The following is a 56,067-nucleotide window of genomic DNA, read 5'->3' as shown; positions in this document are numbered from 1 at the left end:
GCCGCCGAGGTCGCGGGCGAGAAGGGCGGCGGCCGCGCCGCCGAGTGACTGGGCGAGGCCGCCGAGCAGGCTCGCGATCCGGAGTGGAAGCACGCTGAAAACGGTAGGAAGGACGGGCGCCCGGCCGAAGGGGCGCCGCGGGGGTCCGGTCCCCGTTCCGGTTCACGAACGCGAGGAGTTTCGCGGTGGACACTTCACGATCGTTCGAGCTGGACGAGCTCGACTGGCGGCTGCTCGATGCACTGCAGGCCGACGCGCGGCTGTCGTACAACGCGCTGAGCAAGCGGGTGCACCTCTCGCCGCCCGCGATCGCGGAGCGGGTGCGGCGGCTGGAGGCGGCGGGAGTGATCTCCGGCTACCGCGCAACCGTCGACCCCGCCCGCGCCGGGCAGCCGCTGCTCGCGTTCATCCAGCTGCGGTGCACGCTGGGGCATTGCCTGCTCAAGACCACGACCTCCGAGACCTACCCGGAGGTGGTGGAGATCCACAAGCTGTCCGGCGAGCACTGCACGATGCTCAAGGTGCGCGCCACGTCGCTGAGCCACCTCGAGGGCGTGATCGAGCGGATCGGCGAGCACGGCCAGATCAACACCTACGTCGTGCTCTCCACGGCGTTCGAAGGGCGCCCCGTCACGCCCGTCGCCCCGGACCGCCCGGTGACGCGCTCGGAGGGCTGGAGCTGATCCGTAGCGCTCGCGCGGTGTCAGCAAAGCCACTTTGCCGACACGCGGGGGAGGGCGGCTAGATCGGGGTGACGCGCAGGACCTCGTCGTTGCTCCCGTTCGACGTCGAGACGTACAGCGCCCCGTCCGGCCCCAGGCGCACCGCCCGCAGCCGCCCGAACGTGCCGTCGAGGGGTGCCGGCTTGCTCACCCCGGCGACGGCGCCGTCCGGGCCGAGCGTCATGAGCAGCAGCTTCTCGCCCCGCAACGCCCCCACGGCCAGCGCGCCGTTCAGGTCGCCCCACTGCCCGCCGGACAGGAACGCGGCGCCGGAGACCGCCTCGACCGGGTCGCCCGAGCTCCACACGGCGGGCACGGCGTCGGGGAAGCGCGCGAGGTCGGTCATCGGCACGTCCTCGTCGTAGCCGCCGACGGTGCCACCCTGCGACGGGTCCCAGCCGTAGTTGCCGCCCGGCCGCAGCCGGTTGACCTCGTCGTCCTCGGTGGGACCGTGCTCGGCGGCGTAGACGTCGGCGCTGCCGGGCCGCACGGCCACGCCCTGCACGTTGCGGTGCCCGTAGGTCCAGATCAGTCGCTGCGCCGGGTTCTGCGCGTCCGCGAACGGGTTGCCGGGCGCGGGCCCGCCGGTCGCGAGGTCCACGCGAAGCACCTTGCCGCCGAGGGAGTTCAGGTCCTGCGCGATGGCGCCCCGGGCGGTGTCGCCGGTGCCGACGAGCAACGCCCCGTCCGGGGCGATCGTCGGGCGGCAGCCGGAGTGGCGGCCGGACTGGTTGATCGGCAGGCCGCCGACCAGCGGGTCCGCCACCCGGTTGGCGGAGGTGCCGTCGGCCGACAGCTGCCAGGTGACGAGCCGGACGTCGGTGGGGCTGCCGTTCTGCATGTGGGTCTGACAGGTGGTGAAGCGCCGGGACTGCGCGAAGTCGGGGTGCACCGCCATGCCCATCAGGCCGCCCTCGCCGCGGACGTGCACGTCGCTGAGGTCGGCGGCCACCTCCCGGACGGTCGCGCCCGGCGCGATGCCGGACAGCAGGGCGATCCGCCCTCCGCGTTCGGTGACGAGCGCCCGGCCGTCGGGGAGGAAGCCGATGTCCCAGACGTGCGACAGCCCGCTCGCCACGAGCTCGACCTGCAGCTCGGGGGTTCCGGTGCGGGCCGGGGCGGTGGTGCCGGGAACGGTCGTCGACGGTGCGGCGGCGCTGTCGACGGGTGGCGGCTGCGACGCCCCGCAGCCGGCCACCCCGATCGCCGCCACGACGCCCGCCACCATGCCCCGCCGCAACCCCCGCATATCGGCCATCCTGCCGCCGCGAGGGTGAACATGCCGTACGCGGGTCACCCCTCGATACGGTCGTCGTCATGCCCCCGAGCTACCTGCGCTTCCCCCACCTCCGCGGCGACACGCTCGTGTTCACCGCGGAGGACGACGTCTGGACCGCTCCGCTGTCCGGCGGCCGGGCGTACCGGCTCACGGCCGACGACGTGCCGGTCGCGCACCCCCGGCTGTCGCCGGACGGCACGCGGTTGGCCTGGACGTCGTGGAAGAACGGGGCTCCCGAGGTCTACGGGAGCGACCTCGACGGGGGCGGTGTGCGGCGGCTGACGTACTGGGGCGACCCGCGGGCCGAGTCGCTCGGCTGGACGCCGGACGGTGAGGTGCTCGCGCTGAGCGCCGCAGGGCAGGCGTCCTCGCGGCGCAGCTGGGCGTACGCCATCCCACCGGAGGGCGGCACCCCGCGCCGGCTGCCGTACGGGCCGGTCTCGGACGTCGCGCTGGCGGCGGGCGGGCCCACGGTCGTCGTCAGCACGCTCATGGTTCGGGAACCGGCCTGGTGGAAGCGCTACCGCGGGGGCACCGCGGGCAAGCTGTGGTGGGACCGCTCCGGCGACGGCGAGTTCGAGCGGCTCGCCGCCGACGTCGACGGGCAGCTCAGCTCTCCGATGCACGTGGGATCCCGGATCGCCTTCCTCTCGGACCACGAGGGCTGGGGCAACCTGTACTCCCTCGGCGCCGACGGCACCGGACTGCGCCGCCACACCGACCACGGCGGCCCGGGCGCGCCCGCGTTCTACGTGCGGCACGCGAGCACCGACGGGGAGCGGGTGGTCTACGAGTCCGCGGGCGAGCTGTGGATCCTCGACTCCCTCGACGCCGAACCGCGGCGGCTCGACGTGCGCCTGGGCGGGCCGCGGACGAACCGGGAGCCCCACCGGGTGTCGGCGGCGCGGGAGCTCACGTGGGCGGCGCCGGACCGGACGGGCCGCACGAGCATCACGCTGGTCCGCGGCACCGTGCACCGGCTCACCCACCGCGACGGCCCGGCGCGCACGCTGCTCGCCGAACCCGGCGTGCGGGCCCGGCTGGCGCGGCCGCTCGGCACGGACCGGGCCGTGTGGGTCGACGACGCCGAGGGTGAGGACGCGATCTGCATCGCCCCGCTCGACGAGCGGGCCGACGGGGCCGAACCGCTGCGGCGGTTCGGTGCGGGCGAGGTGGGCCGCGTGCTCGAACTGGCGCCCGCCCCGGACGCCTCGGCCGTGGCGCTGGCCACGCACGACGCCAGGCTCCTGGTGCTCGACGTCGCCACCGGCGCGCTGCGGCAGCTCGCGCAGGGCGCCGACCGGGAGCTCTCGGACCTCGCGTGGTCGCCGGACAGCGCGTGGCTCGCCTACAGCGACCCGGCGGAGGCAGGACTATCCCGGATCATGATGGCCCGCCTTGCCGACGACACACTGGTGGCCGTCACCGAGCCGCGGTTCGCCGACACCGACCCGGTCTTCACCTCCGACGGCAAGTACCTGGCCTTCCTGTCTCGGCGCAGCTTCGACCCGATCTACGACGAGCACGCCTTCGACCTCACGTTCCCGGCGTCGTGGCGGCCGTTCCTGGTGCCGCTCGCCGCGCGCACGCCGTCGCCGTTCGGAGCGAGCCCGGACGGGCGCCCGGTCACCCCGGGCGAGGAGGGAGCGGCCGACCTGCCCGCGCCAGGGGACGACGAGGAGCGAGAAGAGCCGGAGAAGAAGAAGGACGACGACGCCCCGCCCGAGGTGGTCGTCGACGTCGAAGGGCTCACGGCCCGCGTCGTGCCGATGCCGGTACCGGCCGCCCGCTACAGCGGGATGCAGGCGGGCAAGGACTGCCTGCTCTGGTACCGCATCCCCGTTTCCGGGGTGCTCGGCGACGCGATCGCCGACACCGACGACCGCGCCGAACGTCCGGTGCTGGAGCGTTTCGACCTGGTGCGCCGCAAGCTCGACGTCATCGCCGATCCGGTGAGCGCGTTCGCGGTGAGCGGCGACGGCACCCGCCTCGTCGTGCGCGACGGCCGGACGCTGCGGGTGCTGCGCACCGACCGGTCCGGTTCCGACACGCCGTCCTCCGGCGACGCCGACGAGTTCGAGATCGACACGAGCCGCATCGTCGTCACGGTCGATCCCACGGCCGAGTGGCGTCAGATGTTCGACGAGGCCGGGCGGCTGATGCGCGACCACTTCTGGGTGGCCGACATGGCGGGCGTCGACTGGGACGCGGAGCTCGCCCGCTACCGCCCGCTCGTCGACGCCGTCGGCAGCCACGACGACCTCGTCGACCTGCTCTGGGAGGTGCACGGCGAGCTCGGCACGTCGCACGCGTACGTGCAGGCGGGCAAGGCGGGAGACTCGAGCGGGCGGCCCGGCCTGCTCGGCGCCGATCTCGAACCCGCCCCGGACGGTGAGGGCTGGCAGGTGGTCAGGGTGCTGCCGCCGGAGACGTCGGCGCCCGCCGCGCGGAGCCCGCTCTCCGGCCCGGGTGTCGACGTGCGGGAGGGCGACGTGATCCTCGAGGTCGGCGGCCGGCCCGTCGATCCCGGGCACGGGCCTGCCGCGCTGCTGCTCTCCGGGGCCGACAAGCTGGTGGAGCTCACCGTCCGCTCCGGACCCGACCGCCCCGATGCCGGGGCCGTGCGACGCGTGGTCGTCAAGCCCCTCGCGTCGGAGGCGGCGCTGCGCTACCAGGACTGGGTGGCGGGTCGCCGCGCGTTCGTCGCGGACCGGTCCGAGGGCAGGCTCGGGTACCTGCACGTCCCGGACATGGCGGCGCAGGGGTGGGCGCAGCTGCACCGCGACCTGTCCCGGGAGACCTCGCGTGACGGGCTGATCCTCGACGTGCGCGGCAACGGCGGCGGCCACACCTCGCAGCTCGTGATCGAGAAGCTGGCCCGCAAGGTGATCGGCTGGGACGCGGCGCGGCACCGCCAGGCCACCACCTACCCGGAGGACGCGCCCCGCGGCCCGGTGGTCGCGCTCGCCGACGAGCTCGCCGGATCCGACGGCGACATCGTCACCGCGGCGATCAAGCGGCTGGGGATCGGCCCGGTCGTCGGGGTGCGCACCTGGGGTGGCGTGATCGGCATCGACAGCCGCTACAGCCTCGTCGACGGCACGGGCGTCACACAGCCGCGCTACGGCACCTGGTTCGACGACTCCGGCTGGTCCGTCGAGAACCACGGCGTGGACCCGGACGTCGAGGTGGTGATGCGCCCCCAGGACTGGGTGGCAGATCGCGACCCGCAGCTGAAGCGCGCGGTGGACATCGCGCTGGCGGCGCTGGCGGAACGCCCGGCCGTACGCCCGCCGGACCCGGCCACCCGCCCGTCCCGGCGGCGGCCGGAGCTGCCGCCGCGGGATTAGTGGACTGGCGCGGCCGCGGCAAGTTCAGGAAAGCCACATTCAGGGCTTTGCAGGCCCGGAAAGTGGCTTTCCTGAACCTCCCGCCGTGGCCTTCCGACGTCGCCCGGAGCCCCGCCTCGCGCTAGCCGACCTGCGGGATGACCTCCGCGGCCAGCCGCTCCATCTGCTCGGCCGGATTCCCCACCTGCGTGAACAGGACGAGCTCGGCGCCCGCGTCGATCACCTCCTGCACCCCGCGCACGAGGTCGGCGGGAGTCCCGGCGACCGCGGCGGCCTCGATGGCCTCGATCCGGCCGCCGTAGATCGACGCCAGCGCGTCGTTCATGCGGGTACGGGCGCGGTCCGCGTCGTCGTCGATCAGGGTGTAGATCCGCTTGGCGATCGGGAACGTCGCGGCGTCCCGGCCGTTGTCCGCGAGCAGCTGCCGAACCGTGCGGACCTGCTCGGCGAACCGCGCGGTCGGCGCCGACCCCGCCCCGAAGAAGCCCGTACCGAGCCGGACGGCGCGGCGCAGCGCCACCTCGGCACCGCCGCCCATCCAGAGCGGCGGATGCGGCTTCTGGAACGGCTTCGGCCGCATACCGGCGTTCTCGACCTGCCAGAAGTCGCCCTCGAAGGTCACGGCATCGTCGGTCCACAGCGCCTTCATCAGCGCGAGCCCCTCGGTGTACTGCGCGATGTACCGCTCGGGATCCACGCGGAACGCGGCGAAGGCCCGTTTGCCCCCGCTGCCGACGCCGACATCGAGCCGGCCTCCGCTCAGCTGGTCCAGTGAGGCCAGGCTCTTCGCGAGGTGGACCGGGCTGTGCAGCGTCGTCACGAACACCGCGCAACCCACGCGCAGGCGCTCCGTGCACGCGGCGGCGTACGTCATCGTCTCGAGCGCGGACAGCTGCGACGACGGCCCCAGCACCTGCTCCTGCGTCCAGCCGCTCTCGAAGCCGAGCTCCTCCGCACGCCGCAGGAACGTGCGGAACGCGGCGAAGTCGAACTCGCCGTCGGCGAAGAACTGCGGAATGCCGATCCCGAACCTCATCGGCCGAGCATAGGGTCGAGCCTTCCGGGGATGCGGGTACCGAGGCGGCTCAGTCCTGCGGAAACGCCGGCGAGCTCATGCACGGCGCCGGATCGAGCGGGCCGGCCGGGCCGGAGGCGGGGGCTGCGGCCCGGGGTTGCCGAAGTCCAACCACACACCGCGATCGCATGCCCGGCGGTCCGTATCAACGAGCGGAGGAACCTGCGGATCATCATTCGATCCTGTCAGCGAGCCGACGGGCGGGCCTCCGTAGAACTACGGCTCGACGGCCACCACGGCCGCCCGCTCGGCCAGCGCGCTCTCCCGACGCGGCACCAGTACTGCCACCGCCACGAACACCCCGAGGGACACGACGGGGCAGATCAGCGTCGGCCAGCCGTCGAAACCAGGGCCGAACACCTCGTTGGGGACGTGGAGCAGGGTGTTCTCGACGCCGTAGAACGTCGGGGTCAGGGCGAAGAGCACCAGCCGCAGCACCACGCCCACGCCGATCGACGCCGCGGCCGCAGCCGTCGTGACCCCGGCGGGCCACCAGTGGCCGAGCACGAACGGCACCACGAGCCCGGCGAGCATGAGGTCGAACGCCAGGGTGAGCAGGATGCCGGTCTCGGGCACCCGCAGCGCGAAGAAGATCGCGATACCCACCACGAGCGGCATCGTGAACCGCACGCGCCGCAGCAGCGGGTCGCGCCCGCCGCTCGGATCGGCCTGCTGTTCCAGCCCGGCGATGTTGCGGACGGCCACGCACGCCGTGCCGAGGATGACGCCGTTGGCCGTCGAGCACGAGGCGGCGACGATCGCCGACAGCACGAGGATCGTCAGGATGGCCGGGGCGTAGCCCTCCAGCAGGGCGAACAGCACCGGGCCGTCGGCCGGACCGGAGAGGATCGCGCCGCTGGAGAGCGCCACGAGCGCGTAGGGGATGCCGACGACCGCCGTGCCCGCAGCCCCGACGAAGCACGCGCGCCGCGCCGTCTCGGGCGACTTCGCGGAGAAGATGCGCTGCATGAAGTCGATGGCGACGATGTCGCCGATGCCGAGCGCGACGAGCGTGGCCCAGTTGATCGGGGCGCCCTGCGCCGGGTCGGTGAGCTGGCCGAGGTCGAACGGGCCCATGCCCTCCGGGATCGTGATCCCGTAGCTCACGGCCACCCAGATCAGCAGGGCCGCCGAGCCGATCACCGTGATCACCATCTGGATGAACGCCGTGTAGGCGTCGCTGAACATGCCGCCGGTGATCGTGTACGCGAGCACGACGCCGACGATCAGCAGCACGCCGACGGTGTAGCTGGTGCCGAGGAAGCGCTCGAACAGGAACCCGCCCGCCACCAGGTTGCCGGCGAGCAGGATGCAGAAGCTGAAGATCATGAGGACGGACGCGACGAGCTCGACCCCGCGCCCGTACTTCCGCCGGTAGAAGTCGGGCAGGCTGAGCAGGCCCATGCGGTTCATCGGTTTGGCGAAGAAGATGCCGGTGAGCAGCAGGCACAGGCCGAGACCGAGCGGCAGCGACGCGCCCGCCCAGAACCCGAGGCTCGCGGACAGGTCCGTGTTGCCGAGGGTGGCGTTGGAGTCGACGGCCTGGCCCATGAGGCCCGCCGCCGAGAGCGGCAGGGCCAGCGAACGGCCTGCGACGAGGAAGTTGGTGCTGTCGCCGTCGACCTTGCGGGCGACGGCGAGTCCGACGACGAGCACGACGAGGACGCTGATCGCGACGCCGAGGATGATCATGGTGGCTCCCGGGCTGGTGGGACGTGCCTGAGGACTGGGGGAGATCAGGACGTGCGGCGGGGGAGATGGCCGGACCGCACCAGGCAGCCGAGGGTGTCGCAGATGACGCGGGTGGCGATCAGCGACGTGATCTCGGCGTTGTCGTAGGGCGGGGAGCACTCGACGACCTCGATCCCGGCGAGCGGGCGGGCGTCGGCGATGATCTGGATGAACTTCAGGACCTCGCGGGGTAGGAAACCGCCGGGCTCCGGCCAGCCGGTGCCGGGCACGAACGCGGCGTCCAGGCAGTCGACGTCGAACGACAGCCACACGGCGTCGGCCCCGTCCCACGCCACGTCGAGGGCGCGCTGCGCGGCCTCCTCGATGCCCATCTCGACGCAGTCGGTGACGGTCATGATCGTCGTGCCGCGCTCGCGTCCGACCTGCACGCCCGGTCGCGGGGCCTGCCAGCCGCCGATGCCGATCTGCACGAGGTTCTTCGCCGGCACGTTCGGGATGTCCGTGGCGTGGAACCACGGCGTGGTGTGCATCCGCTCGTCGAGGTCGGTCTCCTGGGTGTCGACGTGGCGGTCGAAGTGGATGATTCCGAGGTTGCCGCCGTTCAGGTGCGGTGCGACACCGCGGACGGTGGGGTAGCCGATCGAGTGGTCGCCGCCGAGCACCACCGGGAACGCGCCGGACGCGTAGACGTGCGAGACGGCCTTGCTGATCTGGTCGAAGGTCTTCTCGATGTTGCCGGGGATCGTGAAGACGTCGCCCAGGTCGCCGATCGTGATCGACTCCCGCAGGTCGACGCCCAGCTCGAAGCTGTACGGGCCGTACAGCGCGGAGATCTTGCGGATGCCCTGCGGGCCGAACCGGGTGCCCGAGCGGTAGGTCGTGCCGCCGTCGAACGGGGCGCCGAGCACGGCCACGTCGTACTCGCCGCAGCGGCGGACGTCCTCGACGTACGGGGCCTTGAGGAACGTGTTGATCCCGGCGAAGTGCGGCAGCTCGCCCCGGGAGAACGTCGGGATGCGCCTGTCGACGATCGAGTCGGCGCCGGGGAGACCCAGCTCCAGGCCGCGGGCGATCTCCTCCTCCCACTTGGTGGTCGGCAGGCCCGCCTCGGCGCGGACGGCGAACGCGGCCTCCGGCCCGTAGTTCTCGTGCAGCTCCGGGCCGTCCGGGGTCTGATCGGGGAGTCGGGGGTGGTAGTGCACGGAAGGCTCCTCACGGTCGGGGGCACCGACCGCGGAGCAGCCGGTACCACCAGCTGTCTCCCGGGCTTTTGTCCCGCCGTGGGGCGGCCGTCGCGCGTGGCCGCCTGCGTCTCTCGGACCAGACCCCCGTCGAGCGGAGCGGAACCCTAGACGCGCCTCACGTGTGTGAGTCGCGGATCAGTACACGCACGCGCTGTTGCAGGCGATCGCTTCGAGCGTTACCGGTTGATGAAGCTGCCAAGCCGGCAGCTCGGCGGCCGGTCCGGAGGAAGTGCGGTTACTCCGGGCGAGTGCGCAGCTTGAGCAGCTGGTCGCGGAGATCGTCGAGGTCCCACAGGTAGCGACCCGACCTCTTGTCGCCTCCCGGGGTCACGAGCGCCGGCCTCAGCCTGCCCTCCTGGGCCCACCTCGCCAGCGAGCGTGCCGACACCCCCAGCTCGCGCGCCGCTTGCGTGGTGGTCAGCAGACGCACGTTTGCTCAGTCCGACCGCTTCCGGAGCTGCCGTAGCTGCTCCCGGACGTCCTCCAGCTCCCACCGGTACTGACCGCCCGGGGTGACGAGTGTGGGCTTCAGCTGCCCCTCCTGCGCCCATCGCGCGATCGATCGGGCATGGAGCCCCAACTCGCGGGCCAGCTGGCCCGTGGTCAGGAGTCGATCCGCCGCCACGTCTGGACGGTACGTCGGCGAGTCTGTCCTGCTCAGCCCTTGTGTCAGGGCTATCAGAGATAGCGCACATTTCCGATTTGGCTTAGTCTGCAGGTATGGCGTTATGGATGACGGAGCTACCGGGGGGCGGGTTCGCGATGGGTGAGGCACCGGACGAGGCGGAGGCGCGGCTGCAGATCACGCGTCAGCAGGGCGGGCGTCGGTGACGTTCCACGAGCGCAGCGGGCGGTACCGGTGGACGGTGGTGTTGGACGAGGGGAAGTCCTCGCACGGGTGGGCGGAGACGGAGGAGGAGGGGTGGTGGTTCGTGAAGGAGGCGGTGAACCGGCCGTTCCGCGGGACGCACCACCGCAGGCCCCGCGGCCTGTGGACCCTGCCCCCGGGGTAGTTCTGAGCACGAGGCGCACGTCAGCGCTGCAGCGATCGCGCTCGCGTGCTTCTCGAGCGGCTCGATCCCGGCGAGGAGTACTCCACGGCTGCGCGATCGGCGACGGCGTGCTGCTCGGAGTGATCAGCAGCTGCGACGGGCTGGCGGCCGCCTTCAGCGGATGCAGCCGACCGCCGCCCATATGCCACGGTGCTGGTCGCCGATCGTGTCCTCCGGGCGCCACTCCGTCGCGTCCACGAGGCCGGGCTCCACCAGTTCGGTGTCGCGCAGCATGTCGGCGACCACGTCCCGGGTGCGGAGCGTCACGGGGTTCGCGGTGTTGCGGTAGACGTCGCCGAGGGCGCGCAGCTCGGCGGGGTCGTGGTCGGCCGTGCCGTGCGAGAGGACGTGGATGCTGCCGGGCGCGAGCCGGCTGCGGTAGCGCTGCGCGAGCCCCACGGGGTCGTCCTCGTCGGGGATGAAGGGGAGCGCGGCGACGGTGAGCAGGGCGACCGGACGGGAGAGGTCGAGCAGATCGCGGACGCCGGGAGCGGCGAAGACGGCGTCGGGGTCGCGGATGTCGGCCATCGTGATGGTGGCCAGCGGGTCGTCCTCCAGCAGGGCCGCCGCAGAGGCGACGGTGACCGGCTCGTTGTCGATGTAGGCGACCCGCGCCCGGGAGCCGAGGTTCCGCGCGATCTCGTGGACGTTGCCGACCGTCGGGATGCCGGAGCCGAGGTCGAGGAACTGGTCGAGGCCTTCTCCGATGCAGAACCGCACGGCGCGGTGCAGGAAGAACCGGTTGGCCCGCGCGACGTCCACGGCGTAGGGGATCGCCGCCTTGACCCGCTCGGCCGCGGCGCGGTCGGCGGCGAAGTTGTGCGAGCCGCCCAGGTAGTAGTCGTACATCCGGGCGGCGTTGGGCACCTCGGGGTCGACGGCCGGCAGCTTCGACAGGTCGGTCATGCGGGTGATGCTCCCGGCGGGGTGGGGCGCAGTCCACTAACGGATGCGCCCGACGGCGGCCCACATCCCCCGGTGCTGCCTGCCCGCCGTGTCGTCCGGGCGCCACTCGGTGACGTCCACGATCCCCGGCTCCTCGAGCTCGAGGCCGGCCAGGAGGGCGGCGACCTGCTCGCGGGAGCGGAGCCGTCCGGGGTTGGCGGTGCTGCGGTACACGTCCTCGGCCGCCGTGAGCTCGGTCCTGTCGTGGTCGCCCGTCACGTGGGACAGCACGTGCATGCTGCCCGGCACCAGCCGACCGCGGTACTGCTCCACGATGGCTGCGGCCTCGTCGTCGTCGTGCACGAACTGCAGCACGGAGACCGTCAGCAGCGCCACGGGGCGGGACAGGTCGAGGAGCTCGCGCACGCCGGGTGCCTCGAACACGGCGTCGGGTTCCCGCAGGTCCGCCGCGGTGATCGTGGCGAGCGGGTCACCGTCGAGCAGCGCGGCGGCTGAGGCGACGGTGACCAGCTCGTTGTCGACGTAGGCCACCCGCGCCGCCGGATCGACGGCCCGGGCCGCCTCGTGGACGTTGCCGACCGTCGGGATGCCGGATCCGAGGTCGAGGAACTGGTCGATCCCCTCCCGCGCGCAGAACCGCACGGCCCGCCCCAGGAAGTACCGGTTCGCGTGGATCACCTGCGCCGCGAACGGCATGACGGCGATGGTGCGTTCGACGGCTGCCCGATCGGCCGCGAAGTTGTGGGAGCCGCCCAGGAAGTAGTCGTACATGCGGGCGGCGTTCGGGACGGCTGGGTCGACCGGCGGCAGCTTCGACAGGTCGGTCATGGCGATCGATACTGCCAGCGGGCGGTGAGACCGCGGGCGTAGTCTGGATGGAGGCCCCACCCTGGGGGACGTCCGGGGCAGGGGTCTGTTCTGCGTGCGCTTCTCCTGCCTTGCGAGGGTCCTCCGACGTGGCCAAGCTCTCCGGTCTTCTCCGCTCCTGCCTCTCCGATCCCGATCTGGGTGCCGTGGTCGAGGCCGCCCGCGACGCCCGCGCCGACGGTGTGCCCGCCCTGGCGGTGGAGGGGCCTTCGGCGCTGCGGCCGTTCCTCGCCGCGGCGTTCGGCACCGCCGAGGGCGGCGCCGGCCGCACGGTCCTCGTCGTCACCGCCACCGATCGCGAGGGCGAGGACGCCGGCGCCGCGGCCGCCGACCTGCTCGGTCCGGACGATGTCGCCGTGCTCCCGTCCTGGGAGACGCTGCCGCACGAGCGGCTGTCCCCGCGCCCGGACACGGTCGGGCGCCGCCTGGAGATCTTCCGCCGGCTCGCCGCGCCGGAGACGGCACCCCGCGTGGTGATCGCGGCGGCGCGCAGCCTCATCCAGCCGATCGCCCCCGGCCTCGGCACGCTCGACCCGGTCCGGCTGCGGGTCGGCGACACCCACGACTTCGACGCGCTGCTCGTCCGCCTCGTCGAGCTGGCCTACACGCGCGTCGAGATGGTCACCGCGCGTGGCGAGTTCGCCGTCCGCGGCGGGCTCGTCGACATCTTCCCGCCCACCGCCGAGCACCCGGTGCGCGTGGAGTTCTGGGGTGACGAGGTGAGCGAGCTGCGCTCGTTCGCGGTGGCCGACCAGCGCTCCGTCGCACCCGTCGAGGAGCTGCTCGCCCCCGGCTGCCGGGAGCTGCTGCTCACCGAGCCGGTGCGGGAGCGGGCGGCCGCGCTCGCACGCACCCACGAGAACAACCCGCAGCTGCGGGAGCTCCTGGAGCACCTCGCGCAGGGCATCCCGAGCGAGGGCATGGAGTCGCTGGTGCCGGCGCTGGTCGCGGGCGAGCTGGAGCTGCTGACCGACCTGCTGCCGGCCGGCTCGCTGGTGCTGCTCGCCGACCCGGAGCGCATCCGGACCCGCAGCGCCGACCTGGTGCGCACCGGCCAGGAGTTCCTGGAGGCGAGCTGGTTCGCCGCGGGCGTCGGCGGCGACTCGCCCATCGACGTGGGCGCGTCCGCGTACCGCGACCTCGGCGATGTGCTGGAACACGCGTCGGCCACCGGCCGGCCGGTCGTCACGCTGAGCCCGCTGGTGTCCGGTCGCGACGACGTGCTCGCCCCGGCCGTGCACGAGGTGGAGAGCTACCGCGGCGACATCGACCGCGCGCTGGTCGACCTGCGCGCCCACGTCGCCACGGGCGGCACCGCCGTGCTCGTCGTCGCGGGCCACGGCACGGCGCAGCGCTCGCTCGAGCAGCTGCGCGAGGCCGACGTGCCGGCCAAGCACGTCGAGGAACTGGTGGGCGAGCCGGAGCCGGGACTGGTCACGGTCACCTGCGGGCGGCTCACCGAGGGCTTCACGACGCGCGCGCTCGTGCTGCTCACCGAGGCCGACCTCACCGGCAACCGGGCGGCAGGCACCGAGCCGCGCAAGCTGGCGTCGCGGCGACGCAACGCGGTCGACCTCGTCACCCTGCAGCCGGGCGACTACGTGGTGCACTCCCAGCACGGCATCGGCCGCTTCGTCGAGATGCGCGAACGCACCGTCGGCGGCGCCACCCGCGAGTACCTGGTGCTGGAGTACGCGAGCTCGAAGCGCGGACAGCCCGCCGACCGCCTGTTCGTCCCCACGGACTCGCTCGACGAGATCAGCCGCTACGTCGGCGGCGAGGTGCCCACGCTCAACAAGCTCGGCGGCGCCGACTGGGCCAAGACGAAGGGCCGGGCCCGCAAGGCCGTCCGGCAGATCGCGGCACAGCTCGTGCAGCTCTACGCGGCGCGCCAGTCCTCGCCGGGCCACGCCTTCGGCAAGGACACCCCGTGGCAGCGGGAGCTGGAGGACGCGTTCCCGTACACCGAGACGCCCGACCAGCTGGCGGCGATCGAGGAGGTCAAGCGCGACATGGAGCGCTCGGCCCCGATGGACCGGGTGATCTCCGGCGACGTCGGGTTCGGCAAGACCGAGATCGCGGTGCGCGCGGCGTTCAAGGCCGTGCAGGACGGCAAGCAGGTGGCGGTGCTCGTGCCCACCACGCTGCTCGCCACCCAGCACCTGCAGACGTTCGCCGACCGGATGCGCGCCTTCCCCGTCACCGTCAAGGGCCTGTCGCGGTTCACCGACAACATCGAGGCGAAGCAGACCATCGAGGGTCTCGCCGACGGCACCGTCGACGTCGTGGTCGGCACCCACCGGCTGCTGCAGACCGGCGTGCGCTGGAAGGACCTCGGCCTCGTGATCGTCGACGAGGAGCAGCGCTTCGGCGTGGAGCACAAGGAGCACATCACGGCGCTGCGCACGCACGTCGACGTGCTCACGCTCTCCGCGACGCCGATCCCGCGCACGCTCGAGATGAGCCTCGCCGGCATTCGCGAGATGTCGACGATCGCCACCCCGCCCGAGGACCGCCACCCCACGCTCACCTACGTCGGCGCGTACAGCGACAAGCAGGTGACCGCAGCGATCCGCCGGGAGCTGCTGCGTGACGGCCAGGTGTTCTACGTCCACAACCGCGTCTCCACGATCGACCGGGCGGCGCGGAAGATCCGCGAACTCGTGCCGGAGGCCCGGGTGGCCATCGCGCACGGCCAGATGAACGAGGACATCCTGGAACGCACGGTCAACGGGTTCTGGCACAAGGAGTACGACGTCCTCGTCTGCACCACGATCGTCGAGAACGGCCTGGACATCTCCAACGCCAACACGCTCATCGTCGAGCGCTCGGACACGCTCGGGCTCTCGCAGCTGCACCAGCTGCGCGGCCGCGTCGGTCGTGGCCGCGAGCGCGGCTACGCCTACTTCCTGTTCCCGCCGGAGCACCCGCTCACGGAGACCGCGCACGACCGGCTCGCCACGATCGCCCAGCACTCCGACCTGGGCTCGGGCGCCGCCGTCGCGATGAAGGACCTGGAGATCCGGGGCGCGGGCAACATCCTGGGCGCCGAGCAGTCCGGCCACATCGCGGGCGTCGGGTTCGACCTCTACATCCGGCTCGTCGGCGAGGCCGTCGCGGCGTTCCGCAGGCAGGCGGGCGCAGGCGAGGGCGAGGAGGAGGAGCAGCTGGCCGAGGTGCGGGTGGACCTGCCGATCGACGCCCACGTGCCGCACGACTACGTCACCGGCGAGCGCCTGCGGCTGGAGGTCTACCGCAAGATCGCCGAGGCCTCGGACGGCGCGGCGCTCGACGCGATCGTCGAAGAGCTCGGCGACCGCTACGGCGAGCCGCCCACCCCGGTGCGCAACCTGCTCGCCGTCGCCGCTTTCCGCCAGACCTGCCGGACGCTGGGCGTCGGCGAGGTGACGGTGGCGGGCACGGGCATCCGCATCGGGCCGGTCGAGCTCCCCGACTCGGCGCAGATGCGGCTCAAGCGCCTGCACCCCAAGGCGACCTACAAGCCCGCGGCCAAGATCGTGACCATCCCGAAGCCCACCGAGAGCGGCCGGGTCGGCGGGGCACCGCTGCGCGATGTTGCTCTGTTGGAGTGGTGCACGAAGCTGCTCACCGACCTGCTGGCGCCGGTGCGGACCTGACGGCCTGCGTCCGATCACCTGCGTGGAGTAACGGTCCGCAGCGTAGAGCGATCAACAGGCTGGAGCCCTCCGGGACTGGCCTGGACGGGCAAGACGCCCGGGAGAGCAGAGTTGACCCACCCCGCCGACTCCGCAGGCTCGGCCGGCTCTCCGTCCGCTGACGTGCCCGATCTCCACCCGGAGACCGAGCCGTCGCGTCGGGAGCCCCCGGGGAGCGCCGTGCGCCCCCGACCACCCGCGCGCTACGGGTTCCCGTTGTTCGCGACGTACGGGCAGCGGGTCGGTGGCTTCCTCGTCGACATCGGCATCCCGGCCGGGCTGCTGGCCGTCGTGCTGATCGCCGCGCTCGCCACCAGGGACGTCGTCGTGATCGGCATCGTCTACCCCGGTGCCGCCCTCGTCGGGCTGGCGTTCCTCGTGTGGAACAGCGGGTACCGGCAGGGCCGCTCCGGCCAGAGCCTCGGCAAGAGCGTGCTCGGCACGCGGCTGGTCAGCGCCGGTTCCGGCGAGCCGGTCGGGTTCGGCCGGGCGTTCGGGCGGCAGGTCGCGCACCTGGTCGACGCGATCCCGCTGGGAGTCGGCTTTCTCTGGCCGCTGTGGGACGAGCAACGGCAGACCTTCGCGGACAAGATGTGCTCCACGCACGTCGTCCAGGCCGACCTCTGATCCGGGCCTCACGCCGCGCGTGAGAAGGTGTCGGTCGTGCGTATGCAGGTGGGACGCGTTGCGGCGGCCGTCGCCGTCATCGGTGCGGTGATCAGCGGGTGCGGTGGGCCGATCCAGGCGGGCACGGCGGTGTTCGTCGGGGACAACGCCGTCCCGATCGAGCGCGTGCAGAGCCAGCTCGACACGGCTCTGGCCAAGAAGGACCTGATCGCGCAGATCACGGCGCAGGGCGGCACCACGGCCGACCTCGCCCGGAGCATCGTCACGCGCGCCGTCCTGCACGACCTGCTCGACCGGCGCGCTGCGCAGGACGGCATCGTCGTCACCGACGCGCAGATCGACGCCTACATCGCCGAGAACGGCGGCATCGACGCGCTCCTCGACGGTTCGCTGTTCGACCAGCCGACGCTGCGTCAGATCGTGCGTGACGACCTGATCGCCGCTCAGCTGGCCCAGCGGGAAATCGGCGGGCTCGTCGTCACCGCGGATCTCGTCGCCGCCACCTCGCGCGCAGACGCCGAGTCCGCTGCCGCCACGCTGCAGGCCGGCGGACCGCAGGCCGACGCCCTGTTCGACGATCCGCGCACCGCGAGGCGCGACCAGACGTTCGCCGCAGCGGCCTCGCCGGAGAACGCCAGGACCGTGCTGTTCGGCGTGCCGGCCGGCAGCGTGATCGCGTTCCAGCCGAACCCCGGCCAGAGCCAGTGGATCGTCGCGCGGATCACCGACCGGCGCACCGACGCCCCGTCCGACCCGGAGGCACTGAGCGGCATGAGCCAGTCCCAGCTGGCCGCCATCGGCGAGCGGCTGGTGCAGCCCACGGCCGACACGATCGGCATCCGCGTCAACCCGCGCTACGGGGTGTGGGACCCGGTCCAGCTGCGGATCGTCGCCGACGGCCAGCAGGCCGGCTCGGTCCTCCCGCCCGTCGCCGGCTGATGAGCACGGGGATCGTGCAGCGGACGGTCGTCGTCCTGCCCGAGCGGTGGAGCGGGGTGCTTCCGGCTGCCGCCGTCCCGGCGTTGCGGGCGGCCGAGCGGGTGCTCGCCGATGCCTCCGTGCCCGATGAGGTGGTGGCCGCCACGGGCGCCGTTCGCGCCGACGGCTGGGGAGCCGACGGGGCGGCCGAGGTGCTGCTGACCACCGACCCGGCCCGGGCCGACGGCGCCGCCGTCATCGGCCTCCCGGAGGGGAGCGCGCTGCTCGACGCCGTCGCGGTGATGGACCGGCTGCGCTCGCCCGGCGGCTGCCCGTGGGACGCCGAGCAGACCCACGAGTCGCTGCTGCAGTACCTGATCGAGGAGTGCTACGAGCTCTACCAGGCGATCGAGGACGGCGACGGCGACGCCATCCGAGAGGAGCTCGGCGACGTGCTGCTGCAGGTGCTGTTCCACGCGCGCGTCGCCGCGGAGGACACCGCGCGGCCGTTCACGATCGACGACGTCGCAGGCGACCTCGTCGCCAAGCTCGTCGGGCGGCACCCGCACGTGTTCGCCGGCAGCGAGCGGATCGACACGGCCGAGCGCCAGGAGCACCGCTGGGAGGAGCTCAAGCGCGCCGAGAAGCAGCGCGAGTCCAGCGTCGACGGCGTGCCGCTCGGTCAGCCCGCCGTCGCGCTCGCCGCGAAGCTCACGAGCCGCACGGCCCGCGCACACCTGCCGGCCGACCTGCTGCCGGCAGGCGCGAGCGTGGGGGAGCAGCTCTTCGCGCTGGCCGCCAAGGCGAAGCTCGCCGGGGTCGACCCGGAGGCCGAGCTGCGGTCGGCCGCGCGCCGGTTCGCCGACACGGTGCGAGCCGCGGAGCAGGCCGCCGCGGCCGACGGCGCCGACCCGCACGCCCTCGACGCCGCCGGGTGGCGGCGCTACTGGTCCACACGAGCTGGTTAACCTGGTCGGGTGACGGCACGTCGTGGACGATTCGGCGCAATCGCGCTGGCCGTGCTCGGGATCATGACGATGGTGGTGCTCATCGGGGTGTCGATCCTCTCGGCCCGCGACAGCCGCGACCACAGGGCGGAGCGCCCCCAGCGCGGTGACGGCCTCACCGCGGCCGACGTCGACCGGGACACACCCGTCCCCCAACCGCCGCCGCTGGCGGAGGGCACCGACCTCCTCAGGTGGTCCGCCACAGCGGCCGAACGCAGCGGCGTCCCGGCCCGGGCGCTGCGCGCCTATGCCGCCGCCGAGCTGGCCCAGCGCTCCGCCACCCCGGAGTGCCGCCTCTCCTGGAGCACCCTCGCCGGGATCGGGCGCGTCGAGTCCGACCACGGCCGGTTCGGCGGCGCGCGGGTCGGCACAGACGGCGCCGCCCGTCCGTCGATCATCGGGCCGCCGCTCGACGGCTCGCCCGGCGTGCGCGAGATCCGCGACACCGACGGCGGCCGCCTCGACGGCGACACCACGTTCGACCGCGCGGTCGGCCCGATGCAGTTCCTGCCCGGCACCTGGGCCCGCTACGGCGCCGACGGCAACGGCGACGGGGTGCGCGACCCGAACCAGCTCGACGACGCCGCACTCGCCGCGGCCGGCTACCTCTGCGCCGACGGCCGCGACACGGCCAGCGGAGAGGGATGGTGGGCCGGCGTGCTCACCTACAACAGCTCGGTCGCCTACGCCCGCCTCGTCTGGGCAGCCGCCGACCGCTACACCGAGGCCACCGCCGCCTGACAGCCCCCGCGAGTCCGCCGAACCAGCACGGCGAGTCCGACATCCCGACACGGCGAGTCCGACATCTCCTCGCGCTGAATCTGGCGTCGCGGAGCGCGCACGATCGCTCGACTCGCCCGCGCACGATCGTCGGACTCGCCGTGCGCGATCGTCGGACTCGCCGTGCTGGGACGCAAGACTGGCCGTGCTGGGACGCAAGACTCGCCGTGCTGGGATGCAAGACTCGCCGTGCTGGGACGCAAGACTCGCCGTGCTGGGACGCAAGACTCGCCCGGGGGGAGGGTCAGGCCTCGAGGAGGGGCTGGGCCCAGTACTGGCCCTCGGTGAGGCCGGGTGGGCAGGCGAAGACGGCGGAGCCGGTGTGCTCGATGTACTCCATCATCACGTCGTTGTTGGCCAGCGCGCGCTGCATCGGCACGAACTGGGCGTGCGGGTCACGCATGAACGCCACGAAGAACAGGCCGGCGTTGAGGTGGCCCTGGCCGTCGCTGCCGTCGACGAAGTTGTAGCCGCGTCGCAGGATCCGCACGCCGTTCAGCGCCTCGGCCGAGGCGAGCCGGATGTGCGCCACCTCCCCGATGCGCGGCTGTCCGTCCGGCCCGATGGCGGCGAAGTCGGCGGGGTCGAACTCACCGGTCGCGCCGAGCGCGGCGCCCTCGCCCTTCGTCCGCCCGATGATCGTCTCCTGCTCGGTGAGCGAGGTGCGATCCCAGATCTCGATGTGCATGCGGATCCGGCGCGCGACGAGGTAGGTGCCGCCCGCGAGCCACGGGGGCCCGTCGGCGGGCTGCACCCACACGTGCTGGTCCAGCTCGGCGCCGTCCTCGGCCTTGAGGTTGCGGGTGCCGTCCTTGAAGCCGAAGAGGTTGCGCGGCGTCGCCTGCGCCGTGGACGTCGACGACGTGCGTCCGAACCCCAGCTGCGACCACCGCACCGTCGTGGTGCCGAAGCCCATCCGCACCAGGTTGCGCACCGCGTGCACGGCGACCTGCGGGTCGTCGGCGCACGCCTGGATGCACAGGTCGCCGCCGGACAGGGCCGGATCGAGCTGGTCGAGGGTGAATCGGGGCAGCTCGGCGAGCCCGGCCGGGCGCAGCGCCGGGTCGAGCCCGAGCTTGTCGAAGAACCCGGGCCCCACGCCGAACGTCAGTGTGAGCTTCGCCGCCGGCAGCCCGAGCGCCTCGCCGGTGTCGGCCGGCGGTCCGTCCGGGTTGCCGCCCACCGCACCGCCGGGGGCGGTCTCCGCCCCGGCGGTCATGCGCTCGGCCGCGGTCGTCCACTTCTGCAGCAGGGCGCGGACCCGATCCCGGTTGTCCGTGGTGAGGTCCAGCGCGACGAAGTGCAGCCGGTCCTGCGCGGGCGTGACGATGCCGGCCTGCCGCTCACCCCGGAACGGAACGACCCCCTCGGCGACGGGCGCGAGCGAGGCCGAGCACGCCGTCACGGCGCCGGCGCCGGCGACCGCCGCCCCGGCGCCCGCCCAGCCGAGCAGCCGCCGCCGGGAGAGCCGCCCGGTCATGACGTGACGACCCCCGCGACCTGGCTCACCGGCTCGCCCAGCGCGTCGACGGCCTCGGCCATCCGCCGCTTGTCCTCGTCGGTGAGCTCGGTGTAGAGCCGGTAGCCGTCGCCGACGCGGTACTCCTCGAGCAGCGCGTCGACGGCGGCGAAGCGCTCGTCGAGCACCGGGCCGAGCGTCGGGTCCTTCTCGTCAATCACCGGCCGGAGCGAGGCCACCGCGCCCTGCGAGCCCTCCACGTTGGCCTTGAAGTCCCACAGGTCGGTGTGCGAGTAGCGGTCCTCCTCACCGGTGATCTTGCCGGTCGCGACCTCGTCGAGCAGCTCCTTCGCCCCGTTCGCCAGCTGCACGGGCGTCAGCTCGACGGTCGCCGTACGCGACTGCAGGTCGCGGATGTCGGCCATCAGCTGGTCGGCCATGGCGGGCGAGTCGGCCTGCAGGCCGTCGACCCACAGGTCCTTCTCCAGCCGGTGGTAGCCGGTGAACTGCACGCCGGCGTCGCGCTCGTCGTCCTCCCGGCCGTCGATCTTCGGGTCGATGTCGCCGAACGACTCCGCGACCGGCTCGATCCGCTCCCAGTACGTCCGGGCCACCGGGAACAGCGCCTTCGCGGTCTCGACGTCGCCCGCCTTCACGGCGTCGACGAACTCCTGCGTCTTCGGCACGAGCGCCTCGATCTGCGAGGTGACCCACCGGTGGTAGCCGGTGGTGGCCTCGGCGAGCCGCGTGTTCTCGTCGACGGACCGGGTGGCGGAGCCGGTGACCGTGAACGGGGCGCGGATCCCGTCGCCGACCATGCCCGGCTTGCACGCCGTGGTGTAGCTGCCACCATCCGGCACCTCGACGATCAGGTCGCGGGTGAGCCCCGGGCCGATGTTCTCGACCTCGCCCATGATCCGGTCGCCGGTGCCGTAGAGGTAGAACTCCGTGATCTTGCTGCCGGTGTTGCGGACCGAGAACGTGATCTTGCCGGCCGGCGCCTCGGCGGCGGCGACGTCGCAGCTGGCGTCGGCGGCCGTGACGGCGATCGGGCCACCGCCTGCGGCGTCGCCGCCGCTGGGAGGCGCGGTGCTGGTGCAGGCCGCGAGCGCGGCGGCCGCGCCGATCACTGTGGTGACGCGAACCGCGGCGCGGGACGTGCGGGACATGGTGCTCCTCGAGCGGATCAGGTGGTGGGAGTCGCGGCGCGGGTCCGCTGGGGACGGAGGAACAGCGGGAGGACGACCGCCACGTAGGCGACCCAGACGATGGCCTCGGCCACCGTGGTCTGCGGGGAGAAGTTGAAGATCCCCTTCAGCAGGGTGCCGTGCCACGAGTCGGGCGGGATCACCGCGCTGACGTCGAACGCGAGGGTGGTGAGACCCGGCACGATCCCGGCCTCCTGCAGGTCGTGCATGCCGTAGGCGAGGATCCCAGCGGCGACGAAGATCAGCAGCACCCCGGTGACCGTGAAGAACCGGCCCAGGTTCAGGCTGATCGCCCCGCGGTAGATGAGGTAGGCGAGCAGGATCGCCGCGGCGATGCCCAGTGAGAAGCCGATCAGCGGCTGGGCGGTCTCGCCTGCGGCGCGGGCGGCGGTGAAGAAGAACAGCGCGGTCTCGAGCCCTTCGCGGCCGACGGCGAGCGCGGCCATCACGACCACGGCGGCGGGCCCCATCGCGAGGGCGCCCTCGAGCCTCCCCCGCAGCTCGGCGGAGATGGAGCGGGCCGCCCGGCGCATCCAGAAGATCATCCAGGTGACGAAGCCGACCGCGACGATCGAGAGGATCCCGCCGAACGTCTCCTGCGCCTCGAACGTGAGCTGCTGTTGCGCGAGCGCGAGTGCGATCGTCACGCCGGCGCTGATCACGATCGCGATGCCCACACCGAGCCAGACCTTCGGCAGCTCGGAGCGCCGGTCGGTGCGTACGAGGAAGGCCACGAGGATGCTGACCACGAGGCCTGCTTCGAGGCCTTCCCGCAGTCCGATCAGTGCGTTTCCGAGCACGCCAGCTCCCTGAGGTCAGGCTGACCAGTGGCTCGGTGAGGCTAGCCTGTGCCCACAGGGCGCGGAAGAGTCACGCGGAGCACATCACCGCTGCTCAGAAGTGGGTTTGTCGGCTCAGTCCGAATCGTCCGGATCGCCGCCACCGTTGACCGCCATCCGGACGCGCACCTCGCCGAGCGCCTCCTGGTACTCCGGGCGCGGGTCCATCGCGGCCGCCATCTTCAGCTGCGCGTGCGCCTCGGCGAGCCGGCCCTGGCGCTGCAGGGCCTTGCCGAGCGCGAAGCGGGCGTAGTGGTCGGCCGGGTCGAGGTCGAGCACCCGGCCGAACGCCTCCTCCGCGCGCTGCAGCTGGGCGGAGTTCAGGTACGCGCGGCCGGCGAGGAGCTGCACGGATGCGTCGTTGGGCTGGCTTTCCAGTACCGGGGAGAGTGCCTGCAGCGCATCGAGCGGTCGGCTGCGCGCGATCAGCATCTCGGCGCGGCGGAACGACTCGAAGAGGCCGTCGGATGCTGGCTGGCTCGTCATGGTCGTTCCTACGTTAGGTGTCGGCGGCGCGATCTGCGAGGGCTGACGAAGGGTCCTACGGGGAAACCGCAGGCGACGTGCGGGTTCCTCCACGGGCCTCGCGCACCCGGCTACTAGGCTGGCCCCCCGGACGAGCGAACCTTTCCGACGGGAGCACTGGTGGCGGTCATCGAGCAGGTCGGCGCACGCGAGATCCTCGACTCTCGGGGCAACCCGACGATCGAGGTCGAGGTTGCGCTCGACGACGGGACGCTGGCGCGTGCGGCGGTCCCCTCCGGCGCGTCGACGGGTGAGCACGAGGCGGTCGAGCTGCGCGACGGCGACCCGCTGCGCTTCGGCGGCAAGGGTGTGGAGAAGGCCGTCGCCGCGGTGCTCGACACGATCGGACCCGAGCTCACCGGTATGGAAGCCGTCGACCAGCGGCTGATCGACCAGCGCCTCGTCGACCTCGACGGCACGCCGGACAAGTCGGCGCTCGGCGCCAACGCGCTGCTGGGCGTGTCGCTCGCGGTCGCGAAGGCAGCTGCCGAGTCGTCCGGGCTGGAGCTGTTCCGCTACGTCGGCGGCCCCAACGCCCACGTGCTGCCCGTGCCGATGCTGAACATCCTCAACGGGGGCGCGCACGCCGACACGTCCGTGGACGTGCAGGAGTTCATGATCGCGCCGGTCGGCGCCGACTCCTTCCGGGAGGCGCTGCGCTGGGGCGCGGAGGTCTACCAGTCGCTCAAGTCGGTGCTGAAGAGCAAGGGACTGCCCACCGGGCTAGGTGACGAGGGCGGGTTCGCCCCCGACCTGCCGGGCACCCGCGCCGCGCTGGACCTGATCGCCGAGGCGATCGACAAGTCCGGTTACACGCTCGGGCGCGACATCGCGCTCGCGCTCGACGTGGCCGCCACGGAGTTCCACAGCGAGGGCGTCTACTCCTACGAGGGCAAGAAGCTGTCCTCCGACGAGCTCTCCGCCGTCTACGCCGAGCTCGTCGCGGCCTACCCGCTGGTCTCGATCGAGGACCCGCTCTCCGAGGACGACTGGGACGGCTGGGTGGCGCTCACCGACTCGATCGGCGACAAGGTGCAGCTCGTGGGCGACGACCTGTTCGTCACCAACCCCGAGCGGCTCGACGAGGGCATCAGCAGGGGCGCGGCCAACGCGCTGCTGGTCAAGGTCAACCAGATCGGCACGCTCTCGGAGACCCTCGACGCCGTCACGCTCGCGCAGTCGTCGGGCTACCGCTGCATGATGAGCCACCGCTCCGGCGAGACCGAGGACACCACGATCGCCGACCTCGCCGTCGCCACCGGGTGCGGGCAGATCAAGACGGGCGCGCCGGCCCGGTCCGAGCGCGTGGCGAAGTACAACCAGCTGCTGCGCATCGAGGAGGCGCTGGGCGACGCCGCCCGGTACGCGGGCGACCTCGCGTTCCCGCGCTACAACTCCGCCGCGGAGACCGGAGCCTAGGCGCACGTGGGGGACGAGCGGGCCAGGGCACGCGGGGAGCGCACGCGCCGCACCCCGCGCCCGCGTCGTTCGGGCAGCGCCGCGCCCCGTCGGCGGGCCAGGGAGCCTCAGCTGACGCGGGTGCCCCGCGCCCGCGGCGTCGTCGCGGCCACCACGGGTTTCCTCGGCCTGTCATCGACGAGGCGGGCCGCCGCGCTGGCGCTGGTCGTGTGCGCGCTCGCCCTCACGGTCGCGGTGCCGCTGCGCAACTACGTGGCCCAGCGTCAGGAGCTGGCGGCGGTGTCGGAGCAGCAGCAGGTGCTCGCGGCCGAGGTCGCGCGGCTCGCGCAGGAGCGGGCGCGGCTGTCGGACCCGGCCGAGATCGAGGCGCAGGCCCGGTCCCGCCTCGGGTACGTCATGCCCGGGGAGGTGCCCTACGTCGTGCAGCTGCCGGTCGCACCCGGTCCCGACCAGGCGGACGCGGCCAACGCGGGCGTCCCGTGGTACCGGGTGTTGTGGCGGGAAGTGGCGGAGGGACCGCAGTGACCCCGAAACCGTCGACCGGGCGGAAAGACATCGCCGATGCGGACGTCGAGGCCGTCACCGCGCAGCTGGGCCGCACGCCGCGCGCGGTGCGCGAGGTGGCCTACCGGTGCCCGTGCGGGCTGCCCGCCGTCGTGAAGACCTCGCCACGGCTGGAGGACGGCACCCCGTTCCCCACGCTCTACTACCTGACCTGCTCCCGGCTGAACTCCCGCATCGGCGGCCTCGAGGCGTCCGGCCGGATGCGGGAGATGACCGAGCGGCTCGCCGAGGACCCCGAGCTGGCCGCGGCCTACCGCCGCGCGCACGAGTCGTACCTCGCCGAGCGCGACGCGATCGAGCCGCTCGGCACCGACGTCAGCGCAGGCGGTATGCCGGGGCGGGTGAAGTGCCTGCACGTCTGCGTGGCCCACGCGCTCGCGGCGGGACCCGGCGTGAACCCGTTCGGCGACGAGGCCCTCGCCGAGATCGGCGAGTGGTGGCAGGCCGGGCCCTGCGTGCACCCCTGACCCCCGACTCGCCGCCGTCCTGGGCAGCTGGTGCTCCCGCCCCAGGAGGTTCACCACGTAACTCGGCGGCCCAGACGCCCGCTGGCCGCGTTGCCGCACAACCCGAGTGCCCGGTACGAGGGTCGCGCGGCGCCAGCTCACGCGACCGCCTGGATCCACCGATTTGCGCGCCAACCTTCTGGGCGAGGCACTAGGCGGGTCAGCGGAGCCGCCGCCCGTCGAGCGCCTGGCGTGCCGCTCGCACCGTGTGGTGGTACCGCGGGATCGCGAGCACGCCTGCGGTGGCCGCGACGAGCCCGGCCAGCGCGGCCGCCCGCCGCTTGCGTTCGCGCTGCCCCCCGTGCCAGCCGCCGTCCACCGCGGCGGGTGCGGCGCCGGGCGCGTGCAGCGAACCGGAGGTCGGCGGCACCGCGGCGCCTTCCGCGCGGAGGGACCGGTCCACGTCGATCGCGAGCATCCGTTCCGCCAGCCGGGGCGCGACGGTGTGGGTCGCGACGAACGCGCGGCCGAGCAGCCCGCCCGCCACGACCTCGCGGCGCGGCCTGCGCAGCTGAGCCAGCACCACCTGCGCCACCCGCTCGGCGCGGTAGACCGGTGGTGGCGGGTGCGGGACCCGGCCGGAGTGGTTGGCCGCCGCCGCGTAGATCGGCGTGTCGATGGCGGCCGGCAGCACGGTGGAGACCGACACCCCGCGCTTCCCCGCCAGCCGCAGCTCCTCGCGGACGGCCACGCTCAGCCCGCGGATCGCGAACTTCGACATCGCGTACGCGGTGCCGTAGGGCTGGGCGATCCGACCGAGCAGCGACGAGACGTTCACCAGCACGCCGGAGTCCTGGGCCGCGAACCGGGCCAGTGCCGCGCGGGTGCCGTGGACGTAGCCCATGAGGTTCACGTCGAGGACGCGGCGCAGGTCGGCGAGCGGGGTCTCGAGCAGCGACCCGAACATGGTCACCGCAGCGCAGTTGACCCACCCGTCGATCCGGCCGAAGCGCTGCTCGGCCGCCACGGCTGCGCGCTCGACGGCGTCCGCATCGGTGACGTCCACCGGTGCGACGAGCGTGCGCCCGGACCCGCTCTCCGCAGCGATCTCGGACGCCACCTGCTCCAGCGCGTCGGCCCGCCGCGCGAGGAGCACCACCCGGGCGCCCTCGCAGGCGAGCGCGAGCGCGGTGGCGCGCCCGATGCCGCTGGACGCGCCGGTCACCACGATCACGCTGCCGTCGATGCGCATCTGCTCGTCGTACCCGCGCCTGCGCCGCGGCACCCGAAATCCGTCCGCGAGTCGCGGTCTGGGTGTGCGCGAGTCCCGCTCCGGGTGCGGCGAACCGGGATGAGGTCAGTCGAGGACGGCGACGTCGAGCCCGGCCAAGCGGGCCGGATCCGCGATCACCTCGTAGGCGGTGATCAGCCCGTCCACGATCGTGAAAACCAGCGCGGCACGCAGCCGCCCACCAGGAGCGACGATCGCCCCGATCGCACCGTCCACCAGCGCCGGTTCGGCGTGCCGCGCCCGCTGCTGCGACAGGGTGCGCGCCTCCGCTGCCACCTCCCGGGCGCCGCGGACCACCGCTGCAGCGCCGGGGCGCAGGGAGACCGGGTCGGCCCGGCGCACGACGTCGGGGGCGAGCACGGCGAGCAGCGCGTCGAGGTCGGCGTGGCGGACGGCGTCGAGGAAGGTCTCCACCACCCGGCGGTGCCCGGCGAGGTCGGCCGGCAGCGCGTCCTCGGGTACGCGCACCTTCTGCCGCGCCCGGCTGGCCAGCTTCTTGGTGGCGTCCGTCGAGCGCGAGAGGACCGGGCCGATCTCGGCGAACCCCAGGCCGAACACGTCGTGCAACACGAACGCGACCCGCTCGGCGGGTGCGAGCCGATCGAGCACGACCAGCAGCGCCCGGCCGACCGAGTCGGCCAGCTCGGCCTCCTCCTGCGGGTCGGGGCCGGTGTCCGGGGCTTCCGGGAGCTCCCATCCGGCAGGCTGGTCGCGTCGCGAGGCCCGGGTGCGCAACGCGTCCAGGCTCACGCGGGAGACCACGGTCGTCAGCCAGCCGGCGATGTTGTGCACGCCGCTCGTGTCGGTGCGGCTGAACCGCAGCCACGTCTCCTGCACGGCATCATCGGCCTCGGCGGCCGAGCCGAGCATCCGCAGCGCCACGGCGCGCAGGTGCGGGCGGTGCCGCTCGAACACTTCGTGGTCCGGCATCGGTCTCCTTCGGTCCGTCACCGGTGTGACGGATCGGAGCGCCCGGAGGTGACAGCCCTCAGGGTGTGATGCGAGCGACCAGCGCGTCGGCCTGCGCCTCGGCCGGCAGCGTGCCGGACGTGCGCCACGGGCCGTCGGGCAGGAACCGGCTCGCGACGAACGCGCGTGCCACCTCGTCGGGTGCGTGTCGCAGCAGCAGCGAGCCCTGCAGGCACAGCGCGAGCATCTCGGCCAGCCGGCGGGCCCGCCGCTCCTCGCGGCCGCGCAGCTCGGTGCGCAGCTCGCGGACGCCGCGGTCGAACCACGAGTCGAGCCCGGACGCCGACTCGATCTCGGCGAACACGGCGTCGACCGACTCCGGCTCCCGTGTGACGGCGCGCAGGACGTCGAGCGCGGTGACGTTGCCCGAGCCCTCCCAGATCGAGTTGAGCGGCGCCTCCCGGTAGAGCCGGGGCATCCCCGAATCCTCGACGTAGCCGTTGCCGCCCAGGCACTCGAGAGCCTCGGCGACCACGGCCGGCGCCCGCTTGCAGACCAGGTACTTCGCCGCCGGCAGCGCGAGCCGCAGCAGCAGGCGCTCGTCGCGGTCGACAGCCCCGGCGAGCCGCATCGCCAGCGCCGTGGCGGCCTCGGACTCCAGCGCGAGGTCCGCGATCACCGCCTGCATGAGCGGGGCGTCGGCGAGCCGGGTGCCGAACGCGCTGCGGTGGGCCACGTGATGGGCCGCCTCCGTGAGGGCGGCCCGGGTGAGGGCGGCCGAGCCGAGCACGCAGTCCAGCCGGGTCATCGACACCATCTCGATGATCGTCTGCACGCCCCGGCCCTCGTCGCCGAGGCGCCACGCGGTGGCGCCGGTGTACTCGATCTCCGCCGAGGCGTTCGAACGGTTGCCGAGCTTGTCCTTGAGCCGCTGCAGCCGGATCGCGTTGCGCGTGCCGTCGGGCAGCACCCGGGGGAGCACGAAGCAGGTGAGCCCGGCCGGTGCCTGCGCGAGCGTCAGGAACAGGTCGTTCATCGGCGCCGAGGTGAACCACTTGTGCCCGACAAGCCGGTACGTGCCGTCCGAGGTGACCGTGGCCGTGGTGGTGCCGGCACGCACGTCCGAGCCGCCCTGCTTCTCGGTCATCGACATCCCGGCGAGCAGGCCCGTCTTGGTCGACGGCTCGGTGAGGCCGAACTCGTAGCTGGTGGACCGCAGGCCGGGCTCGTACCGCGCCGCGAGCTCCGCGTCGCGGCGCAGAGCGGGCACCGCCGCGTACGTCATGGAGATCGGGCAGCCGTGGCCGGGCTCCAGCTGGCTCATCAGGTAGAAGCCCGCGGCCCGCGCGACGTGGGCGCCCGTGCCCGGCTCGGCGACCCACGGGGCCCCGTGCAGTCCCCAGCCCACCGACGTGCGCATCAGCCAGTGCCACGACGGGTGGAACTCGACCTCGTCGATGCGGTGGCCGTACCGGTCGTGGGTGTGCAGCACGGGCGAGTGGGTGTTGGCCAAGCGGGCGTGCTCGCGGGCCTCCTCCGACGCGGCGACGGCGGCCAGCTGCCGCAGCGTCGGCAGCGCCTCCTCGGCGCCCTCCCGGACCACGGCGTCGGTCAGCGCGGGGTCGCAGGCCAGCAGATCGGCACCGGCGAGCGGGGGCGGCTGGTTCTCGACCCGGTGCGTACGGTGGTCGCCGGGCCTCAGCGGTGGCTCGGGCGTGCCGGCAGGGTCGGATCTCCCGTGGCCGTTGCGGCTGGCCGGGGCCGGGATCGTCGGTGCGGAGCCGCCCGGAGCGAGCTGCTCCTGCTCCTTCCCCTTCGGGTCCACGGGGCGAGGGTAGCGGCCGGTTGCCGCCTCCGGGCCGGTTTGCGCCGCGTACGGTGATCGGGCGAGGAGGGGAGGGCACATGTCACGAGTGGCCGCCATCGACTGCGGGACCAACTCGATCCGCCTGCTGGTCGCGGACGCGACCACGGGGTCGGACGGTGCGGTCGCGCTGCGCGACGTGCATCGCGAGACCCGGATCGTCCGGCTCGGCCAAGGGGTCGACGCCACCGGCGAGCTCGTGCCCGAGGCGCTCGAGCGCACCCGCGCCGCACTCGCCGACTACACGGCCGTGTTGCTGCGCAAGGGTGCCGAACGCGTGCGGATGGTGGCCACCAGTGCCACTCGCGACGCCCGCAACCGCGACGACTTCTTCGGGATGGTGCGCGCCACCCTCGGCATCGAGGCGGAGGTGATCTCCGGCGACGAGGAGGCGCAGCTGTCGTTCACCGGAGCGGTGGGTGACCTCGATCCCGACGACGGGCCCTTCGTCGTGGTCGACATCGGCGGCGGGTCCACCGAGCTCGTCGTCGGCACGCTCGAGGTCGACAAGGCGGCGGTGCGCGCCGCCCGGTCGGTGGACATCGGCAGCGTCCGGATCACCGAGCGGTGCCTGCACGGCGACCCTCCGACGGCGGACGAGGTGGCGCAGGGTCGCGAGCTGGCCACGGGCATCCTCGACGACGCGTTCGACGCCGTACCCATCGACGGCGTGCGCACCTGGGTGGGCGTCGCGGGGACGATCACCACGCTGTCCGCGGTGGCGCAGAACCTCGCGGAGTACGACCCGGACGCCGTGCACATGTCCCGGATCCCACGCGCCGACCTGCACCGGATCGCCGAGGAACTGCTCGGCCTCTCCCGCGAGGAGCGCGGCCGCTACGGCGGGATCCACCCCGGCCGCATCGACGTGATCGGCGGCGGCGCGCTGATCGTCGACGTGCTGGCCGCAGAGCTGTACGAACGCGCCGGCATCGACGAGCTGGTTGTGAGCGAGCACGACATCCTCGACGGCATCGCCCGCTCCATCGCCTGATCTCCGGAGCCGGACCCACCCCAGGCGCGAGTCCGACGTTCCGTCACGGTGAGTCGTGCGTTCGGGCACGGCGAGTCTGGCGTTCAGCACGCCCCACTCGCCGTGCCCGTTTGCCGGATTCGCCGTGCCAGAACGTCGGACTCGCCGGATGGGGGCCGTGCTCGGGGTGCGTAGCGTGTTGTGCGTGGGGACGAGGTCGTCGGCGGGAGACTTCCGGAGCGTCGCCGAGCTGGACGCGGCGCTCGTGGACTGCCGCGCCTGCCCGCGGCTGGTGGCATGGCGCGAGCAGGTGGCACGGGAGAAGCGCGCGGCGTTCCGGCACGAGGAGTACTGGGGCCGGCCGGTGCCCGGGTTCGGCCCGCTGGACGCGTCCCTGCTGATCGTCGGGCTCGCCCCGGCGGCGCACGGCGGGAACCGGACCGGCCGGATGTTCACCGGCGACCGCTCCGGCGACGTGCTGTACGCGGCGCTGCACGCCGTCGGCCTGGCGAACCAGCCCACGGCGGTCCACGCGGGGGACGGGCTCGAGCTGTTCTCCACCCGGATCACGGCACCCGTGCACTGCGCGCCCCCGGACAACAAGCCGACCCCGGACGAGCGCGAGCGGTGCGGCACGTGGTTGCGTGCAGAGCTGGCGCTGCTGCAGCCGCGGGCGGTGGTGGTCCTCGGAGCGTTCGGCTGGCAGGCGCTGCTCCCGGTGCTCGCCGAGGCCGGCTGGGCGGTGCCCCGCCCGCGGCCGCGCTTCGCCCACGGCGCGCACGTCGAGCTCGCAGGCGAGCGGGGGCCGCTGCACCTGTTCGGCTGCTACCACGTGAGCCAGCAGAACACCTTCACCGGACGCCTGACGCCCGCGATGGTCGAGGACGTGCTGCGACGTGCGGCGAAGGTAGCCAGGCTCACCCCTGGGAGGGAGGTGTCCGTGACCTGACGGGTGGGAACATGGGTGTCATGGCGCGCAACACGCGGATCGTCGTCGTCGGCGGCGGCTACGTCGGCATGTACACCGCACTGCGGCTGCAGAAGAAGCTGCGCCGCGGTGAGGCCGAGGTCACGGTGATCGACCCGCAGCCGCACATGACCTACCAGCCGTTCCTCCCCGAGGCCGCGGCAGGCTCGATCGAGCCCCGTCACGTGGTGGTGCCGCTGCGCAAGGTGCTTCGCAAGTGCCACCACCTCACCGGCCGGGTCACGGCGATCAACCACGCCGCCCGCGAGGTCACGGCCGAGCTCGTCTCCGGCACCGTCACCACCCTCGGGTACGACGTGCTCGTCGTGGCCCCGGGATCGGTGGCCCGCACGCTCCCGGTTCCGGGGCTCGCCGAGCGGGGTATCGCCTTCAAGACCGTCGGCGAGGCCATCTACCTGCGCAACCACGTGCTGGGTCGGCTCGACGCCGCCGCCACCACGATCAACCCCGATCTGCGCCGCCGACTCCTCACGTTCCTCGTGGTCGGCGGCGGCTACGCCGGGATCGAGGCGCTCGCCGAGCTGCAGGACATGGCCCGCTACGCCACCCGCTACTACGAGAACATCGCCCCTGAGGACATGCGCTGGGTGCTCGTCGAGGCGGCCGGGCGGATCATGCCCGAGGTCGGCCCGCGGATGGGGCGCTACACCGTCGAGCGGCTGCTGGAGGCCGGCATCGAGGTCTTCCTCGACACCCGCGTGAAGTCGATGGAGGGCGGGCACGTCGTCCTCGACGACGGCACCGAGTTCGAGACGGACACGATCGTCTGGACCGCCGGGGTCAAGCCGAGCCCGATGCTCGAGCAGACCGACCTGCCCCGCGACGCGCGCGGCCGAGTCGAGTGCACCGCCGAGCTGCAGGTCGCCGGGATGCCCGACGTGTTCAGCGCGGGCGACTGCGCGTCGGTGCCCGACCTGTCGAAGGACGACCCGGAAGCCCGCACCAGCCCGTCGGCCCAGCACGCGGTCCGGCAGGCCAAGGTGCTCGCCGACAACGTCGTGGCCCACCTGCGCGGCAAGCCGCTCAAGCAGTACAAGCACAGTTACGCGGGTTCCGTGGCGAGCCTCGGGCTGTACAAGGGCGTCGCCGAGATCTACGGCGTCAAGCTGCGTGGCCCGGTCGCGTGGTTCATGCACCGCACCTACCACGTGAGCCGGATGCCCACATGGAACCGGCGCATCCGCATCGTCTTCGACTGGACGGGAGCGTTGTTCCTCGGCCGCGAGGTCGTGGCGCTCGGCCAGATCATGGACCCGAAGGCGGAGTTCAGCCGGGTCGCAGGCCCCGGCAAGACGGTCACGCCTGAGCAGGCTCCCGAGCCGGTCTCGGCCGCGCCCAAGGGCGCCTGACCGGCTCTCCCTCGCAGCGAGGTCCCTCCCGGGTATTGCGCGCCGCGGTGTCACGGTCAATCATGCAAAAAGATCGTGACATGCGAAGGAGGCTGGATGTCGATCTACTCGATCTGGGAGTCGCGGTTCCCCGCTGCCCGGGCCGCGGAAGGGCGCGCGGTCACCGAGGCCATCTGGCGAGACATGGAGGGCTTCGAGGGCTACCTGAGCCACGAGCTGCTGGTGGACGCCGACGATCCGGGACACCTGCTGGTGGTCAGCCGGTGGGCGAGCCGGGAGCACGCCGACGAGACGCTTCGGCTCTACGCGGGGCATCCGAACGCCCGCGCCGCGAACAGCCTGGTCACCGAGCCGCGACGCCGGATCATCGCGAGTCGTGCCGAGGGTTGAGCCGGGCGCGGTCCCGGAGGCGCTGGTCCTGCTGGCCAACCTGGGCCGTCCGCGGCGACCGGCGGGGGCGGCCGGCCCGTTCACCGAGCCGGTACTGCCGGATCCCGCGGCCGCGTCCGCGCAGCTGGGCGCGGTGGTCGAGCTGCCGGTCGCCGAGGTGGACCTGGCCGACCTGCGCCGCCTCCGACGGGCGGCGTCCCGCGCGGCCGAGGCGATCCTCGCGGGTGAGGCGCTCGACCTCGCCGAGATCAACGCGCTGGCCGCCGGCGCGACCGCCCGCGTCGAGCTCGTCGCGGCCGATGGTGGGCTGCGGCAGCGGCTGGTCTGGGCCGACGCCACGCCGGCCGCGGCGCTGGCCCGACGCCTCGTGGAGGAGCTCAGCGGGCTGGAACCCGGTCGGTTGCGGCGGTGTGCCCGCCCCGAATGCGATCTCCTCTTCTACGACACGACGCGCTCCCGGACGCGGCGGTGGCACGCGGAGGACCCCTGCGGCTGGCGCGAGCGTCAGCGCGTCCACCGAGGGCGACGGTCGGGCGGGACGGAGTCGTAGGGCCCGGCGGCGTCGACAGGACCGGACCTGCGCGCTAGTCTCAACCAAGTGGTTGGTGGAGAAGTTGAGGGGCGTCGGGCGCAGCTGATAGCTGCGGCGTTCCGGCGGGTCGCGGATTCGGGTTTCGAAGGGTTGCGGCTGAGGCAGGTCGCCGAGGACGTCGGCATCGACCACTCCACGCTCCACCACCACTTCGCCACGAAGCAGAGCCTGGTGGAGGCGGTTGCCGCATACACAACGCGGCAGTTCTGGGAGACGAGCCCGCCGGCGCCGGATCGCGCCGCCGCGCTGCGGGCGCATCTGCGGGTGCTGCAGCAGATGATCGTCGAGCAGCCGGACCTGTTCGCCGTGACGGTCGAGCTGGACCTGCGCGCCCGGCGCGACCCCGCGGTGGCCGCCGCGATGGCGCAGCACGAGTCGGGGTGGCGGGCGAAGCTCGTCGAGATCCTCACCGGTCTCGTGCCCGATCCCGCGACGTCCGCCGAGCTGGTGATCGCCACCGTCAAAGGGGTGCGCCTGCTGCCCGATGCGGCCGGCCCGGTGCTCGATCTGCTCGCGGCGACGCTGACCGGAGACAGGAGGGGATGACATGCGTGTACTGGTCATCGGGGGTGGCATCGGCGGCCTCGCGCTCGCTCAGGGGCTGCGCCGGGCCGGCGTCGAGGTCGCGGTCCACGAGCGCGACCAGGGCGTCGGCAGCCGCTGGGAGGGCTACCGCATCCACATCAACCCGACCGGCGCAAGGGCGCTGCACGCACTCCTGCCCGCCGACGGCTGGCAGGAGTTCCTGGCGACGGCAGGCCCCGGCGGCGACTTCGGGTTCCTCACCGAGCAGCTCGACGAGCTGGTCGTCGTCGAGGAATCGATCATGTATCCCGGAGCCGTCGAGCCCGCCGAGAACCACTACGCCGCCGACCGCGCCACGCTGCGCCGCGTTCTGACGGGCGGGCTCGACGGCGTCGTGCGGCTCGGCTCCGAGTTCGTCGGATACGAGCTGCGCCCCGACGGCCGGGTCGAGGCGCGGTTCGCCGACGGCAGCACGGCCGTCGGCGACCTGCTCGTGGGGGCGGACGGGCCGTCCTCCCGGGTGCGAGCCCAGCTGCTGCCGCACGCGACCCCGGTCGACGCGGGCGTGGCCGGCATCGCCCACAAGATCTGGCTCGACGGCGCGGCGCGGGCCGAGCTGGGCCGGCTGGGCACCGGCATGAACGCGGTGCAGCCGAACGCGCCGCTCTTCCTGTTCACTTCGGTGTTCGAGCCTCCCGCGGCCACCGGCCTGCGGCCGTACCTGCTGTGCGCGTTGGTCGCCCGCCCGGAACTGCTCCCGCCCGACCTCACCTCGCTCGACCAGGACGCACTGCGCGCGGTGGTCGACGTCCTGGTGGCCGGCTGGCACCCGCGGCTGCGCCGCGCGCTCGCGGACTCCGATTCCGCGGGCCGCAGCGCCGTCGTCTTCAGCGCCGCCCCGCCGGTGCCCACCTGGACGAGCGGCCCCGTGACGGTGCTCGGCGACGCGATCCACGTCATGCCGCCGATCGGCGGTCTCGGCGGCAACACCGCGCTGCGGGACGCACACCTGCTCAGCCGCCTGCTCCCGGCCGTCGACCGCGGCGAACGCGCCCTGCTCGACGCCGTCGCGGAGTACGAGGGCGAGATGCGCGACTACGGCACGGCGGCCGTGCGCTACGCGCTGGAGCAGTCGAGGCAGCTGCTGTCCACCGGGACCGCGGCCACGGCGGCGGCGCGCACGTTCTTCCGGTTGTGCGCGGCGGTCGCGCCCCTGCGGCGCCGCGCGTTCGCGAGCGGGTGGGCGGCGCCGGCCGCCACCCGGGCATGGGAGCGCGGCGTGGTGGCGACCGCCGCATGAGCAGCCGCCTCGGTCCGTAGGCTTGGCGCGCGCCCCCGTGGCCCAACCGGCAGAGGCAGGCCCCTTAAAAGGGTCACAGTGTGGGTTCGAATCCCACCGGGGGCACCCCGCCACGAGCCGCAGAACCCGCCGTTGAGCAGGCAAATCGTCGTCGCCTACTGATCGTGCCGTGTCCGGTGCTGTTCGGCCGGCACCGGCCCACACCGATCGGCTGTGCCACGGGCGTGCCAAAGTTCATCCCTCGCCGAGGGCGGCGGCGATCCGGCGGCGGGCGGCGACCTGCGTCGGCGGTACGCCCGCGTTGAGCCAGGTCGACACCGCGGCGTGGCACAGGTCGTAGGGTCGGCGAGCGAGCGGGGACGCGACGTCGACTGGGTTGAGCGCGACGGCCCGAGCGCGGCGCCAGGTGCGGCAGTAGGTGCTCTCCGACAGCTCCCCACCCCGCACACCGCCGAACAGTCGCCCGCCCGGTCCGTTGCCGAACGATTCCAGGTGTGCATGCAGCAGGCCCGTGAGAGCCGGTCGCGACGGGACCACGCGCGTCTCACCGCGAGCACGGTGCTTCAACTGGCGCTCCTCGCGCCGCCGTCCGCTGTCGGTCCACGAGGCGCCGGCAGTCGGCGTCGACGACTCCAGCACCAACTCTCCCCAACCCTCCGCGGGCAAGGCGAGGTTGGACTTTCGCAGCGTCGCTGCCTCCGCCGGCCGGAGTGCCGCGTAGTACATGGCGCCGAAGAACGCGACCAGTCGCGAGCCGCTCGGCTTCTGCTCGGCGACGGCATCGAGCAGCGCGCGAGCCTCGCCCGGAGACGGTCGATCTCGCGTAACACGCTCCAGAATGGCTGTTGCGGGTCCAGCGCTTGCACGAATGAGAGTCCGCGCAGTTCTCCTATTGTGAGACCGGCGACCGCGAGCGTTACCGGGGTGAGCGCGTCATCGCGGTAGTCGGCGGCGAGTTCGTCGAGCCAACCGCGCGCCTCGACGAGCGAATCGTCGCATGCGTCGTCAAGCGTTGCGCCCGGTTCAGGTGAGGCCGGCGCAATCGCGGTGAACACCCGCGTGGTCTGTGCCAGCAGCGCCGCGAGGGCGGAACGGATCTCGCCGCGACGGGCGTCGATCCACTCCTGGCGTTGATCGCGGCGTGGTGCTCGCGGCGGATGGCGCGGGTGAGCTGCTCGTCCGGCCAGCCAACATCGGGCAGGGCTACCTCTCGCTCGACCGGCCGTCGGGCACGCTGTCTGGGGGCGAGGCGCAGCGCGTCAAGATGATCCGCCACATCGGCTCGGCGCTCACCGACGTCACGTACGTCTTCGACGAGCCCACGATCGGGCTGCACCCGCACGATATCCAGCGCATGGACGAGTTGCTGCTGCAGCTGCGGGACAAGGGCAACACCGTGCTCGTCGTCGAGCACAAGCCGGAGGCGATAGCGATCGCCGACCACGTCGTTGACGTCGGTGCCGGCGCGGGCTCGGCCGGTGGCGAGGTGGTCTTCGAGGGCACCGTCGACGGGCTGCGGGCGAGCGGCACGATCACCGGGCGGCACCTGGACGACCGGGCCTCGCTGAAGCCGTCCGTGCGCACCCCGTCGGGGGCCATGGAGGTGCGCGGCGCCAGCACGCACAACCTGCGTGCGGTCGACGTGGACATCCCGCTCGGGGTGCTGGTGGTGGTCACCGGCGTGGCGGGGTCGGGCAAGAGCTCGCTGATCCACGGCTCGGTGGCGGGCCGGGACGGTGTGGTGGTGGTCGACCAGGGCGCGATCCGCGGCTCGCGCCGGAGCAACCCGGCGACGTACACGGGCCTGCTCGACCCGATCCGCAAGGCGGCTCCTTCAGCCCGGGTTCCCGCCCGAGAAGGGGCATCCCACACTCCTGCCTTCGGTCCCACACCATGGGAGCGCCTGTCCCGGGGCGTCATCGATCCGCTAAAAATGGCTCCTGTCCCCGCGGCGAGGAGGTCTCGTGTTCCAGGTCACCGTGCTCTACAACCACCCCGAGGATCCCGCCCGGTTCGACGAACACTACGACGGGGTCCACGCGCCGCTCGCCGCCACGATCCCCGGCCTGCAGCGCTACACGGTGACGAGACCGGGACCGGGCCCGGACGGCACGTTGCCCCCGTACTACCTGGTGGCGGTGATGGAGTACGAATCCGAGGCGGCCTACGGCGCGGGCACGGCGGGACCGGAGGGCCGGGCGACCCGGGCCGACCTGGCCAACTTCGCGACGGCAGGCGTCACGCTGCTGGCGGGGCCGGCCGGCTCCGTCGTCTGACCGGTCACCCGCCGACTCCCTGCACGAGGCGCTCGACACCACCACCCCGAGTTCCCGGAGCTGCTCGCGCAGCGGGAACACTGGTTCGCCTGATGTCGGTCGTCCGCCGTCACTGCTCTGCTGCCGAATCCGCCTCTATGAGGTCAAGGCGCCGACCGGGGGCACGTACAGCATCTACAAACAGGGACGACGCGGTTTCGTGCTGGTCAGCGTGTGGCCCCGAGCGCTGCGCAGGCAGGTTGCGCGCGGTCTCGGCGATGGTGGGTAGCTCCTCGGCGGGCAGTGTGACTGTGATGGTCACGTCGTCGCTGTCCTCGTGCAGGTTGATCGGGAGCCGGGTGGCCTCGAACAGGGCGCGCAGCAGCGGCTGTGGCGCGTCGGCGAGGTTGAGCCGCAGGTAGAGCAGCGCGTCGAGCAGCGCCACGTCGTCGGGGTGCAGGCGGCCGGGCTCGGCAGCGTCGGCGGCGTCCAGATCGGCGGTGCGCTCGCCGCACCCCGGTTCCCGCGGTTGATATCGGCGCGTGAGCTGCAGGTGTTTTACACGCCTGCGTCCGAGGAGATCACCTGGGCCGGCGAGGTCACGAGCTCAGACGAATCGTTGCTGGGGCTGGTGCTGGCGCTGAAGTGCTTCCAGCGGATGGGCCGGTTTCCACGGGACGAGGAAATCCCGGAGCTGGTTGTCGATCACGTTCGCCACGGGCTGGGTTTGGACGCGGGTCCGGGATCGGCGCCGGCTCGATGCTGGCGGCAGCGCGGCTGGACCATCCCGGCGCGCGATGCCGGCGGGGGCGTCGGCGATGCTGTGGGCGTGGAGTACGTGTCCAGAGTGCCGCGACCGCCGCTGGACGAGCTGATCGACGACCTCTACTACCTGGAGGGTGCGCCGCCGTACGCCCGGCTGACGCTGCCGCCGGGGCCGTCGGCGTTGCTCATCGTCAACCTCGGGGCGCCGTTCCGCATCCGCGCCGGCACCGACATCGAGACGGCCGAGTACGCCGACGGCTGCGTGGTCACCACGCCCACCCGCGCGTTGGAGTTCGGCTACCCACTCCGGACCCGGTCCGTCGGCCTGCACCTCAAGCCGTGGGGGCTGGCGCCGTTCCTGCCGATGCCCGCGGCCGAGCTGTGTGACCGGCCGGTGACGGTAGAGCAGGTTTGGGGCCGGGTTGCCATTGCTGAGCTGCGAGACCGGCTGGCCACGGCGGACGGACCGCACGAGATGCTGACGCTGCTCGAGGAGGAGCTGATGCGACGGCTGTGCGAGACCGCCGGCCTGGGGCTGGTCCGCCATACGAGCAGCGTCCTCGCGGCGACCAGCGGGGCGGTGGCGATCGGCGACCTGAGCGTGGCAGCCGGTGTCAGCAGCACTCATCTGGCACAGCGGTTCAAGGAGCTCATCGGCGTCACGCCGAAGCGGCTGGCCCGCACCTACCGCTTCACCGCCACCGTGTTCGCGATCAACCCCGCCGGACCGATCGACTGGGGCGACCTCGCCGGCGGCGCGGGCTACTTCGACCAGGCCCACTTCGGCCACGAGTTCCGGGCGTTCACCGGGCTCACGCCGACCCGGTACGTCGAAGTCCGGCGGCGGTTCCTGCGCGAACATCCCGGCCACGTGCTGGACGGCTGGCCGCTGCCGGCCGATTGATTTCTTACAAGAGCGACAGCTCACGACCCGCTAATTTGGGGCACCCCAAAGCAGAGGAGAGCCTCGTGGGCAAAGTGGTCATGTACGCCTCGGTGTCGGTGGACGGCTTCATCGCGGACGAGAATGACCAGCCCGGACCGCTGTTCGACTGGTTGACCAGCGGTGACGTCCCGTTGGACGAGAGCGGCGTATTGAAGGTGTCGCAGATGTCCTACGACTACACCCGCCCGTACTGGGACCAGATCGGGGCGACAATCGCCGGGCGCCACGTCTTCGACATGACGGACGGCTGGGACGGGAAGCCTCCGGGCGGGGTCGACCACGTGGTCGTCGTGACGCACCGGCCGGAGCCCGAGGGCTGGGACCCCGAGACGCCGTTTCACTTCGTCGACGGCGTCGAGGCAGCCATGGCCAAGGCGCAGGAGCTAGCGGGTGACCGCATGGTCGAGGTCGCCGCTGGCGACGTCGGTGGCCAGGTGCTTGCCGCGGGCCTGATCGACGAGGTGCGCATGGACGTCGTACCCGTCGTGTTCGGGTCCGGCAAGCGCTACTTCGGGTCGGTCCACGCGCAGCACCTGTTGGAGGATCCTGACGTGGTGATTCAGGGCAACCGGGTGCTTCACCTGCGCTATCGGGTGCGCCGTTGACCGATCTGAGCGGGTACGCGAAGAAGTCCACTGCGAACGGTGAACAAGATCGGGCCTCCGGCTGCGTTTGCGCATCGCTGTCCCTGGTCGGGCAGCCGCCGCCGATCCGCCCCAGCACCTCACAGTAGGTGCTCTCCGACAGCTCCCCACCCCGCACACCACCGACAGCCGCCCGTCCGGCCCGTTGCCGAACGATCGCGGCCCGGCGCTCCAAGTCCGCGCCTGATGCCTAGACGGCTTCCAGCACGAAGAACAGGAAGCCCAGGAAGGCGCCCGACGGCATGTCTGCGAGGTGGTCAGGGAACGCCTCACGAGCGCCGGGCGCCAGGGGCGGCTCGCTGATGACTGCGATCCGGAAGCCGGCCGCGGTGAAAGCGTCGGTCATGGCGTGGAGCGGCCGATGCCAAAATGTCATCGGAACCGTTCGGCCGCCAAGGGTCCACTCGAACGACCAAGGCCGGAGTGCGAAGTAGTCAGCACCAGGTGGGGCCTGCATCTGGCTCTGGAACGGATGATCAACGGCCGCGATGAGCCTGCCGCCGGAGGTCAAGACACGCCGCAGTTCAGCCAGCGGGGCGGACCAGTCCTCGAGGTAGTGCAGGACCAGCGACGCGATCACGTCGTCGAAGGCCGCATCGGGAAACGGCAGTGGGTCGCGCAGGTCAGCGAGCTGCAGGGCTGCGTCGTCGCCGAGTCGGCGCCTGGCCAGATCGAGCATCTTGGAGCTGGAGTCGATACCTGTCACGGCCGCGCCCCGGTCTCTCAGAGACGCGAACAGGGGGCCTGACCCACAGCCGGCGTCGAGAACTCGCCGACCCCGGACATCACCAGCCAGGTCCAGGATTGCGGGCCGCTCGTAGTAGCCGTTCACGAGATTGTCTTCGGTCTCGGCTGTGTATGCCTCGGCGAAGTTGTCGTAGTCGTTGGCTGCGGGTCGTTCCATGGAGTCGGCAGATTCCTCGGGGGCGACATGCACAGCCGATCTTGGCACACCGTTCGCTTCCAACCGGTGGGCTCCGCCCGTACCCGGCACCGCTCAGAGATCAGTTGGGTGCGGCGGGTGCTGGACCCAGCGTTGGAAGGGCGACGAGTTGGTCCGACGAGTGGCCCGCGCCGAACAGGCGCCGACATTCGGACAGAGAGCACGCAGGCGTCGGCTGAACCGCAGGTCAGGGGCCCTTTCCGACGGGACAGGTTCAGATGTTCGTTCGGGGCTCGATGTCCTTGTGCATCAGCACCGAGGGGAAGGCGACCGCGCTGCGGAGGCGTCCGTGCGCCGGCCCGGCCTCCTCGTAGCCGAGCGCGCCGTAGAACGCGCGGGCTCCCGTATTGGACGCCACGACCTGCAGGACGACGCGACGCTTGCCCGACGCGGCCGCCTCGCGCTCGAGGTGCTGCATGATCCGAGAGCCTGCTCCTAGACCGCGCGCCTGGTCGTCGACGACGACCGAGTGGATCTGCGCCTCGTCGGCGGCCGGCGGGGCCGCGATGGTCAGTACCCCGCGTACCACGCCGATGAAGCTCTTGAGCGCGTCGCTCGTGCCCATGACCGAGGGGAGCGCGAGCAGCGCTCCCGGGGGCGTCGAGGGGCGGGGCTCGGCGCGGGTCGCGAGGCTCCCGGTCGCCACCACCGCCCCGTCCCGCACGACGACGGATCGACCGCCGAGTGGCGTAGCCGTGATGAGACGCCGCGCGATCTCGGTCTGCGCCGCCGCGTCGCCGCGGAGCATGCCGGGCAACTCGAAGGCGTAGAGCTGCACGAGGAGGCGGCTGAGCGCTTCGATGTCGGAGCTGGTGGCCGGCCGCACGCGCAGACCGGAGCGATCCGGGGAGGGGCGGGTGGTCATCGACGTCGGGGAGCCGGTACCGCTGCGCGGCCCGGTTCTCCCATCCCCCTTTCGATCCGCACGTGCGCCCTGCATATGGCTCGCATGAGACCGTAGGCGGCGCGGGGGTCTGCTTGCGAGCGTCGGCCGGGCTGCGCCGCAGTTCGTCCCCGCCGGAGAGCGACCGCCTATGCCGAGGCTCGCGAACCGATCTGCGCGGCCAGGCCGCCGTCGACATCGATGTTCGCTCCGGTGATGAAGCTGGCCGCCGGAGAGGCGAGGAAGACGACCGCGCGGGCGATCTCCTCGTCAGTACCGGGCCGGGCCATGGGGATCCAGCCGTTGATCTGCTGCTTGAACGTCTCGAGCCGGCCGGCGGGCATGTCCTGGCCCAACTTGGTCTGCGCCGGCGTCTCGACCGGGCCGGGGCTGACGGCGTTGACGCGGATTCCCCTGGGCGCCAGCTCGACCGCGAGCGTGCGGATCAGGGAGTACACAGCCCCCTTGGTGGCGCCGTAGACCAGCTGGCCGGGCACGCCCCGTCTACCGACGGTCGAGCTGTTGAACACCACCGAGCTGCCCGGGCCGAGCAATGGGAGGATCGCCTTCAAGGTGAAGAGCTGGCCTTTGACGTTGACGTCGAACAGCTCGTCCCACACCGCTTCGTCAAGGGTCTCCAGCGGCGTCAGCCGGACGAGGCCGGCGTTGAGGAAGGCGAGGTCGAGCTTGCCGAACCGCTGCTGGATCTCGTCGGCGACCTGCTTGGCGTCGGCGGTTGAGCGGAGGTCGGCGCGCAGCACGGCGACCTCGTCGGGCAGGCTGCGCCGCGCCTCGGCGAGCGTGTCGGGGTTGCGGCCGGTGACGAGGACCCCGAACCCCTCGGCGTGCAGAACGCGGGCGGTGGCGTGGCCGATGCCGGTGGTGCCGCCGGTGATGAGCGCCGCGGGCTGCTGGTTGGACATGGTCATGCGTGCGCTCCGTCGGTGTGTGGAGGAAAGAGGGTGAGTGGAGGGACGGGGGATGGTCAGCGCCACGCGTCGGCGACGTCCTTGGCGAACTCCGCGAAGGTGGTCGCCGGCCGCCCGGTGACCTTCGTGACGGTGTCGTTGACGACATCCATCGCGACGAAACCGGCTGCGTACCCCGGGCTGACGTACTCGACGGACCCGGCCGGGTAGCCGTAGGCGAGGAGCCCCGCGCGGATGCCTTCCCGGTCGACCTCGACGGGGTGCACGGGCCGCCCGGCGGCCGCGGATATGTGCTCGGCGACCTGCGCGGAGGTGAGCGCCTCGGGGCCGGTGATGGTGTACCCCTTGCCCTGGTGGCCGTCCTCGGTCAGGGCGGCGGCGGCAATCGCCGCGATGTCGGCGGTCGAGACGTAGCTCACCCGGGCCCGGACATTCGGCAGGGTGATCTCTCCGCGCTCGCGGATGCTCGTGACCTGGTTTGACCAATGGTCCTCGGAGAAGTCCTGCATGAACATGGTGGGCCGCAGGACGGTGCCGGACCGCTCGACGAGGAGCTCGACGCGGCGCATGGGGTCGTTCGCGGGGGCGCGGTCCACGCCGAAGGACGACAGCAGCACGACCCGGCGCGAGCCGCCGGTCGCGCGTTCGAGGAACGCCTCGAAGCTCTGGTTGGACCAGTTGGATGGATCGCTGATGGCGTAGACGGCGTCCACGCCGTCGAGGACGGCCTGGTGGGTGGTCTCGTCGAGCCAGTCGAAGCGCACCGGCTCAACGCCGAGGCGCTCGGGGACAGGGGTGCGGCTCGCGGCGCGGACGGTGACGCCGTGGTCGAGGAGCAGAGGGATGAGCCGGCGACCGGTCTTGCCGGTCGCGCCGGTCACCAGGACGGTGGAACCCATGACGTTGCCTCCGAGATGAAGGGCCGGTTCAGGACGAGGAGCCGATGCCGGTCACGGCTGGACGCGGTGTGGTCACCGCCACGCGTCGGCGGCGCCCTTGGTGAACTCCGCGAAGGTGGTCATCGGCCGACCGGTGATCGTGGTGAAGTCTTCGGCGGGCAGGCCCGTCATCGCGGAGCCGTCGGTGCCGTAGCCGGACCGGACGCTCATGACGTAGAGCCGGGCGACGTACTCGGCGTACTCGACCGTGGCGCCATCGGCCAGCAGGACGTCGCGGATGCCCTCCTCCGGGCGGGTTTCCACATGGCGGACGGTCCGCCCGACGGCCGCGGAGATGAGCTCGGCGACCTGGGGGAGCGTGAGTGCCTCAGGGCCGGTGAGCGCGTACCCCTTGCCCTCGTGACCGTCCTCGGTCAGGGCCGCGGCGGCCACCGCCGCGACGTCGACCGTGGAGATGTAGCTCACCGGGACATCGCCGCCCGGCAGCGCGATCTCGCTCCGCTCCCGGATGCGCGCCGTCGACGGAGGAGCGTTGCTCTCCGAGAAGTTCTGCATGAACACGCCCGGCCGCAAGATCGTGCTCGGGATCCCGGACCCCTCCACGAACAGCTCGAAGCGGCGCAGGATGTTCTCGGGGTCGGGGACGTCGTCCACCCCCGATGCCGACAGCAGGACGACCCGGCGCACCCCGGCGTCGGCCATCCGGCCGAAGAACGCCTCGGCGGGCGCGGTCGGGTTGCTGACGCTGTCGGACAGGTGCCCGCCGACGACGTAGACGGCGTCCACGCCGTCCAGGGCTGTCTGGTAGGTGCCCTCGTCCTGCCAGTCGAAGCGCGCCGCCTCGACGCCGTCGCGCTCGGGGACAGGAGTGCGGCCGGCGGCGCGGACGGTGACGCCGCGCTGCACGAGCTGGGGTATCACGCGCCGGCCGGTCTTCCCGGTCGCGCCGAGCACCAGAACGGTGAAGCCCATCTGAAGCCTCCGGTTCGCCGGTGTCTGTTGGACGAACTGACCGTACGAAGGCGTCTCCGAGATTAGCCATGACAGTTCAGGGCGAATTCATGTCCGATCGGCTCACGCGGCTTGTCGTCGGAGCATGACGACGCGCTAGCGTCGGGGCATGTCCGTCCGAGACCTCGACGTCCCGGCCGTTCCGTCCGGCTCGGGCGACGCCGTCGCCGACATCGTCGCCGACGTCGTGGCCACCATCCGGCGCGGCAGCGCCATCTACTGCCTCGCCCGGCTCCACGCGCCCTGGGGGATGGAGCTGGAGGAGGGCGCGGTCGCGGGGGTCGCCGTCATCACATCCGGCGCCTGCTGGCTGGTGCCGGAGGGCCTCGAGCCGGTCCAGCTCGTCCAGGGCGACGTGGTCCTGTTGCCGTCCGGCGTCGCCCACATCTGTGCCGACCAACCCGGGCGGGCGGCGCGGCCGCTGACGGAGCTGATCGGAGGTCCGCTCGAGGAAGGGATGCCGAACAGGCTGGTGATCGAGGGGGACGGCCCGGTGACGAGGCTGCTGATCGGCGCGTTCCTGCTGGCCCCGGGCCCGCCGCACCCGCTCACCGCCGTCCTGCCGCCGGTGGTGCACATCGGCGCCGGGCAGTCCCGGGACCGAGGGCTGGCCGCCGCGGTGGAACTGCTCTCCTGCGAGGTCCAGCGCGCCGACCCCGGCGCACCGGCGGTGGCCGCGTCCCTGCTGGACCTGCTGTTCGTCTACATACTGCGCGCCTGGCTGGCCGAGCAGCACCACGCGAGCGAGGGCTGGGTGCGGGCCCTGTACGACCCGGTGGTGGGCAGCGCGCTCGCGCTGATCCACGACGACCCGGCCCGCCCTTGGAGCGTGGACCTCCTCGCCCGCGCGGCCGGCACCCCGCGCGCCACGTTCACCCGGCGCTTCCGCACCCTGACCGGCCAGGCGCCCATGGCCTACGTCGCCGCCTGGCGGATGTCGGTCGCCGCCCGCCTGCTGCGCGAGCACCGCGGCTCACTGCGGGAGGTCGCGCGCCACGTGGGCTACGACTCCGAGTTCGCCTTCGCCCGAGCCTTCAAACGCGCTACCGGCCACCCACCGGGCCGGTATCGGACCGACGCCCAGGAGCACAGGACGTCCCTGTGAGCCGCTGCACCGCCTTCGCCGCGGCCGGTGCAGCCTCACATGTCCCGGAAGGAGGGGTTGACCATGACGCGCAGGGCGTTCGCCTCCAGGTGGATCTCTACGGGCGTGCGCCCGCGGATCTCGCCGTCGATGTCCAGGTCGAGCGGCGGGTCGGTTTCCAGCGACAACCTGTCGGCGGTCAGGAACGGCGTACGGGCGAGCGCACGGTACGGCCCGAGGACGGCCTGGCGCACCGTCGCGGCGGTGAGGCGGAGCCGGTTGGCGTCGCCGAGCCGGTAGACGACGAGCAGCCGGTCGTCGACGCCGGCGTCGGCGGCGATCGCACGACCGGCGTGGAAGCTGCCGTTGGCGATGTTGAGCTGGTGGGTGGCCAGCTCGTACAGCTTGCCGTCCACCGTCAGCCGCGCCGAGAACGGCTGGTGGCGCGGTAGCAGCGCCAGGGCGGTCAGCGGGTAGGCGGCCCGGCCGAGGATGCGTTTGAGGCGGTGCGGGACGTGCTCGGCGACCAGGACCGACAGCCCGAGGCTCGTCAGGTTGGCGAAATGGCGACCCGCAACGTGGCCGAGATCCACATCGGCCACCTTGCCCTCCGTGAGGGTCCGCAACGCCTTGGACAGGTTCAGCGGCAGGCCGAGGCTGCGGGCGAAGTTGTTGGTGGTCCCCAACGGCAGCACGCCGAGGCAGACGTCGCGATGCGCGAGCTGATGGCTGGCTTCGCTCAGGGTGCCGTCCCCACCACCGACCACGACCAGGTCGGCGCCGCAGCTCGCCGCCGAGGCGAGGGTGTGCGGCAGGCGGGCGGGATCGCTGACCGGCCAAACGGCCATCAGGTCCAGACCGGCGGCCTGCAACCGGTCCCGGACCTCCGAGAAGTGCCTGCGCCCCCGGCGAGACCGGACGTTGACGACCAGCGCGGTCCGCCCGTGCGCACGGATGGCCGCGGTGAGCGTCTCCTTCGTGCGGATCTCCACGGGTTCACCTCCTGAGCAATCGTGCCGTCGGTTCGAATCCCACCGGGCGTGACCCGACCGGCTCGGCCGGGCCCGCCTGATTCCGCTGGTGGCGTAACCGATTCCGCGCGGGGCCGCCGCGGACCTACCGTCGCCGCATGGTCTCACCGATCACGGGCACCGCCGCAGGCGTGCCGTTCACCGCGCTGCCGCCGGCCGACGGCGGCCCGGCGCCGCTGATCGTCACCTGGCACATGCTGGACGCGCCCAGGTCGGATGCCGCGTTCGCTTCCGCGTTGCCGATGAACGACGTGCCCGCGTGGCGGGTGCACCTCGGCATGCCGATGTGCGGGGCGCGCATGGTCGGCGGCAGCATGGACGCCGGCCTGGAGCTGCTCCGCAAGGATCCCCTGATGGCCGCGCTGTACCCGATCGTCCGGCAGGCGGTCGAGGAGTTCCCGGCCGCGCTGGAGTCGATCCGTGCGCAGCTGCCGGTCGACGACGGCCCGATCGGCGTGCTCGGCGGCTCGCTGGGCGCGGCCGTCGCGCTGCGGATCCTCGTAGGCACCGATGTCCCGGTCTTCGCGGGCGCGGTCGTCAACGGTGCCATCCGGCTGCGGTCCGTCATCGCCCTGTTCGGCGACTACCCGTACGACGCCGAGTCCGAGGAGGTCGTCGACAGCCTGGACTTCGTCGCCGAGGCTGACGCCATCGCGGGTCGCGCGCCGCTGCTGGTCGTCAGCGGCGAGCTGGATCATCCGGGCCTGCGGGCCGACGCGTTGCAGCTCGTCGACGCGTTGGGGGACCGGTCCGAACTCCTGTCGATCCCCGGGCTGGCGCACCCGCTCGCCGACGAGCCCGGCATCGAGCCCGCGCCGCAACTACCACTGGCGCGCGAGGTGGACGCCGGCCTGACCGCGTGGTTCCGACGCCACCTCGCGGGGGCGCGCTAGGAGCGCCCTGAACAACTCCGACCTACTGCGCGTCGCCCAGGCGGCGCCCTCGCCGCGTTGGACGATCGCACCGATACAACAGCAGTATCGGCCCGATCGTCCGCCTTGCGATGGCACCACCTGGACGCCGCTCGCTACGGCCGGAGTTGTTCAGGACCCTCCTAGGCGCCGGCGACCTGGTTCGCATCCCGCCGGCCCGCCTGTCCGGCCTCGCGGGCGTCGATCAGCTCGTCCCAGTGCTCGGCGGTCCAGGCCCGGATGGCCGCGATGGGTTCCATCAGGCTGCGTCCCAGCGGCGTGAGCTCGTACTCCACCCGCCGGGGCGGGCCAGGGTGTTCCGCCCGGCTCACCAGGCCGTCGCGCGCCAGCAGCCGGAGCGACTTGCTGACCGCCTTCGCGCTGGCGGCGGGCAGCGCCGGCCGGAGCTCCGAGAACCGGCGTGGGCCACCTTCGAGGCACCGCAGCACCAACGGCGTCCACTTGTCGCCGAGACGGAACGGCGTGAGATCGGAGGGGCACACCGGGTCGAACATGTCCGACGTGAGCGGCTCGGGCACGGCGTCGATCGTAGTATCCGATCGGTAACCACCCTCGTCACTACCGTCTCGCTCAGATCGGACGATCTCGACGGGGGAGCACTCACATGGCGGAGCGCACAGCAGTCGTCACCGGCGCGGGCAGGGGCATCGGGCTTGCGATCGTGCGGGCGTTGGCCGACGACGGGTACACCGTGATCGCGGGAGCGCGGACCCCCACAGAGGCCCTGCGCCGGGCGACGCCTCACGTGCTGCAGGTCGATCTCGCCGCGGCCGGTGGTCCGGAGCGGCTGATCGGGTGGGCGCAGGGCGAGCACGGCGGCATCGACCTGCTCGTCAACAACGTGGCGGGAGCCTCGTTCCCGACCGGCGGATTCCTCGAGCTCGACGACGCGGCGTGGCGGTACACCTTCGACGCGACCTTCATGTCGGCCGTTCGCGCCACGCGTTCGGCGCTGCCGAGCCTGATCGAACGTCGCGGCGCCGTCGTCAACATCGGCTCGGTGAACTCGCGGCTGGCGCAGCCGCGCCTGGTGGCCCAGTCCGCGGCCAAGGCCGCGCTCGCGAACCTGGGCAAGGCGCTGGCGGAGGAGTTCGGCGGTCGCGGCGTGCGGGTCAACACGGTCCTGCCCGGCCCGGTGCGGACCGACGTGTGGACCCGGCCAGGAGGGCCCGGCGACATGCTGGCACGACGGGCCGGATCGACCCCCGACGCCTTCCAGGACGAGCTTCCCGACGTGCTCGGCCTGTCCACGTCACGGCTCACCGAGCCCGAGGAGGTCGCCGCCCTCGTGGTCTTCCTCGCCTCGGGCCGCGTTCGGAACATGAGCGGTTCGGAGCTGGTGATCGACGGCGGGATGCTGAAGTCGCTGTGACCGCGCTCGACTGAGGGTTCAGCGAATCCACAGCGGCCCGGACGGACCATGCCGGGATGCCGATGTCGGTCCGCTCCGCCACCCGCTCCGACGGGGCGGTGATCTGGCTCGTCCTGGCCGCGGCCACGGTGGGCACGCTCTACAGCTCGCACTTCCTCCCGTTCTACGACTACTACCAGTGGCTCTTCCAAGGTCACGTGGTGTCCGATCTGCTGTTCGGGACGGACCGCGACTCCGCGGGCTTCGCCCGCGTGTACTCGCTCGATCCCGTGCCGGTGCCCAACCTCGCCGCCCCGGTCGGGATCGGCGCGCTCAACGTGCTCCTGCCGATCGAGGCCGCCGGGCAGCTCTTCCTCGTCCTCGCCGTGCTCGGCTTCGCCGCCTCCTTCGGGTATCTCGTGCGCACCCTCCAGGGCAGGCCCACTGCGGTCGAGTACCTCGGCTTCCTCTGGGCGCCGGGGTTCTACCTCTACAAGGGCTACCTCAGCTTCCTGGTCGGGCTCGCCCTCGTGTTCGTCCTCGTCGCCGTGCTGCACCGGGCGGTCGCCGATCCGAGCGGGCCGGACCGCAGGAGCCTGCTGCTGCTGGGCGTCCTCGGCCTCGTGCTCTACCTGTCACACCTGCTGGCGTGGGGGATCGGTGTGCTGGCCCTCCTCGTCCACGCACTCGTCCTGGCGCGGACGGGCCGAGGCCGCCGGGCCCTGCTCCTGCTCGGCACGCTCCTGCCAGGCGTCGTGCTGGCCGCGTGGTACGTGCTGGCCGAACGGGGAGGGACCGGCGTCGTCCTCTACTCGTCCTGGTTCGACAAAGCGATCTCCCTCACCGAGACGCTCCAGTTCTTCCTGCGGCTCGACCCGTTCCCGCCGGTGTTCCCCATCTTCTGGGTCAACCTGCTGCTCGCGGTGGCGTTCGTGGCGCTCGTGGGTTTCCAGCTCGACCGGTCCGCGCTGCGTGCCGCCGTGGAGGACAGGCCGGTGCTCTGGCTCGCCGGCCTGCTCGCCGGGATCGCGCTGGTGCTGCCCGTCAGCATGGTCAACGACCTGATCAAGCCCGACGAGCGGTTCGTGATGCCCGCGCTGCTGCTCGCCGTCGCGGCCCTGCCTCACCGGGTTTCACCGCCCTACCGCGCCGTCCGTCCCGCCGTGACCGGGGTGACAGGGCTGCTGGTGGTGGCCGTCCTCGGCCTGCACGTCGCCGAGTACGTCGACGTCGGCCACCGGATCGCGCGGGTGGACGCGGCCACCGATGCCGCCGTCCCGGCCGGTGCGCCGCTGGCGTACCTGACGGTCCCCTCCCGCTACGGCTGCGAGGCCGCGCCCGGGTTGTCGGTCGGGGTGCCGGTGCTCAAGTGGTTCGGCGTCGACCACGCGATCGAGACCGGGCAGGCAAGGGTCAACGTCGAGGAGACCTCCATCGTCCGTGCCGACGGGCCCACCGGGGGTGGCATGACCGTCCTCGCCCCCACGCTGTCGGAGGTGCCAGGCGCGGTGCTGCCCATGGCCGCCGACCACCCGTACGTGGAGGCGATCGCGTGCCCGTCCGATCTGGCGGGCATCGAGCGGGAACTCGCGCCGGCGTACCGGCCGATCGCGCACGGCGAGGGCTACACGATCCTCCGGCGCAGCCCGTGAACGCCACCGCTGCCATGTCGTCGGCCGCCGGCGGCACGCGCGAAGGGGCCCGCGACCCAGCTGATCAAGTCCGCCGAGCTCGGTCGCACGGTGCCGATGTGGCGCGCGATCGGCTGCTGCGCGACGACTTTCAGCTGATGACCGAGCTTCGCGCGTACCTTGGGCAAGCCATGAGCGCATCCGAGGTCTGGAACGTCGGCGAGGCGTACGAGCGCTACGTCGGCCGGTGGAGCCGCGATGTGGCCGATGTGTTCGTGCGGCGCCTGGGCGTGCCGGCCGGCCGGAGGTGGCTGGACGTCGGCTGCGGCACCGGAGCCCTGACGTCCGCGGTCCTGCGCAAGGGCGATCCGGCCGCCGTGCACGGCGTCGATTCCTCGGAGGGCTTCCTCGCCCACGCGCGCCGGGACACCGACGACCCTCGGGCCCGGTTCGCGGTGGGCGACGCCCGCGCACTGCCGTTCCCCGAGGCCCGGTTCGACGCCGCGGTGAGCGGGCTGGTGCTCAACTTCGTCCCCGAGCCGGAGGACGCGGCCGAGGAGCTGGCGAGGGTGGTGGCGCCGGGCGGTGTGGTGGGCGCCTACCTGTGGGACTACGCCGACGGGATGCAGATGATCCGGCTCTTCTGGGACGCCGCGACCGCCCTCGACCCCGCTGCGGCCCGGCTGGACGAGGCGCGCCGCTTCCCGCTGTGCCGGCCCGAGCCATTGCACACCCTCTGGACCGGCGCAGGCCTCACCGGTGTCGAGGTCGAGCCGATCGAGGTGCCCACCCGGTTCCGGGACCTCGACGACTACTGGACGCCCTTCCTCGGCGGGCAGGGCCCCGCACCCGCGTTCGTCGCCACGCTCGACGAGGACCGGCGCGCCGCGCTGCACACGCTGATGGGCGAGCGCCTTCCCGTTGCGGGCGACGGGTCGATCACCTTGTCCGCACGCGCGTGGGCGGTTTCCGGCACGCGGTGAGCGTCACGGCGCTCGACCACGGCGCCGACCAGGAGCGCCGTCGGCACGGCCAACGCGCACCAGGCTCCGAGAACGCCGAGGATCCAGAGCGTCATGGACGTGTACACGTCGCGACCGGGCGCAGCGTTCGAATCGATCGTCGAGGCCGACGACGAGCGCCCTCTGAGGACGCCCGCCGCCGGGTCCTGGAGGGCGGATGCCGCTAGCGGCGCCCGCCCGCTGCGCGCAGCCGCTCCATCTCCTTGCCGATCTCCCAGAGGCGGCATGGCCAGACGGGGGCGACCGTGGTGGGGAGGCGGCAGCCGCGGCAGTGCCCCGTGGCATCGGGGCTGTGCTCGGCAAGGATGTGGCGCACCGCCGACGAGGTGAACGTCGCTGCGAGGACCTCGGCGATGCTGTGGATCTGGTCGCTCGGCTCCCGGGCCACCGGAGGCGACCCCATCACGCGAGCCGGGGGCTGCAGTGGCCTGCCGGCCGTGCTGCACATCCGCACCGCTGACCTGCTCGCGAGCTCCCCCTCGCTGTTCCCCGCAACACCGCTGCTCCTCTCGCCGGTAGACGCTCCGTGCTCATTGGTGCCGCCGACCGTCCGGGTCTGGTGCGACCCTGGAACGACGAGCCCGGAGCGCTAGTCAGGCGACTCGTGCCGCCCGTTCCCCTGAGCCGTGTCGGGCTCCGCTGCGTGAGATCCCGGACACACAGAGCAGTGTGCCGGTTACGGGCTGCAGATGCAACCCGCTCTTGCACGTGCACGAATGCACGTGCATCTGCGCATGCAGTTTCCGCCTGCATGGCCGCGCAGGTGATCAGTGGGGCGCGAACGTACGGCGCGACGAGTACGGGGTGCAGGAAACAAGCCCTGATCAGGCGCACTCGATCGGAGGAACTCCGCCCGCGTTTGCGGACTGCAGGTGCTCACGCCATATGCACGTGCAGATGCAAGCTGCTACCGTCGGACGCATCCGCCGATAGTCGACCCCGAAGGGTGATCAAGATGGGGAACGATCGCATCGTGGTGCCGGCGCAGCAGATCGAAGGTGCGCACTGGCACAAGAGCACGTTCAGCGGGCAGCACGCCTGCGTGGAGGTCGCGATGCTGGACGGCGGAGAGGTGGCCGTGCGCCACTCGCGCCAGCCGGCAGGCCCCGCGCTCGTGTTCACTCCCGAGGAGTGGTCGGCGTTCCTCCAGGGCGCCTGGCACGGCGAGTTCGGCGACCGCCCAGCTCACTGACCGTCCCGCAGCAGAAGTCAGCCCGCCCGGCGTGGACTCCACGCCGGGCGTCGGTGTGCCTGCACCCGATCAGAGCTCGGCGATGGCCTTCGCGAGGATCTGGCGAGAGCGGTCCGGCGTCTCGGCGTCGACGGTGAGCCGGTCGAGTGCGCGACTGAAGATCTCGATCTCCTCGACGCCGTCGAGCATGACGGCTCCGCCGAGGTGCTCGATGTACACGACGTCCGGGAGTTCGGGCTCGGCGAACCGGAGCAACTGGAACGGGCTCTCCGCGGCGTAGCCGCTGAGCTGGTTGGGCACGACCTGGATGGTGACGTGTGGCTGCTTCGACTGCTCGAGCAGGAACTTGAGCTGCTCCCTCAGTACCCGCCGGCCACCGATCGGACGATGGAGCACCGACTCGTCGACGACCGCCCAGTACCTCGGCGGGTTCGGGCCGGTGATCAGCGCTTGGCGCTGCATGCGCAGGTGGATCCGCTTCTCCGTGTCGGGCGGAGCGTAGTCGGGCCGGCCCCGGGTGAGCACCGCGCGCACGTAATCCTCGGTCTGCAGCAGGCCGGGCACGAACTGCAGCTCGTAGGTGTGGATCCGGCTCGCCGACTCCTCGAGTCCGACGAACTCCTGGAACCAGCTCGGGATGACGTCGGTGTAGCGGCGCCACCAGCCGGGCTCGTTGGCCTTGCGGACCATAGCGAGGAACTGCTCGCGCTCCTCGGGGTCACTGATGCCGTACATGGTGAGCAGGTCGGCGACGTCACGTTCCTTGAACGCGACCCGGCCGAGCTCGAGGCGGGAGACCTTGGAGTCCGACGCCCTGATCATGTAGCCGGCGTCCGCGCGGGAGATGCCGGCGTTCTCGCGCAGCCTGCGCAACTGGGTGCCGAGCACGATGCGGCGCGCTGTGACACCGCGGACCTCGGCGGGCAGAACGGAACTCTGTTCGGAGCGGCCACCCTCCGCCATCTGCTCCTCCTCGCGGACTTCCGGCCCGTGTTCTCAGGCCCTCCCCACTTCCCGCTGATGGCAGAACGAGCAGGGCCGGCACTCTGCTGGACGATGACCGTACACGGAGAGAACGACAAGTGGAGGCTCACGTCCGAGGTTCAACCTGATCAGTCCTTGCCCTACACTCTACTGGCCGCCGTAGACTCCCGTGCTTCGTGATCATCTACCGAGTGAGGCGAGTGTGCCGAGTACCGAGGAAGAGGTAGTTCCGCACTACATCGACGTGTCGAAGGCCAGTGTCGCGCGGGTCTACGACGCCTTCCTGAATGGCAAGGACAACTACGAGATCGACCGTGAAGTCCTGCGGCGGGTCCAGAAAGTGGCACCGGAGGCGACGCAGCTCGGGTGGGACAACCGCGAGTTCCTCATCCGGGCCAGCCGATTCATCGCCAGTCAGACCGGTGTCAGCCAGTACCTCGACTGCGGTTCCGGCCTGCCCACGGCGGAGAACACCCACCAGGTCGTGCAGCGCATCAATCCCGAGGCCAAGGTCGTGTACGTCGACAACGACCCGGTGGTGCTCGCGCACGGACGCGCGCTGCTCGAGGAGAACGACCAGACCCATCTCGTCGGCGCCGACATCTTCGACCCGGCCGCGGTGCTGCAGAACGAGGTCGTGCGCAAGCACCTCGATTTCGCCGAGCCCATCGCGCTGTACCAGTGCGGAACGATCCACCATTACAGCGGCGATCGGTACGCCGAGATCATGCAGGAATACATCGACGCGCTGCCGTCGGGCTCCTATGTCGCGCTGAGTCACTTCTTCGACCCGGAAACCGATGAGTTCAGCCCGCTTGCGCGCCGGCTGGAGGAGGTATTCCTCCACAGTCCGATGGGTAGTGGTTGGTTCCGCACTCGCGAGCAGATCATGAGCATGCTTCCCGGGCTCGAACTCGTCGAACCCGGTCTCGTGCTCTGCTGCAACTGGTGGCCGGACGGACCGCGCGTGAAGCCGTTGCCGCCGATCTCCAACACCATCGTCGGCGCGGTGGGCCGCAAGCCCTGACGAACGGGCACCGACGCGCGCGGCACCGTCCCGTGCCGCCCAACGCTGTCGTAGTCCTCATGGGTCTCCGGTGTGACGGTCGGGCAACGGACCTTCCGGCCAGCGGAAGTGATGTTGCCCGGCGCGGAGTGACGCCGGAAGGCTGCTCCCTTCGGAGCGCGCTTTCCAGGAGGTCGCCATGACGTCGGCGCCGACATTGGTCCTCGTGCACGGTGCGTGGCACGGACCATGGGCGTGGCGCCGACTCGTCGAGGAACTCGCCGATCTCGACGTCCGTACGGTCGCGCTGCCGTCCGTCGGCCCCGACATCGCCGCACTCGGGGACATGCACACCGACGCGGAGGCCGTGCGGGCCGCGGTCGCGGTGGTGGACGGTCCCGTCCTCGTATGTGCCCACTCCTACGGCGGCGTCCCGGTCACCGAGGGCCTGGCGGGCGTGCCGAACGTCGTCGGCCTGGTCTACCTGTGCGCGTTCCAGCTCGACATCGGCGAGTCGCTGATGAGCGCGGTCGGGGGTGCCGCCCCGGGCTGGTGGGACGTGCACCGGGCGGAGGGTTACGTCGACCCGCTGCGCCCCTTCGAGACGTTCTACGCCGACGTCCGCCCGCACACCGCCCGTGGCGCCGTCGCCCGGCTCGGCCATCAGGCGCTGGCCGCGTTGGAGCAGCCGCTCACGCGTGCGGCGTGGCGCACGGTCCCCA

General features: G+C 72.3%; 56 protein-coding genes, 1 tRNA gene, 2 pseudogenes and 1 riboswitch (2 of these 60 only partly in view). Of the genes and pseudogenes, 32 read left to right on the top strand and 27 right to left on the bottom strand.

Going from position 1 to position 56,067, the window contains the following annotated elements; translation table 11 throughout:
* On the bottom strand, positions 1–93 hold the 5' end (the start) of the coding sequence (locus FHX44_RS12075) for an MFS transporter (RefSeq protein ID WP_147255848.1). Its footprint begins 1,134 nt before the window's first position; the window shows 93 of its 1,227 coding nt (coding positions 1–93); the start codon lies at positions 91–93; its stop codon lies off the left edge, out of view.
* Positions 94–185: 92 nt separating this feature from the next.
* Between FHX44_RS12075 and FHX44_RS12070 the strand changes: the two genes are divergently transcribed.
* Entirely contained in the window at positions 186–683 is a 498-nt protein-coding gene (locus tag FHX44_RS12070; protein WP_212612433.1) for an Lrp/AsnC family transcriptional regulator, read from the top strand.
* A 58-nt stretch (positions 684–741) separates the two neighbouring features.
* On the opposite strand, the gene FHX44_RS12065 is transcribed toward FHX44_RS12070, so the two are convergent.
* Positions 742–1,971, bottom strand: a complete 1,230-nt coding sequence (locus FHX44_RS12065) for a PQQ-dependent sugar dehydrogenase (RefSeq protein ID WP_170309295.1) — start codon at positions 1,969–1,971, stop codon at positions 742–744.
* 68 nt (positions 1,972–2,039) lie between these two features.
* Between FHX44_RS12065 and FHX44_RS12060 the strand changes: the two genes are divergently transcribed.
* Positions 2,040–5,351 (top strand): S41 family peptidase, encoded by a 3,312-nt coding sequence (locus tag FHX44_RS12060; RefSeq protein ID WP_147255846.1) that lies wholly within the window; start codon positions 2,040–2,042, stop codon positions 5,349–5,351.
* A gap of 121 nt (positions 5,352–5,472) precedes the next feature.
* Here FHX44_RS12060 and FHX44_RS12055 read toward each other — a convergent pair whose 3' ends face one another.
* From FHX44_RS12055 to FHX44_RS12035, 5 genes are all read right to left on the bottom strand, one after another.
* Positions 5,473–6,387 carry an LLM class flavin-dependent oxidoreductase gene (locus tag FHX44_RS12055; RefSeq protein WP_147255844.1) on the bottom strand — a complete coding sequence of 305 codons (915 nt, stop codon included), beginning with the start codon at positions 6,385–6,387 and terminating at the stop codon, positions 5,473–5,475.
* Between the two features lie 255 nt (positions 6,388–6,642).
* A complete protein-coding gene (locus FHX44_RS12050) occupies positions 6,643–8,118 on the bottom strand; it encodes a sodium:solute symporter family transporter (protein WP_147255842.1) in 1,476 nt (491 codons plus the stop codon).
* Between the two features lie 44 nt (positions 8,119–8,162).
* On the bottom strand, positions 8,163–9,320 hold the full coding sequence (locus FHX44_RS12045; protein WP_246170327.1) for an agmatinase family protein: 1,158 nt from the start codon (positions 9,318–9,320) through the stop codon (positions 8,163–8,165).
* Between the two features lie 55 nt (positions 9,321–9,375).
* A riboswitch (guanidine-I (ykkC/yxkD leader) is annotated at positions 9,376–9,481 on the bottom strand.
* 116 nt (positions 9,482–9,597) lie between these two features.
* Positions 9,598–9,792, bottom strand: coding sequence for a helix-turn-helix domain-containing protein (locus tag FHX44_RS12040; protein WP_147255840.1), 195 nt, complete (start codon positions 9,790–9,792; stop codon positions 9,598–9,600).
* A 6-nt stretch (positions 9,793–9,798) separates the two neighbouring features.
* On the bottom strand, positions 9,799–9,987 hold the full coding sequence (locus tag FHX44_RS12035; RefSeq protein WP_170308883.1) for a helix-turn-helix domain-containing protein: 189 nt from the start codon (positions 9,985–9,987) through the stop codon (positions 9,799–9,801).
* Positions 9,988–10,189: 202 nt separating this feature from the next.
* Here FHX44_RS12035 and FHX44_RS12030 point away from each other — a divergent pair, with 202 nt between their 5' ends.
* Positions 10,190–10,375, top strand: coding sequence for a hypothetical protein (locus FHX44_RS12030; protein WP_147255838.1), 186 nt, complete (start codon positions 10,190–10,192; stop codon positions 10,373–10,375).
* 153 nt (positions 10,376–10,528) lie between these two features.
* Here the strand turns inward: FHX44_RS12030 and FHX44_RS12025 are convergent, their stop codons facing one another.
* Both FHX44_RS12025 and FHX44_RS12020 read right to left on the bottom strand, forming a co-directional pair.
* On the bottom strand, positions 10,529–11,320 hold the full coding sequence (locus FHX44_RS12025) for an SAM-dependent methyltransferase (protein WP_147255836.1): 792 nt from the start codon (positions 11,318–11,320) through the stop codon (positions 10,529–10,531).
* 36 nt (positions 11,321–11,356) lie between these two features.
* Positions 11,357–12,148 carry an SAM-dependent methyltransferase gene (locus FHX44_RS12020; protein ID WP_147255834.1) on the bottom strand — a complete coding sequence of 264 codons (792 nt, stop codon included), beginning with the start codon at positions 12,146–12,148 and terminating at the stop codon, positions 11,357–11,359.
* 128 nt (positions 12,149–12,276) lie between these two features.
* Here FHX44_RS12020 and mfd point away from each other — a divergent pair, with 128 nt between their 5' ends.
* The 5 genes from mfd to FHX44_RS11995 all read left to right on the top strand — a co-directional run bounded on the left by mfd (position 12,277) and on the right by FHX44_RS11995 (position 19,157).
* Positions 12,277–15,825 (top strand): transcription-repair coupling factor, encoded by a 3,549-nt coding sequence (gene mfd / locus FHX44_RS12015; protein ID WP_246170326.1) that lies wholly within the window; start codon positions 12,277–12,279, stop codon positions 15,823–15,825.
* Positions 15,826–16,044: 219 nt separating this feature from the next.
* Positions 16,045–16,491 (top strand): RDD family protein, encoded by a 447-nt coding sequence (locus tag FHX44_RS12010; protein ID WP_147255829.1) that lies wholly within the window; start codon positions 16,045–16,047, stop codon positions 16,489–16,491.
* A gap of 42 nt (positions 16,492–16,533) precedes the next feature.
* Positions 16,534–17,430 carry a SurA N-terminal domain-containing protein gene (locus FHX44_RS12005; RefSeq protein WP_246170938.1) on the top strand — a complete coding sequence of 299 codons (897 nt, stop codon included), beginning with the start codon at positions 16,534–16,536 and terminating at the stop codon, positions 17,428–17,430.
* The gene (locus FHX44_RS12000) at positions 17,430–18,377 is read left to right on the top strand and encodes a nucleoside triphosphate pyrophosphohydrolase (protein ID WP_147255824.1); all 948 of its coding nucleotides are present in this window, start codon (positions 17,430–17,432) and stop codon (positions 18,375–18,377) included. The genes FHX44_RS12005 and FHX44_RS12000 overlap by 1 nt, the downstream gene beginning before the upstream one ends.
* 9 nt (positions 18,378–18,386) lie before the next feature.
* Positions 18,387–19,157, top strand: coding sequence for a lytic transglycosylase domain-containing protein (locus FHX44_RS11995; RefSeq protein WP_246170325.1), 771 nt, complete (start codon positions 18,387–18,389; stop codon positions 19,155–19,157).
* A gap of 283 nt (positions 19,158–19,440) precedes the next feature.
* On the opposite strand, the gene efeB is transcribed toward FHX44_RS11995, so the two are convergent.
* The 4 genes from efeB to FHX44_RS11975 all read right to left on the bottom strand — a co-directional run bounded on the left by efeB (position 19,441) and on the right by FHX44_RS11975 (position 23,188).
* Positions 19,441–20,676, bottom strand: coding sequence for an iron uptake transporter deferrochelatase/peroxidase subunit (efeB, locus tag FHX44_RS11990; RefSeq protein WP_147255822.1), 1,236 nt, complete (start codon positions 20,674–20,676; stop codon positions 19,441–19,443).
* Entirely contained in the window at positions 20,673–21,824 is a 1,152-nt protein-coding gene (gene efeO, locus FHX44_RS11985) for an iron uptake system protein EfeO (protein WP_147255820.1), read from the bottom strand. Before efeO ends, efeB begins: the two co-directional genes overlap by 4 nt.
* A 17-nt stretch (positions 21,825–21,841) precedes the next feature.
* Complete coding sequence (efeU, locus tag FHX44_RS11980) at positions 21,842–22,663, bottom strand: iron uptake transporter permease EfeU (protein WP_147255818.1); 822 nt, start codon at positions 22,661–22,663, stop codon at positions 21,842–21,844.
* 114 nt (positions 22,664–22,777) lie between these two features.
* Positions 22,778–23,188, bottom strand: coding sequence for a tetratricopeptide repeat protein (locus FHX44_RS11975; RefSeq protein WP_147255816.1), 411 nt, complete (start codon positions 23,186–23,188; stop codon positions 22,778–22,780).
* Between the two features lie 159 nt (positions 23,189–23,347).
* On the opposite strand from FHX44_RS11975, the gene eno reads away from it, so the two are divergent.
* The 3 genes from eno (at position 23,348) to FHX44_RS11960 (ending at position 25,677) form a co-directional block, all read left to right on the top strand.
* Positions 23,348–24,646 carry a phosphopyruvate hydratase gene (gene eno / locus FHX44_RS11970; RefSeq protein WP_147255814.1) on the top strand — a complete coding sequence of 433 codons (1,299 nt, stop codon included), beginning with the start codon at positions 23,348–23,350 and terminating at the stop codon, positions 24,644–24,646.
* A 120-nt stretch (positions 24,647–24,766) separates the two neighbouring features.
* A complete protein-coding gene (locus tag FHX44_RS11965) occupies positions 24,767–25,171 on the top strand; it encodes a septum formation initiator family protein (RefSeq protein WP_342792491.1) in 405 nt (134 codons plus the stop codon).
* Positions 25,168–25,677: a DUF501 domain-containing protein gene (locus FHX44_RS11960; protein ID WP_147255810.1), complete on the top strand. Its 510-nt coding sequence runs from the start codon at positions 25,168–25,170 to the stop codon at positions 25,675–25,677. Before FHX44_RS11965 ends, FHX44_RS11960 begins: the two co-directional genes overlap by 4 nt.
* 199 nt (positions 25,678–25,876) lie before the next feature.
* Here the strand turns inward: FHX44_RS11960 and FHX44_RS11955 are convergent, their stop codons facing one another.
* From FHX44_RS11955 to FHX44_RS11945, 3 genes are all read right to left on the bottom strand, one after another.
* Positions 25,877–26,941, bottom strand: a complete 1,065-nt coding sequence (locus tag FHX44_RS11955) for an SDR family oxidoreductase (protein WP_212612432.1) — start codon at positions 26,939–26,941, stop codon at positions 25,877–25,879.
* Positions 26,942–27,013: 72 nt separating this feature from the next.
* Positions 27,014–27,877: a sigma-70 family RNA polymerase sigma factor gene (locus tag FHX44_RS11950; RefSeq protein WP_147255808.1), complete on the bottom strand. Its 864-nt coding sequence runs from the start codon at positions 27,875–27,877 to the stop codon at positions 27,014–27,016.
* 58 nt (positions 27,878–27,935) lie between these two features.
* Positions 27,936–29,558: an acyl-CoA dehydrogenase family protein gene (locus FHX44_RS11945; RefSeq protein WP_246170936.1), complete on the bottom strand. Its 1,623-nt coding sequence runs from the start codon at positions 29,556–29,558 to the stop codon at positions 27,936–27,938.
* Positions 29,559–29,760: 202 nt separating this feature from the next.
* Between FHX44_RS11945 and FHX44_RS11940 the strand changes: the two genes are divergently transcribed.
* The 8 genes from FHX44_RS11940 to FHX44_RS11905 all read left to right on the top strand — a co-directional run bounded on the left by FHX44_RS11940 (position 29,761) and on the right by FHX44_RS11905 (position 35,942).
* Positions 29,761–30,714 carry a Ppx/GppA phosphatase family protein gene (locus FHX44_RS11940; RefSeq protein WP_147255804.1) on the top strand — a complete coding sequence of 318 codons (954 nt, stop codon included), beginning with the start codon at positions 29,761–29,763 and terminating at the stop codon, positions 30,712–30,714.
* Between the two features lie 184 nt (positions 30,715–30,898).
* Positions 30,899–31,642, top strand: a complete 744-nt coding sequence (locus FHX44_RS11935) for a uracil-DNA glycosylase (RefSeq protein WP_281287887.1) — start codon at positions 30,899–30,901, stop codon at positions 31,640–31,642.
* 11 nt (positions 31,643–31,653) lie between these two features.
* A complete protein-coding gene (locus FHX44_RS11930; RefSeq protein ID WP_147255799.1) occupies positions 31,654–33,030 on the top strand; it encodes an NAD(P)/FAD-dependent oxidoreductase in 1,377 nt (458 codons plus the stop codon).
* 96 nt (positions 33,031–33,126) lie between these two features.
* Positions 33,127–33,420, top strand: coding sequence for an antibiotic biosynthesis monooxygenase family protein (locus FHX44_RS11925; RefSeq protein WP_147255797.1), 294 nt, complete (start codon positions 33,127–33,129; stop codon positions 33,418–33,420).
* A complete protein-coding gene (locus FHX44_RS11920) occupies positions 33,407–33,970 on the top strand; it encodes a CGNR zinc finger domain-containing protein (protein ID WP_147255795.1) in 564 nt (187 codons plus the stop codon). The genes FHX44_RS11925 and FHX44_RS11920 overlap by 14 nt, the downstream gene beginning before the upstream one ends.
* A 48-nt stretch (positions 33,971–34,018) precedes the next feature.
* Positions 34,019–34,558 carry a TetR/AcrR family transcriptional regulator gene (locus tag FHX44_RS11915; protein ID WP_170308882.1) on the top strand — a complete coding sequence of 180 codons (540 nt, stop codon included), beginning with the start codon at positions 34,019–34,021 and terminating at the stop codon, positions 34,556–34,558.
* Between the two features lies 1 nt (position 34,559).
* Positions 34,560–35,837, top strand: coding sequence for an FAD-dependent oxidoreductase (locus FHX44_RS11910; RefSeq protein ID WP_147255791.1), 1,278 nt, complete (start codon positions 34,560–34,562; stop codon positions 35,835–35,837).
* A gap of 31 nt (positions 35,838–35,868) precedes the next feature.
* Positions 35,869–35,942, top strand: a tRNA-Leu gene (locus tag FHX44_RS11905).
* 129 nt (positions 35,943–36,071) lie between these two features.
* Here the strand turns inward: FHX44_RS11905 and FHX44_RS11900 are convergent.
* Positions 36,072–36,404 carry a hypothetical protein gene (locus tag FHX44_RS11900; protein WP_147255790.1) on the bottom strand — a complete coding sequence of 111 codons (333 nt, stop codon included), beginning with the start codon at positions 36,402–36,404 and terminating at the stop codon, positions 36,072–36,074.
* Between the two features lie 625 nt (positions 36,405–37,029).
* On the opposite strand from FHX44_RS11900, the pseudogene FHX44_RS43195 reads away from it, so the two are divergent.
* Together FHX44_RS43195 and FHX44_RS11890 are read left to right on the top strand one after the other, a co-directional pair.
* Positions 37,030–37,677 (top strand): annotated as a pseudogene (locus FHX44_RS43195) (excinuclease ABC subunit UvrA); the annotation flags it as partial.
* A 124-nt stretch (positions 37,678–37,801) separates the two neighbouring features.
* A complete protein-coding gene (locus tag FHX44_RS11890; RefSeq protein WP_147255788.1) occupies positions 37,802–38,113 on the top strand; it encodes an EthD family reductase in 312 nt (103 codons plus the stop codon).
* 109 nt (positions 38,114–38,222) lie between these two features.
* Here the strand turns inward: FHX44_RS11890 and FHX44_RS42110 are convergent, their stop codons facing one another.
* A complete protein-coding gene (locus tag FHX44_RS42110) occupies positions 38,223–38,537 on the bottom strand; it encodes a hypothetical protein (RefSeq protein ID WP_170308881.1) in 315 nt (104 codons plus the stop codon).
* On the opposite strand from FHX44_RS42110, the pseudogene FHX44_RS43820 reads away from it, so the two are divergent.
* The 3 genes and pseudogenes from FHX44_RS43820 to FHX44_RS11880 form a co-directional block, all read left to right on the top strand.
* A pseudogene (locus tag FHX44_RS43820) lies at positions 38,430–38,813 on the top strand (DUF4158 domain-containing protein); the annotation flags it as partial. The gene FHX44_RS42110 and the pseudogene FHX44_RS43820 overlap by 108 nt on opposite strands.
* A 126-nt stretch (positions 38,814–38,939) precedes the next feature.
* A complete protein-coding gene (locus FHX44_RS11885; RefSeq protein ID WP_246170934.1) occupies positions 38,940–39,761 on the top strand; it encodes an AraC family transcriptional regulator in 822 nt (273 codons plus the stop codon).
* A 65-nt stretch (positions 39,762–39,826) separates the two neighbouring features.
* The gene (locus FHX44_RS11880; RefSeq protein ID WP_147255784.1) at positions 39,827–40,408 is read left to right on the top strand and encodes a dihydrofolate reductase family protein; all 582 of its coding nucleotides are present in this window, start codon (positions 39,827–39,829) and stop codon (positions 40,406–40,408) included.
* Between the two features lie 229 nt (positions 40,409–40,637).
* Here FHX44_RS11880 and FHX44_RS11875 read toward each other — a convergent pair whose 3' ends face one another.
* The 5 genes from FHX44_RS11875 to FHX44_RS11855 all read right to left on the bottom strand — a co-directional run bounded on the left by FHX44_RS11875 (position 40,638) and on the right by FHX44_RS11855 (position 45,073).
* Entirely contained in the window at positions 40,638–41,351 is a 714-nt protein-coding gene (locus FHX44_RS11875) for a class I SAM-dependent methyltransferase (protein ID WP_147255782.1), read from the bottom strand.
* A gap of 253 nt (positions 41,352–41,604) precedes the next feature.
* Positions 41,605–42,255 (bottom strand): GNAT family N-acetyltransferase, encoded by a 651-nt coding sequence (locus FHX44_RS11870; RefSeq protein ID WP_170308879.1) that lies wholly within the window; start codon positions 42,253–42,255, stop codon positions 41,605–41,607.
* 167 nt (positions 42,256–42,422) lie between these two features.
* Positions 42,423–43,268, bottom strand: a complete 846-nt coding sequence (locus FHX44_RS11865; RefSeq protein ID WP_246170322.1) for an SDR family oxidoreductase — start codon at positions 43,266–43,268, stop codon at positions 42,423–42,425.
* Positions 43,259–44,101, bottom strand: a complete 843-nt coding sequence (locus FHX44_RS11860) for an NAD(P)H-binding protein (protein WP_147255778.1) — start codon at positions 44,099–44,101, stop codon at positions 43,259–43,261. Before FHX44_RS11860 ends, FHX44_RS11865 begins: the two co-directional genes overlap by 10 nt.
* A gap of 72 nt (positions 44,102–44,173) precedes the next feature.
* Positions 44,174–45,073 (bottom strand): NmrA family NAD(P)-binding protein, encoded by a 900-nt coding sequence (locus tag FHX44_RS11855; RefSeq protein ID WP_147255776.1) that lies wholly within the window; start codon positions 45,071–45,073, stop codon positions 44,174–44,176.
* Between the two features lie 148 nt (positions 45,074–45,221).
* On the opposite strand from FHX44_RS11855, the gene FHX44_RS11850 reads away from it, so the two are divergent.
* Positions 45,222–46,217 (top strand): AraC family transcriptional regulator, encoded by a 996-nt coding sequence (locus FHX44_RS11850; protein ID WP_147255774.1) that lies wholly within the window; start codon positions 45,222–45,224, stop codon positions 46,215–46,217.
* 35 nt (positions 46,218–46,252) lie between these two features.
* Here the strand turns inward: FHX44_RS11850 and FHX44_RS11845 are convergent, their stop codons facing one another.
* Entirely contained in the window at positions 46,253–47,188 is a 936-nt protein-coding gene (locus FHX44_RS11845; protein ID WP_212612430.1) for a diacylglycerol/lipid kinase family protein, read from the bottom strand.
* Between the two features lie 137 nt (positions 47,189–47,325).
* Here FHX44_RS11845 and FHX44_RS11840 point away from each other — a divergent pair, with 137 nt between their 5' ends.
* The gene (locus FHX44_RS11840; protein WP_147255772.1) at positions 47,326–48,120 is read left to right on the top strand and encodes an alpha/beta hydrolase family protein; all 795 of its coding nucleotides are present in this window, start codon (positions 47,326–47,328) and stop codon (positions 48,118–48,120) included.
* Positions 48,121–48,281: 161 nt separating this feature from the next.
* Here FHX44_RS11840 and FHX44_RS11835 read toward each other — a convergent pair whose 3' ends face one another.
* Positions 48,282–48,677 carry a winged helix-turn-helix transcriptional regulator gene (locus tag FHX44_RS11835; RefSeq protein WP_147255770.1) on the bottom strand — a complete coding sequence of 132 codons (396 nt, stop codon included), beginning with the start codon at positions 48,675–48,677 and terminating at the stop codon, positions 48,282–48,284.
* A gap of 86 nt (positions 48,678–48,763) precedes the next feature.
* Here FHX44_RS11835 and FHX44_RS11830 point away from each other — a divergent pair, with 86 nt between their 5' ends.
* From FHX44_RS11830 to FHX44_RS11820, 3 genes are all read left to right on the top strand, one after another.
* On the top strand, positions 48,764–49,531 hold the full coding sequence (locus tag FHX44_RS11830; RefSeq protein ID WP_147255768.1) for an SDR family NAD(P)-dependent oxidoreductase: 768 nt from the start codon (positions 48,764–48,766) through the stop codon (positions 49,529–49,531).
* Positions 49,532–49,587: 56 nt separating this feature from the next.
* The gene (locus FHX44_RS11825) at positions 49,588–51,162 is read left to right on the top strand and encodes a hypothetical protein (RefSeq protein ID WP_147255766.1); all 1,575 of its coding nucleotides are present in this window, start codon (positions 49,588–49,590) and stop codon (positions 51,160–51,162) included.
* A gap of 170 nt (positions 51,163–51,332) precedes the next feature.
* Positions 51,333–52,124: a class I SAM-dependent methyltransferase gene (locus FHX44_RS11820; protein WP_147255763.1), complete on the top strand. Its 792-nt coding sequence runs from the start codon at positions 51,333–51,335 to the stop codon at positions 52,122–52,124.
* 202 nt (positions 52,125–52,326) lie between these two features.
* On the opposite strand, the gene FHX44_RS11815 is transcribed toward FHX44_RS11820, so the two are convergent.
* Entirely contained in the window at positions 52,327–52,551 is a 225-nt protein-coding gene (locus tag FHX44_RS11815; protein WP_147255761.1) for a hypothetical protein, read from the bottom strand.
* A 567-nt stretch (positions 52,552–53,118) separates the two neighbouring features.
* Here FHX44_RS11815 and FHX44_RS11810 point away from each other — a divergent pair.
* Positions 53,119–53,355 carry a DUF397 domain-containing protein gene (locus FHX44_RS11810; RefSeq protein WP_147255759.1) on the top strand — a complete coding sequence of 79 codons (237 nt, stop codon included), beginning with the start codon at positions 53,119–53,121 and terminating at the stop codon, positions 53,353–53,355.
* A 69-nt stretch (positions 53,356–53,424) separates the two neighbouring features.
* Here the strand turns inward: FHX44_RS11810 and FHX44_RS11805 are convergent, their stop codons facing one another.
* Entirely contained in the window at positions 53,425–54,318 is an 894-nt protein-coding gene (locus FHX44_RS11805; protein ID WP_147255757.1) for a helix-turn-helix domain-containing protein, read from the bottom strand.
* Positions 54,319–54,541: 223 nt separating this feature from the next.
* Between FHX44_RS11805 and FHX44_RS11800 the strand changes: the two genes are divergently transcribed.
* Positions 54,542–55,366 carry an SAM-dependent methyltransferase gene (locus FHX44_RS11800; protein WP_147255755.1) on the top strand — a complete coding sequence of 275 codons (825 nt, stop codon included), beginning with the start codon at positions 54,542–54,544 and terminating at the stop codon, positions 55,364–55,366.
* A gap of 178 nt (positions 55,367–55,544) precedes the next feature.
* A protein-coding gene (locus FHX44_RS11795; protein WP_147255754.1) for an alpha/beta hydrolase crosses the window boundary here: on the top strand, positions 55,545–56,067 show its 5' portion. Its footprint extends 188 nt past the window's final position; only the first 523 of its 711 coding nucleotides appear in the window; its start codon is at positions 55,545–55,547; its stop codon lies beyond the right edge, outside the window.

Origin of the sequence: Pseudonocardia hierapolitana (genome assembly GCF_007994075.1) — a bacterium.
GTDB lineage: Bacteria > Actinomycetota > Actinomycetes > Mycobacteriales > Pseudonocardiaceae > Pseudonocardia > Pseudonocardia hierapolitana.
The sequence above is the reverse complement of the archived record's forward strand: the minus strand, read 5'-3'. Positions and strand labels throughout refer to the sequence as shown.

Coding starts and splice junctions, on each gene's coding strand:
- FHX44_RS12065 (WP_170309295.1), bottom strand. CDS start 1,971: ATGCGGGGGTTGCGGCGGGGCATGGTGGCGGGCGTCGTGGCGGCGATC.
- FHX44_RS12060 (WP_147255846.1), top strand. CDS start 2,040: ATGCCCCCGAGCTACCTGCGCTTCCCCCACCTCCGCGGCGACACGCTC.
- FHX44_RS12055 (WP_147255844.1), bottom strand. CDS start 6,387: ATGAGGTTCGGGATCGGCATTCCGCAGTTCTTCGCCGACGGCGAGTTC.
- FHX44_RS12050 (WP_147255842.1), bottom strand. CDS start 8,118: ATGATCATCCTCGGCGTCGCGATCAGCGTCCTCGTCGTGCTCGTCGTC.
- FHX44_RS12025 (WP_147255836.1), bottom strand. CDS start 11,320: ATGACCGACCTGTCGAAGCTGCCGGCCGTCGACCCCGAGGTGCCCAAC.
- FHX44_RS12020 (WP_147255834.1), bottom strand. CDS start 12,148: ATGACCGACCTGTCGAAGCTGCCGCCGGTCGACCCAGCCGTCCCGAAC.
- FHX44_RS12005 (WP_246170938.1), top strand. CDS start 16,534: ATGCAGGTGGGACGCGTTGCGGCGGCCGTCGCCGTCATCGGTGCGGTG.
- FHX44_RS12000 (WP_147255824.1), top strand. CDS start 17,430: ATGAGCACGGGGATCGTGCAGCGGACGGTCGTCGTCCTGCCCGAGCGG.
- efeB (WP_147255822.1), bottom strand. CDS start 20,676: ATGACCGGGCGGCTCTCCCGGCGGCGGCTGCTCGGCTGGGCGGGCGCC.
- efeO (WP_147255820.1), bottom strand. CDS start 21,824: ATGTCCCGCACGTCCCGCGCCGCGGTTCGCGTCACCACAGTGATCGGC.
- FHX44_RS11975 (WP_147255816.1), bottom strand. CDS start 23,188: ATGACGAGCCAGCCAGCATCCGACGGCCTCTTCGAGTCGTTCCGCCGC.
- FHX44_RS11950 (WP_147255808.1), bottom strand. CDS start 27,877: ATGCCGGACCACGAAGTGTTCGAGCGGCACCGCCCGCACCTGCGCGCC.
- FHX44_RS11940 (WP_147255804.1), top strand. CDS start 29,761: ATGTCACGAGTGGCCGCCATCGACTGCGGGACCAACTCGATCCGCCTG.
- FHX44_RS11930 (WP_147255799.1), top strand. CDS start 31,654: ATGGGTGTCATGGCGCGCAACACGCGGATCGTCGTCGTCGGCGGCGGC.
- FHX44_RS11925 (WP_147255797.1), top strand. CDS start 33,127: ATGTCGATCTACTCGATCTGGGAGTCGCGGTTCCCCGCTGCCCGGGCC.
- FHX44_RS11910 (WP_147255791.1), top strand. CDS start 34,560: ATGCGTGTACTGGTCATCGGGGGTGGCATCGGCGGCCTCGCGCTCGCT.
- FHX44_RS11875 (WP_147255782.1), bottom strand. CDS start 41,351: ATGGAACGACCCGCAGCCAACGACTACGACAACTTCGCCGAGGCATAC.
- FHX44_RS11870 (WP_170308879.1), bottom strand. CDS start 42,255: ATGACCACCCGCCCCTCCCCGGATCGCTCCGGTCTGCGCGTGCGGCCG.
- FHX44_RS11860 (WP_147255778.1), bottom strand. CDS start 44,101: ATGGGTTCCACCGTCCTGGTGACCGGCGCGACCGGCAAGACCGGTCGC.
- FHX44_RS11855 (WP_147255776.1), bottom strand. CDS start 45,073: ATGGGCTTCACCGTTCTGGTGCTCGGCGCGACCGGGAAGACCGGCCGG.
- FHX44_RS11850 (WP_147255774.1), top strand. CDS start 45,222: ATGTCCGTCCGAGACCTCGACGTCCCGGCCGTTCCGTCCGGCTCGGGC.
- FHX44_RS11840 (WP_147255772.1), top strand. CDS start 47,326: ATGGTCTCACCGATCACGGGCACCGCCGCAGGCGTGCCGTTCACCGCG.
- FHX44_RS11830 (WP_147255768.1), top strand. CDS start 48,764: ATGGCGGAGCGCACAGCAGTCGTCACCGGCGCGGGCAGGGGCATCGGG.
- FHX44_RS11825 (WP_147255766.1), top strand. CDS start 49,588: ATGCCGATGTCGGTCCGCTCCGCCACCCGCTCCGACGGGGCGGTGATC.
- FHX44_RS11820 (WP_147255763.1), top strand. CDS start 51,333: ATGAGCGCATCCGAGGTCTGGAACGTCGGCGAGGCGTACGAGCGCTAC.
- FHX44_RS11810 (WP_147255759.1), top strand. CDS start 53,119: ATGGGGAACGATCGCATCGTGGTGCCGGCGCAGCAGATCGAAGGTGCG.
- FHX44_RS11805 (WP_147255757.1), bottom strand. CDS start 54,318: ATGGCGGAGGGTGGCCGCTCCGAACAGAGTTCCGTTCTGCCCGCCGAG.